Genomic DNA, 47,511 nt, shown 5'->3' with positions numbered 1-47,511 from the left:
TGCGCCTGAGCTCCATGTTCGTCATGCCGTCGTAGCCGGCGTCCACCCACCTGTATACGGTGGAGGCGCTGAGGCCGGGGGTCGTCGCCGCTATCTGCTGCGGGGAGAGCCCGCGCGCGAGGCCGCCCCTGATGGCCGCGAGCTTGGCGGCGGCGCCCTCCTCGGTCTCGTCTATCCCGGACCTGCTCGACGAGAGCTCTGCGTCGGCCGCCTCCTGCGCCCTCCTGGCGCTGTAGAACACCCTGGGCCTCCTCGAGCAGCCGTAGCCCCTCCTGTGCGAGCAGCCGTTGCAGCACCTCGGCCATGCGGCGAGCCTGGGGCAGGCCCCCGAGAGGTCCTCGGGCGCGGGCTCGCCGTAGCGCGAGCGCGGCGCGGTGACGTAGCGGTGCGCCGCCACCTCCCTGGTCACGGTCGAGGGCGACCTGCCGAGCTCCGCGGCGATCTCGCGGGCGCTTCGGTTGCGGTCGAGCATCCTCTCGACCGCGTTCCTCTCGTGCCTCGTGAGCCTCCCGTACGACCTTCCGGACGGTCTCGGTCTGGACATGCCGGCCTCCCTCCATCGAGGGCCGGGGGATTCCGGCCCCTCTGGGGTTGCCTACCCGGATTCGCGCCTCAGGACTCAGCGCAACGCGTTGCGCTGAGTCCTGAGGCTGTTGCAATGAAAATGACAATCAAGGATTTTGTGCAATCTGGGAAAACGCGAGCAGTTTGCTCGTATAATGAACAACGTCGAAAGATACAAAAACCTGTACCTTTTTGCACAACAAAAAAGCCACTCTAACCAGCGGCTTCTCTTCTATAGACAACAAAAAAGGCGACCGCCCGCGAGGACGATCGCCTTTGTTAATTCTTGTATTGTTTGTGCTAGGCGCGAGTCTTGATCTCCTCGAGCACCTTGGCAACAAACTCGTCAACGCTCATCTGAACGGTCTCGTTGGAGCGATCGCGGACGGAAATGTTGCCGGCCTCGACCTCCTTCTCGCCCAGGATGAGCATATAGGGCACGCGGTCGATGCTGCGGGCCTCGCGGATCTTATAGCCGATCTTCTCGTCGCGGTCGTCGCAGACCACGCGAATGCCGGCCTCCTCCAGCTTGGCGCACACCTCGTGGGCGTAGTCGCGGCTCTTCTCAGAGACGGGAAGCGCCTTGACCTGCACGGGAGCCAGCCAGGTGGGGAACTTGCCCGCAAAGTGCTCAATCAGAATACCGATGAAGCGCTCGATGGAGCCAAAGCACACGCGATGCAGCATGATGGGGCGCTTCTTGGTGCCGTCGGCGTCCACGTACTCCAGATCAAAGTTGAGCGGCATCTGGAAGTCGAGCTGGACGGTGCCGCACTGCCAGGTACGGCCGAGCGAGTCCTCCAGGTGGAAGTCGATCTTGGGGCCGTAGAAGGCGCCATCGCCCTCGTTGACCTCGTAGTCCATGCCCAGCTTCTCCAGAGCGGTGCGCAGGCCCTCCTCGGCGCGCGCCCAGTCCTCGTCTGAACCCATGGAGTCCTCGGGGCGGGTGGAAAGCTCAACGTGGTACTTAAAGCCAAACTTCTGGTACACGGAGTCGATGAGGTTGACTACGCCCACGATCTCGTCGGTCAACTGGTCGGGGCGCACAAACAGGTGGGCATCGTCCTGGTTAAAGCAGCGCACGCGGAACAGGCCGTGCAGGGCGCCGCGCAGCTCGTGGCGGTGCACCAGGCCGATCTCGCCGGCGCGGATAGGCAGCTCGCGGTATGAGTGCGGCTTGCTCGCGTACACCAGCACGCCGCCCGGGCAGTTCATGGGCTTAATGCAGTACTCTTCGTCGTCGATGACGGTGGAGTACATGTTGTCCTTGTAGTGGTCCCAGTGGCCCGAGGTCTTCCACAGCTGCTTGTTCATGATGAGCGGCGTGGAAATCTCCACGTAGCCGGCCTTGTGGTGGATCTCGCGCCAGTAGTCCAGCAGCGTGTTCTTAAGGATCATGCCGTTGGGCAGGAAGAACGGGAAGCCGGGGGCCTCGTCGCGCATCATAAAGAGGTCCATCTCGCGGCCGATCTTGCGGTGGTCGCGCTTCTTGGCCTCCTCCAGCATGTGCATGTGCTCGTCGAGCTCTTCCTTGGTGGCAAAGGCGACGCCGTTGATGCGGGTGAGCATCTTGTTGTCTTTGTCACCCTTCCAGTAAGCACCCGAGACGCCGGTGAGCTTAAAGGCCTTCAGCGCCTTGGTGTAGCAGATGTGGGGGCCGACGCACATGTCGATGTAGTCGCCCTGCTGGTAGAAGGTGATGCGGGCATCGTCGTCCAAGTCGCCGATGTGCTCGACCTTGTACTTCTCGCCGCGCTCCTCCATAAGGGCGATGGCCTCGGCGCGGGGCTTCTCAAAGACAGTGAACTTGAGGTTCTCCTTGACGATCTTCTTCATCTCGGCCTCGATCGCGGGGAAGTCGTCCTCGCTGATCTTGACGCCCTCGGGCAGGTCGACGTCGTAGTAAAAACCGTTGTCGGTCGCGGGGCCGTAGGCAAAGTCGGCCTCGGGATAGAGGCGCTTGATGGCCTGCGCCATGATGTGCGCGGCGGAGTGGCGGATGACGTGCGTGACCTCGTCCTGCGGGAGCTCGGCCACCGAACCGTCATTGTAGAGTGCCTTCATGGGTATGTTTTCTCCTCTCGGATGCCTGATGCAAGTGCGTGCGATGCGCTCGTCGTTTTTGACTTGCATCATTATAGGCAGGTTGCCTTGGTATACAAGCGCCCGCCGCACCTTAATGGCACGGCGGGCGATTTTCTACGCATGCTTCATCGTGTGGGGCGGGGTGTGGGGCGCGCGCGGCTTGCACGAGACGCGCGGCGCCCGTGGCTTGCGGCCAGCCCGACGATGGATGCGTTACTGGATGCGAGTTCGGCAGTAGGGGCAGACCTTCCAGTGCGCATCGAGCGGACGATGGCAGCTGGGACATACGTTGCGAACCTGGGTATCGCACACCGGGCAGACGACGAAGTCCTTCTCGATGGGCGCGCCGCACTGCGGGCAGGTGCCGTACTGGGCAAGCTGGCGCTCGCGCAGGGCCATGTCCAGCTCCTGCTCCTCGCGGTCGGACGCATAGGAGTGCGGGCGCAGGACCAGGTAGGCGATGAGACCCACAAACGGGATGAGGGCAATGATGCCCCATGCCACGTAGGCGCTGGCGCCGCGGCGGCGAGCGTCGATAAACACATAGACGACCGACAGCACATACAGGGCGATGATAAAGCCAACAAAGGCATAGACGACGCCCATAAGCTGCGGCGACATGAGCTCGGAGATGTACTTGGACATTACGGGTACCTTTCGGAATATTAACAGTTCGGTCAAGTTTACCACGGGGTTTGTTTATATGGGACCACGGCTGAGTACGGGGCTGGCGCGGACACAAACATCTCAATCTGTAACAGGTGGGAGCGGACTCCGGGTCTAGATGTTACAGATTGAGACAAACGGAGGACCCGCCAGACTAACGTCTCAATCTGTAACGTCTGGAACCCAAATCCTCGTCTAACTGTTACAGATCGAGACGAACGGTTGCCGTAGTTGTCGGCAGACGAGGTTGTCGACGTTGCCGGGTCTCCCCTCGTCTGCCGTTGGCGGATGCTGCGGGGCTGTTCGCCGCATTGCCGCCGCGCTGTGGGCGCGCAGACCGTAGGATAGTCCTATTGACAGCCTGTCAACTCGTCTGGGAGGCACCGTGGCAGAAACGTTTGATATCGCAATTGTGGGCGCGGGCATCACCGGGTGCGCCATCGCGCGGCAGCTCGCGCGGTTTGACCTGTCCATTTGCGTGGTCGAGGCGGCTAATGATATTGCGCTGGGCGCATCGAAGGCCAATGGCGGCCTGGTGCACGCCGGTTACGATCCGGCGCCGGGCACGGTCAAGGCGCAGGTCAACGCCCGTGGTTGCGAGCTATATGGCACGTGGGCCCAGGAGCTAGGCTTTTTGTTCCGCCGCACCGGGTCGATGGTACTGGGCTTCAACGATGAAGACCGCGCTCACCTGGAGAAGCTGCGCCAGAATGGCCTTGCCAACGGCGTGCCCGAGCTGTCGATCGTCGGACCCGACCGCATCCACGAATTAGAGCCGCGCGCCAGTGCCGATGCAACGTGCGCGTTGTGGTGCCCCTCGACTGGGTTTGTCGACCCGTTTGAGGTTGCCATCGCCGCGCTGGAGAACGCCGTGGCCAACGGGGTGACGCTTATGCGGTCTGCGCCGGTGGAGGCAATTGAAGTTGCCGACTCGGATGACGGAACCGCGCGCTTTACGCTGGCGACCCCCGCTGGCAACGTGCGCTGCCGCTACCTGATCAACGCCGCGGGCAACGGCGCCGCCGACATCTCGCATATGGCGGGCGCCGAGGAATTCCAGATGGTCTGGCGTCAGGGAAACATCGTGGTGCTGGACAAGGAGCCGCGCACGCTCATGCCGCTCTACCCCGTGCCGACGCCGGTGTCGAAAGGCGTTATCGTGACGGGCACCGTGCATGGCAACACCGTGATCACCGCCACGGCTGCCGTGCGCGAGCCGGGCGACACGCAGACCTATGCGAGCGATGTGAACGCGCTGCTGACCGGCGCGCGCAAGCTGGTGCCCGATCTGGATACGCGCCGCGTGGTGCGCGCATTTGCCGGCGGGCGTCCGGTCATTCAGGGAACGAACGACTTCTTTATTGGACAGTCGGCCGTGGTGCCGGGGCTGTTCCAGGCGGCGGGTATTCAGTCGCCGGGTGTGGCAAGCGCGCCGGCCATTGCCGAGCGCATGGAGCACGTGATGCGCGAGGCGGGCGTGGAACTGCACGAGCGGGCGGACTGGAACCCAATTCGCCGCGCGCCGGACGACTTTGACCGCGCACCGCTGGCGCGCAAGGAGGAGCTGATCGAGTCCGATCCCGCGTGGGGACAGATTGTCTGCCGCTGTGAGACGGTACCCGAGGCCGAAATCGTGGCCGCGATCCGACGCCAGCCGGGCGCGGTTTCGGTCGAGGGCGTCAAGCGCCGCTGTCGTGCCGGCATGGGCCGGTGCCAGAGCGGGTTTTGCCAGAGCCGTGTGGTGGCGATCCTGGCGCGGGAGCTGGGCTGCGACCCCAGCGAGGTGTTGTTGGAGGACGCAGGTTCTTGGCTGGTTGAGGGACCGCTGAAGGGGGTGCGCTAGGATGGCGGAATTCAAATCGAGCGCTATTGATTGCGGCGTCGTAGAAGCCGTACAAACGCAAGCTTTCGACGTGGTCGTTATCGGCGGCGGACCTGCCGGCATGGCGGCCGCGATGGCCGCGCATAAGGCAGGCGCACGCGTGGCCATCGTGGAGCGCGAGCAGCACTTGGGCGGAATCCTCCGCCAGTGCATCCACCCTGGTTTTGGCCTTTCGCACTTTAAACAGGAGCTCACCGGTCCCGAGTACGCGCAGCGCTTTATCGACCAGGTGCACGCAACCGACATTGCACTGTTCCTGGACAGCATGGTGATTGGGATTGATTCAGGCGAGCCTACGGAAGACACCGCGGTCCATGCCGTCACGCTCATGAGTCCTGCCGGCATGCTGCAGCTCACCGGGCGCGCGGTCGTCCTTGCCATGGGTTGCCGTGAGCGCACCCGCAGCGAGATCAAGATCCCCGGCAGTCGTCCCGCTGGCGTGTTTACGGCCGGCCTGGCGCAGCGATACATCAATATCGAGAACCTCAAACCCGGCTCGCGCGTCGTCATTTTGGGTTCGGGCGATATCGGGCTGATCATGGCACGTCGCTGCACGCTCGAGGGGATTTCGGTCGAGGGCGTGTACGAGCTTATGCCATACGCCAACGGTCTGCGCCGCAACGTCAAGAACTGCCTGGACGACTTTGGCATTCCGCTGCACCTGTCCACCACCGTCACGCGCGTGATAGGACACGATCGCGTGGAGGCCGTCGAGGTGAGTCAGGTCGACGAGCACCTGGCACCCATTCCGGGGACCGAGCGCATTGTTCCGTGCGACACGCTGCTGCTTTCGGTGGGCTTGATTCCCGAGAACGAGCTTTCGGTTGCCGCGGGCGTAGAGCTTGACCCACGCACGCGGGGCGCCGTGGTGGACCAGAGCCTGCAGACGGGCGTGCCGGGCATCTTTGCCTGCGGCAACGTGCTGCACGTACACGACCTGGCCGACAACGTGACAACCGAGTCCGAACGTGCCGGCACGGCTGCGGCGGCGTGGGCTCTGGGGACCGGCGCGGGCGCCGTTCCGGACTGCGAGCTCACCGTCTCCCCTGCCGGCATCGCGGGCTACGCGCTGCCGGGACGCATCACGGCCGTGGCGCTCACCAAGCTCAACTTCCGCGTGCGCCGACCCGTCGACGCCGCCCGCATGCGCATTCTGGCAGGCGACGAGGAACTGTTTGCCGGCAAGGTCCGCGCGTTTAAGCCGAGCGTTATGGAGAGCTTCCCGCTGCCGGCAAAGGTCATCAAACAAGCGCTCGACCTGGGTGCCAGCGAGATTGTCCTGTCCGTTGACCCTGTTGAGGAGACGTAAACTATGAGCACGAACGCGATAGAAACACTCAAGTTCAACTGTACCACCTGCCCATCTGAGTGCCTCCTGACCGTAGAGGTAGAGCGTGACGCAGACGGCGCCGTGGTAGAGGTGCGCTCCGTGACCGGCAACAGCTGCCCGCGCGGTGATAAGTTCGCACATCAGGAACTCACCTGCCCCATGCGCGTGCTCACGACGACCGTGGCCGTCTCCGGCGGCGACGAAGCCCTGCTCCCCGTGCGCACATCCGAAGCCATCCCGCTAGAGCTCCACGCCCAAGCCATGGCCCTCATCCGAGGCCTAGTCGTCAACGCCCCCATCCGCATGGGCAACGTCGTGCTGAAGGACCTCCTCAACACCAATATCGACCTCGTCGCCAGCATGGACATCGACCGAGCCAAAGTAGCAAATTAGGGACGGGGCTCTTTTAGCTACCCCGCCATCCACCCCGCCCCTCCTCAATTGCGGTGAAATACGGACTGTTTTATGGCTTCAGGCCGCTAAACAGTCCGTATTTCACCGCAACTTGTGAGGGCGCGCATGGGATGCAAAGGAGTGTCCCGGAGTGCCGGCATAAAAGGAACGTCCCTATCTGCCGGGCTTGGGATACCATGGTGGCACCCTAGCGAAAGGACGATGTATGGCACATGTCGATGACCAGCGTGTGGCGCGCGTGCTTGATGCGCTCGAGGCTCAGCACCCCGGCGCGCAGCTGCTTGTGAATGACCCGTGGTCGATCTATTACCTGACCGGCTTTTATGCCGATATGTTCGAGCGTTTTTGCGGCGTGCTGCTCGCACGCGGTAGCGAGCCGGTGATCTTGGTCAACGCGCTGCATCAGTTGCCCGAGTATGACAATGCCCACGTCGCCTATCACGCCGATACCGATGTCGTGACCGACGCCATCGCACGCGAACTCGATCCGACCAAGCCGCTCGGCATCGATACCGTTATGCGCTCCGGCTTTTTGATGCCGCTCATGGAGCGCCATGCCGCCAGCGAGTTTTTCCTGGGCGACTTTTCCGTCACCGCCGCACGCACCCACAAGGATGCCGCCGAGCAGGAGCTGATGCGCGCGTCCTCGGCCGCCAACGACGCCGTGATGGCCGACGCCATCAAGCTCGTTCACGAGGGCGTGACGGAGCGCGAAATTGCCGACCAGATGCTCGGACTGTATCGCAAGCACGGCTGCGAGGGCTTTAGCTTTCCGCCCATCGTGAGCTTTGGCGCCAACGCCGGCGACCCGCACCACGAGCCCGACGATACGGTACTCAAGCGCGACGACGTGGTGCTGTTCGACATTGGCGGGCGACGCTGCAACTACTGCTCGGACATGACGCGCACGTTCTTTTGGGGCGAGCCGGACGAGGAGACGGCGCACATCTACGACATCGTGCGCCGCGCCAACGAGGCCGCCGAGGCGCTCATCGCACCGAGCGTGCGCATGTGTGACCTGGACCGCGCCGCACGCAACGTGATTGAGGATGCGGGCTATGGGCAGTACTTTACGCATCGCCTGGGACACTCGATCGGCCTGCAGGACCACGAGCCGGGCGACGTCTCGCTCGTCAACGAGCAGGTTGTCGAGCCGGGCATGACCTTCTCTATCGAGCCGGGCATCTACCTCCCCGGCCGCACCGGCGTCCGCATCGAGGACCTAGCCCTGGTGACCGAGAACGGCGTCGAGATTCTCAATGCTTACACCCATGATCCGGTCCGCCTAGACTAGCCTGGTCCCCAAGCCCCCAAACTAAGTTGCGGTGGAATAGTTCCTGGATGGGCTGCCAGAACCCAAAAACAGGAACTATTTCACCGCAACTGATGAGGGGATGGGTTAGCGCAGCAGGCCGGCTACTTCGCCGGCTAGGGTGATGGTGCCGGCTGCTACGAAGGGCTCGCCCGCGGCCTTGAAAGCTGCGAGGGCCTCGGAAACGCTGGGGTATACGCCCGCGAGCTTATCGGCATCAACAAGTGCGGCGAGCTCCTCCGCCGGCAGGGCGCGATCGGAATCGGTCTGGGTCACGACCACGCGCGGGAAAGCCGGGATCAGCACGTCGACGATGCCCGCCACGTCCTTGTCGGCCAGCGCGGCGCACAGCAGCGTGGGGCGATTCTCCACGCACGGATCAATCTCGTCCAGCGCGCTCACAAAGTTCTCGCAGCTCTGGGGGTTATGACAGGCGTCAATCAGCTTAAGCGGATCGGTCCCCAGCACGTCAAAACGACCCGGTGTGGGGCAACCCATAAGCGATGCATCCAGCGCATCGTGGTCGAGCTCGCGACCCAGATACCCCTCGCAAAGCATAATCGCGCACGCGGCATTCTGCGGCTGATAGGCCGGCTTGACCATGCTCGACGTATAGATCGCACGTGGCGTGGTGCAGCTAAACTCAACCGTGTCGCCCACATGCACCGGCACCTTAGTCGTGGCATGCCTCACCACGAGCGGCACAATGCCGCACTCTCGACAACGGGCATCCATCACGCGCTGAACGCTCGCCTCATGCGTGCCCTCGCCCAGCACAACCAGGCGTCCGGGCTTAATGACCGCAGCCTTCTCCCCCGCAATGGCCTCGAGCGTATCACCCAAAATACGTGTGTGATCGAGCCCAATGCCCGTAATGGCAACGGCGACGGGATCGGTCGCACTCGTAGCATCCCAGCGTCCGCCCATGCCGACCTCAAGCACGGCCACGTCCACGCAAGCCTCGGCAAACACCACCAGTGCAGCAGCCGTCAGCAGGTCAAACGGCGTGATGGTATAGGCGCGCTCCCCCGCCGCCACACGACGGGCATTCACTCGATGCCCCGCCTCAACAGCGGCCGAAACGCCACGGGCAAACGCCTCATCGCTCACAACGCGCCCGTCAACCTCCATGCGCTCGGGATAGCGCACCAGCTGAGGCGACGTATACAGCGCGGTCTTGAGCCCCTCGCCGCGAAGAATAGCAGCCGAAAAACGCGTAGTCGAAGTCTTGCCATTGGTACCGGCAACCTGAATGCAATCGAAATACTCGTCCGGACGCCCCAACTCATCGAGCATATCGACAACCGTCTCGAGCAGAGGACCAGCATCCCCAGAAATCCGCCCCGTATCAGCAGCAAGTCCCACAGCTTCACCAAACGAAAGCAACTCAAACGAGAAAGGAACGACATACGACCCAGAACGCTTAGCCATAACCCAAAGTCCCCCTTAACAGAAAAAGAGGCCCACCAAAAAGAATGAGCCCCTCGCGTTGACAATATCAGCCTTTATCCGCTTGCAGCAAGATCAAGACCACAACCCAGTGGCCCCAACCTACCAGTTGCAAACAACCACGTAACCGCACTAGGAGCGGCCCGACGCTTTGCTCGATACAAGTTCCGCACGCAAAGGACAGCACTTAATGTGCTGTCCGTCTTGCGCAGGACTGTCCGCAGTAGCGAGCAAAGCGTCGGGACGCGCCCCTCAGTAAGACCTACGAGAAGTCAGCAACCTGAGCAGTCAGCGCCGCCAGGATCTCCTTGAGCTCAGCTGCACGGTCCCTCTTCTTCTGGACCACCGCGGGCGCGGCCTTGGCCACAAAGCCCTCGTTGGCGAGCGTCTTCTCGCAGCCGGCAAGCTCCTTCTGAGCCGCGGCGATCTCCTTCTCCAAGCGTGCCTTCTCGGCCGAAAGGTCGACCTTGCCCTCGAGCACCACAAAGGCCTCGACGCCGCTATCGACCACGGCGATGCTCGCAGCCGGCTTCTCGACGTCGGTACCCATGACCAGCGAAGCCGTGTTGGCCAGCGGCTCAATCGTGGAGCGCAGGCTCTCGAGCTTCTCGATGTCCTCGGCACCGGCGCGCACGACCACGTCGAGCTCGGCCTTGGGGCTCAGGCGATAGCGCGAACGCGTGGCGCGGGCGGCGGAAACGACGGCGCGGCACAGCTCAAACGCGCGCTCGGCTTCCTCGTCGACATACTTGGCGTAGTCGGCGGGCTCGGGCCACTTGGCGATCATGAGTGCCTCGGCGCGGTGCACGTTGCCCTCGGCGTCCAGATCGAGCACGCTCGCCGGCATGTTGTCCCAGATCTCCTCGGTGACAAACGGCATAAGCGGGTGCATCAGGCGAATGGAGGTGTCGAGCACAAAGATCAGGTTGCGCTGCGCCTGCAGACGGCCTTCGCCCTTCAGGCGGGCCTTAGTGACCTCGACGTACCAATCGCAGACCTCGTTCCAGAAGAACTGCTGCACGCCGCGGGCCATATCGCCAAAGGTGTAGTTCTCAATACCCTCGGTGACCATCTTCACGGCCTTGGCCAGGCGGCTGAACATCCAGGCGTCTGCCGGCGTCTCCACAACGGGCTCGCCGGGCGTGTAGCCCTCCATGTTCATGAGCAGGAAGCGGCTGGCGTTCCAAATCTTGGTGACGAACGACTTGGCCTGCTCGGTGCGCGGACTGTCGATGAGCTTCTTGGTCTTCTTGTCGATGTTCGCGTCGAACTTAACGTCCTGGTTGTTGGTGCACAGCGTGAGCAGGTTGAAGCGCATGGCGTCGGCGCCGTACATACCGATGAGGTCCATGGGGTCAACGCCATTGCCCTTGGACTTGGACATGCGGCTGCCGTCCTTGGCCAGGATCGTCGGGTAGATGACGACGTCCTTAAACGGCACCTCGTCCAGGAAGTACAGCGAGCTCATGACCATGCGGGCGACCCACAGCGCGATGATGTCGCGCGCGGTGACGAGCGCCGTCGTGGGGTGATGGCCCTCGAGCAGCTCCGGCTTTTGCGGCCAGCCCTGCGTGGCGAAGGTCCACAGCTGCGAGCTGAACCAGGTGTCCAGCACGTTCTCGTCCTGATGCACGTGATGGCCGCCGCACTTGGGGCACACGTCGGTGTCCTCGGTCAGGGCGTCCTCCCAGCCACAGTCCTCGCAGTAGAACACGGGGATGCGGTGGCCCCACCACAGCTGGCGGCTGATGCACCAGTCCTTAAGGTTCTCCATCCAGGTGGTGTAGGTCTGCGTCCAGCGCGCGGGGTGGAAGGTGACCTTGCCGGAGTTGACGGCGTCGAGCGCCGGCCCCTTGAGCTTGTCGACAGCCACAAACCACTGCTCGGACAGCCACGGCTCCAGCGCGGAGTCGCAACGGTAGCAGTGCATGACGGAGTGGTCGAGGTCCTCGACGTGATCGAGCAGGTCGTGCTCCTCAAACCACTTGATGACGGCCTCGCGGCACTCGTCGCGGTTCATGCCAGTAAACTCGCCGTAGCCCTCGACGACTACCGCGTGCTCGTCGAAGATATTGATCTGCGGCAGGTCGTGGGCCTGACCCATGGCGTAATCGTTGGGGTCGTGGGCCGGGGTGACCTTGACGAAGCCGGAGCCAAAGTTGGCGTCGACATGCCAATCCTCAAAGATGGGGATCTCGCGGTCGACGATGGGGAGCTTGACGGTCTTACCCACAAAGGCAGCCTTCTCGGGGTCCTTCGGGGAGACGGCGACGCCCGTGTCGCCGAGCATGGTCTCGGGGCGCGTGGTGGCGACGACGATGTAGTCCTGGCCGTTGACCGGCTCGGTCAGCGGGTAACGCAGGTGCCACAGGTGGCCCTTCTCGTCCTTGTACTCCGCCTCGTCGTCCGAGATGGCGGTGGTGCAGTTGGGGCACCAGTTAACGATGCGCTTGCCGCGGTAGATCAGGCCATCGTGGTACCAGTCGCAGAACACCTTGCGCACGGCCTGGGCGTAGTCCTCGTCCATGGTGAAGCGCTCGTTGTCGAAGTCGACGGAGCAGCCCATACGCTTGATCTGCTCGACGATGATGCCGCCGTACTCGTGGGTCCAATCCCAGCAGGCGTCGACAAACTTATCGCGGCCGATCTCCAGGCGGCTAATGCCCTCGCTCTTGAGCTTCTTGTCGACCTTGGTCTGCGTGGCGATACCGGCATGGTCGGTGCCCAGTACCCAGCGCGTGGACTTGCCGCGCATGCGAGCCATACGGATGATGGCGTCCTGGATGGAGTCGTCGGTGGCGTGACCCATGTGGAGCTTGCCGGTCACGTTGGGAGGCGGAATGGTGACGGTGCAGTCGCCCACGCCCTCACGGCGCTTGTAGTAGCCGCCGTCGAGCCACTTCTGCAGGATCGCCGGCTCGTTGGTCGACGGATCGTAGTTCTTGGGCATTTCTTCCATATATCTCTCCCTTGCCCGTCGGGGAGGAATGTAGGGCCGATTTTCGCTCGGTCAGGTCCTGGGCTCGCTCGAAGACCACATTACGTGGTCTTCGGCTCGTGCGGAATCTACGAAAATCGGGCCTACATTCCTCCCCTTAGGTATCGATTACTTCAGTCTGAATTGACTTTGCCGAGGCTTAAACAAACACACAGAATAGCACAGGTAGTTGGGGTTATTGCGTATCTATAAAATAGCCTCCGACCGCGGGTGGTCGGAGGCTATTTGCAAACACGTTTTGGCAGGTTTTAGCCGTAGATGCGTTGGGGCTGTTCTTCGCCCTTTACGGAGGCTTCGGTCACGATGACCTTGGTGACGCCCTCCTCGCTGGGCAGGTCGAACATCGTCTGCTGCAGCACGTCCTCGCAGATGGAGCGCAGGCCGCGGGCGCCGGTCTTGCGGGCAAGCGCCATGCGGGCGATCTCGTGCAGGGCGGCGTCCTCAAACTCAAGCTCAACGTCCTCGAGCTGGAACATCTTGCGGTACTGACGCACCACGGCGTTCTTGGGCTCGGTCAGGATCGACACCAGGTCGTCCTCGTCGAGCGCCTGCGTCTGGGTGACGACGGGCGTACGGCCCACGAACTCGGGGATCATGCCAAAGGCGTTGAGGTCCTGCGGGAGCACCTGGCGCAGCAGGTCGTTCTCGTCGACCGAGGTGGGGCCGGCGATCTCGGAGTTAAAGCCCACGCCCTTGTTGCCCACACGGTCGGCAATGATCTTGTCCAGACCCACAAAGGCACCGCCGCAGATGAACAGAATGTTGGTCGTGTCGATCTGCAGCAGCTCCTGCTGGGGATGCTTGCGGCCGCCGGTGGGCGGAACGCTTGCCACCGTGCCCTCAAGAATCTTAAGCAGCGCCTGCTGAACGCCCTCGCCCGAAACGTCGCGGGTAATGGAGAGGTTCTCTGCCTTGCGGGCGATCTTGTCGATCTCGTCCACGTAGATAATGCCGACCTGCGCGCGCTCGATATCGCCATCGGCGGCATTGATGAGCTTGAGCAGGATGTTCTCCACGTCCTCGCCCACGTAGCCGGCCTCGGTAAGCGCGGTGGCGTCGGCGATGGCAAACGGCACCTCGAGGATACGCGCAAGCGTCTGGGCGAGCAGGGTCTTACCGGTACCGGTGGGACCGAGCAGCAAGATGTTGGACTTGGCGAGCTCCACCTCGTCCATATCATCGTCAAGCTGCGAGTCCAAACCGTCGTCAAAGGCCGAAAGCGCGGCGCCGCCCTCGATCACGCGGCGGTAGTGGTTGTACACGGCAACCGACATGGCGCGCTTGGCGTCCTCCTGGCCCATGACATAAGCCGAGAGCTCGTCATAGATCTCGTGCGGCGTCGGCACATGCGTAATGACCTGGCGGGCATCGTCCTCGAGCTCAAAGCCCTCGGCCTCGGGATCCATGGCGGGCTGCCCGGCAGCCTGGCCGTGATCGTTGAGGAAGCCCGGCAGCTTGCCGTTGCGGGCTGCGTCCATAAAGTCCGAAGCCAGCGACTCCTCCAGGATCTCGGAACAGGCAGCGACGCACTCGTCGCAGATAAAGATGTTGGTCGGGCCCTTTACGAGACGACGGACCTGGCCCTGCTCTTTTCCGCAGAAGGAGCAGCGGATGGGGTTGCCGTTCTCGTCGAAGCCGTCCTGCATGTTACCGGCCATCCTAGGCGTCCTTCGCGGCAAGGTCACGCGAGGTGACAATACGATCGATCAGGCCGTAGTCGAGGGCCTCGGCAGCGGTCAGGTAGTTGTCGCGCTCGGTATCGGCCTGGACTTTCTCGATGGGCTGGCCCGAGGCGTCGGACAGGATCTGGTTGAGCTCGCGGCGGGTCTTCTTAATCTCCTCGGCCACGATCTCGATCTCGGTCTGCTGGCCCTGGGCACCGCCGCTGGGCTGATGAATCATCACCTTGGAGTGCGGCAGGCAGAAGCGCTTGCCCTTGGCGCCGGCCGAAAGCAGCACGGCGGCCATAGACGCGGCCATACCGACGCAGATGGTGGAGACCTGCGGCTTGATAAAGTTCATGGTGTCCAGAATCGCCAGGCCGGAGTAGACCTCGCCACCGGGCGAATTGATGTAGAGCGAGATATCCTTCTCGGCATCCTGGCTCTCAAGATGCAGCAACTGGGCAACGACCAGGTTGGCGCTGACGGAGTTGATCTCCTCGCCCAAGAAGATGATGCGGTCGTTGAGCAGGCGCGAATAGATATCGTAGCTGCGCTCACCGCGCGGCGTCTGCTCGATAACGTATGGCACGAGGGCGGAATCGAACTTAGCGATCATACGCATCTCCATTTCTCTCTTGCGGACCAAATTGGTTCTAGATAAACGTACGGTGCCCGCATGCTATGCATTGGCTGGCACCGTACGAAGCAACCGGATAACCGGTGTATAACTTTACCCCATCACGGGCGCACGCAAGCGCTCGCGGGCAAGGTGGCGAGAATTACTCGGCGTCCTTGGCGGTCTCGTCGACCTCAGTCACCTTGGCGTTCTCGACCAGGTGGTCGACGGCCTTGGAGCGACGGATGGACTCGCGGACGGCAGGCATGCGGCCATCGGCGATGAACTCGGCCTTGGAAGCCTCGACGTCCTTGACGCCGGCCTTCTCGAACTCGGCGTTGATGTCGTCCTCGGTGACCTCGATCTTGAGCTCGCGGGCAAGAGCGTCGAGAGCCAGGGACTCGCGGGCAACGTCGTTGGCCTGCTTGTGCAGGTCGCCGATGAACTGCTCCATGGTCAGGCCGGAAGCGGGCAGCCAGGTGTCCAGCGTCATGCCGCGGGCAGCGAGGTTGGACAGGAAGTTCTGGCCAAGCTCCTCAAAGACGGACTGCTCGTAGTCGGCGTCCATCTCGTCGAGCTGCAGACGCTCGGCGAGAGCGGAGACGCAACGGTTCTCCTTCTCGGCCGGGAGACGGGAAGCCTTGTCCTGCTCGATCTCGATCTCGATGGCGTCCCGCATAGCGTCGATGCTGTCGAAGCCAAAGTCGGACTTGACGAGCTCGTCGGTGAGCTCGGGGGTGTTGCGGACCTTGATGCCCTTGACGGTGACCTCAACGGTGTGGGTCTCGGCCTCCTCGCCCTCCTCGACCTCGTCGGTCCAGGTGACGGTCTTGACGTCGTCAACGTTAGCGCCGATCAGGGCCTCGTTGAACTCCTTGGGGTTGCTGTCGCTACCGGCGATGAGCATGCGGCCCTCGGCGGCAAAGCTGTCGGCGTTCTCGACGGCCTTGAGGTCGACGGTGACGTAGTCCTCGGCCTCGACGGCGCGACCCTCGACGTCCTCGAAGGTGGCACGGTAGTTGAGGAGCATCTCGACCTGGTTGTTGATCTCGGACTCGGTGACCTCCGCAGGGGGCATCTCGATCTCGACGGCGTCGAAGGAGGAGAGCTCAGCGGCGGGACGCAGGGAGAACTCGACGGTGTAGGTGTAGTCCTCGTGATCCTTGGCGAGGTCGAGCTCCTTGTAGTCACCGTTCTTGGTGGGGACGATGTCCAGCTCGTTGAGGACGGCGGGCTCGTTGGCGGCGATCAGGTCGTTGGTGGCCTGAGCGAGGGTAGCCTCGGCGCCAAGAGCGGAGTCGATGACCGGACGGGGGGCCTTACCGGCGCGGAAGCCCGGGAAGCGGTACTTCTTGGCGGTGTCCTTGTAGGCCTTCTTGATCGCGGCGTCGACGTCGGCGGCCGGGATGGTGACCGTAGCGGTGAGCTTGGCGTCCTTGACGTCAGAAGCGGTGATGTTCAACACGTTCCTCCTCATACTGCCCAGCTTATCTGAGGTGCTGGTACCTATATGCAACAAAGTGTCGCGACGGCCAGGGCCGACGCGGGTGCGTTGGTGCGGGCGAAAGGACTCGAACCTTCACGGGAATCCCACCAGAACCTAAATCTGGCGCGTCTACCAATTCCGCCACGCCCGCATGAGCGCACAGATTTGGAATGATAGCAGATACGAGCGGCAAGCGCACGCACACGTTTTTAGCTCACGACCTCACCATGAGTGCAAAAGGCGGGGCGAGTTGCCCCGCCCCGCCAATTACGACTTGTTCGCTGACCCGCTACTCCCCCAGCAGGGCCTTCTCGGGCGTGATGGGCAGCGAGCGGACCTGATGGCCGGTCGCGTGCGCCACGGCCGAGGCCACGGCGGCGAGCGGCGTGTTGATGACGACCTCGCCGATCGACTTGGCGCCAAACGGGCCCGTCGGCTCGTAGCTCGGCTCAAAGGCCACGCGAATGCTACCGATATCCAGGCGCGTGGGCAGCTTGTAGCTCATAAAGTTGCCGGTGCGCAGGCGGCCGCGGTCGTCGTGCTCGACAATCTCGTAGAGCGCGTGACCAATACCCTGGGCAATGCCGCCCTCGGCCTGGACGCGCGCGAGCGCCTCGTTGATCACGGTGCCGCAGTCGACGGCCGCCGCATAGTCCACCACAGTCACCTTGCCGGTGGCCTTGTCGACCTCGACCTCGGCAATGCCGGCCATAAACGGCGGAGGCGAAACGGGCAGGCAGGCAGAGGCATGCGAGGTGAGCGCGTCGCCGCCCGCGATGTTCTTGACGCACAGGTTGGCAAAGTCGCGCAGCGTGAGATAGCGGTTCTGCTCGCGCGCGGCACGCTCGTCGGACAGGCGCACGTACTGGCCATCAAAGACCACGTCGGCGGCGTCCACGTCCCACATCTGGGCAGCCTTGGCGCAAATCTTCTCACGCAGCTCGGTTGCGGCGTTCTTGGCGGCAAGGCCCGTCACGTACGTGCCCGAGCTCGCGTACGAGCCGGCATCAAACGGCGACACGTCGGTGTCCACGCCGCGCACCACGATCAGCGAGCTCTCAACGCCCAGCTCCTCGGCGGCAATCTGCGCCAGGATCGTGTCGACGCCCATGCCGTTATCGGTGGCGCCGGTGCCGATGGTAATGAATCCATCCTCTTCCAGGCGCATGTCGATGCCGGCGATATCCACGTTGGAGATGCCCGAGCCCTGCATGGTGAGCGCGCAGCCAAGGGCGCGCACGCGGTCGCCCAGGTCCACGGCCAGAGGCTTGTCGCGCCAACCGATCATGTCCATCGCGCGCAGCAGGCAGCGGTCGAGCGCGCAGGCGTTAAGCTTCTCGTTGTAATACTGCGGCATGACCTCGCCCTCGCGCACGATGTTCTTAAGGCGCAGGTCGGCGGGGTCCATGTGCAGCATGTCGGCGAGCTCGTTGACGGCACTCTCCACGGCAAACTGGCCCTGGGTGGCACCGTAGCCGCGATACGCGCCACCGCGGTTGGTGTTGGTGTAGACGGCGTCCCAACTAAAGCGGCTCGCCTTCACGTGGTTGTAGATGGGCAAGCTCTTGTGGCCCGAAAGGCCGATCGTCGTGGTGGCGTGCTCGCCATAGGCGCCGGCGTTGGACAGTGTGTGCAGGTCGATGGCCGTGATAGTGCCGTCGTTCATGGCGCCCAGCTTAACGGTCATCTGCATCTGGTGACGCGAGTTGCCTGCAGTGATGGTCTCCTCGCGGGTGTAGCAGCAATAGCTCGGACGGCCGGTCTGCTGGGTGACGAACGCCACGAAGATCTCGCAGCAGCCCGTCTGCTTGGAGCCAAAACCGCCGCCGATGCGCGGCTTAATGACCTGCACCTGCGACTGCGGGATGTCGAGCGACTGAGCGACCATGCGGCGCACGTGGAAGGGCACCTGCGTAGAGGTGGTCACCGAGATGCGCCCGAACGCGTCGGTCGTCGCGAAGGCGCGGAAGGTCTCCATGGGCGCGGTCTGCGTGGCCTGGCTGGTGTAGGCGCGGGTGAAGACGATGTCACTCTGGGCGAAGGCCTCGTCCAAGTCGCCAAAATCGCTGGTACCGCTGCAAACCAGGTTGCGCGAAACATCGCCGCCCTGCGGGAACATAAAGGTCACGTCGCCCTCGGGGTGGACCACGATGTCGTTATCGAGTGCCTGGGTAAAGTCGAGCAGCGGCTCGAGCACCTCGTAGTCGACCTTGATGAGCTTGAGCGCCTTGTCGGCGGCCTCCTCGGTCTCGGCGGCAACGATCGCCACCTCCTCGTTTTGGTAGCGCACCAGATTCTCGAGAATCAGGCGGTCGTAGGGACTCGGCTGCGGATAGCTCTGTCCGGCGATGGTAAAGCGGCGCTTGGGCACGTCCTCGTAGGTGTAGACGCCCACGACGCCCGGCACCTTAAGGGCGCGAGACGTATCGATGGAGCGGATCTTGGCGCGGGCATACGGGCTGCGCTTGAGCTTGACGATCAGAGCACCGGCAGGCACCAGGTCGCCCGTGTAGACGGGACGTCCCTCGAGCAGCGCCTTCGAGTCCTTCTTGGGCTGCTTATGAGTAATCTGCTTGTACGCGACACCGTCGGAGCTGGTGTTATTGACCGGCAGCTCGGGCATCTCGAAGCCCACCTGCACGCCGAACTCGTTGAGAAAGCGGACGATGGCGCGCAGCTGGCTCTCGTAGCCGCTGCAACGGCAGAGGTTGCCGGCGAGCTGGCGCGAGAGCTCCTCGCGCGTGGCGACGAGGCTTGGGTCCTCCTTGGCGGCGCGGGCGAGCGCCAGCACGTTCATAATAAGGCCGGGGGCGCAAAAACCGCACTGCTCGGCACCTTCGGCAGCCATCGCACGGGCCAGTGCCTCGGACTCGGCCTTAAGGCCCTCGAGCGTGGTGATGGCGTGGCCCTCAACACGAGCGGCGGGAACCGAGCAGCTCAGCACCGGATCGCCGTCGAGCCACACCGTACACAGGCCGCAGTTGGTGGTCTCGCAGGCGCAGCGCACCGACGCGCAACCCTGCTCTCGCAGCAACGCAAAGAGCATGGTGTCGGGGGCAATCTGAACCTTGACTTTGCGGCCGTTGAGCGTAAAGGAAAGATCGATGAGTTTGGCAGCCATTAGCGCACCTCGCTAGAATCGACGCCGGGCACGCGGCGGCAGGAATACTCGTCCGTGGCAAACTTGGGCGCTTGCACGGTCTCGAGCTCGCGGGCAAGCGCAGCCGAAAGCTCGATGCCGGCGGCGCGGCGCACGGCCTGAATCGCCAGCGGGGCCGAGATGCGACGGCGGTAGTCAGCCGAGCCCCACATGTTGGTGCCGTAGCTCAGGGCACGCACGGATGCGGCCAGGGCGCGCAGCTCGTCCTCGGAAGGCTGCTCGGCGGTAAGGCCACATGCCTCGCCCTGCAGCAGGGTCGCGCGCAGCGGGCGGGCGCCTACGGTGACATGCCAGCTGTTGTCCCACCAGGCGGCGGTGACGTTTAAGGAGGGGAAGTCGGTCGCGGCCTTGCGCACGGCCTCATAGCTCGCACGGTAGTCGTGCTTAACGACCACGACGTGCTCGATCACGTCGCGCACATAGCCCATGTCCACGAACTCGGCGAGCGGCACGCGGCCGGCGCCCGTCAGCTCAACATAGGAATCGAGCGCCAAAAAGGCCGAGAGCACGTCCGAGAAGCCAAAGCGACCGTAGATGCTGCCGCCCACCGTGGCGGTATTGCGCAGCTGCACGCCCACGATATCGTGGACGGCGAACTCAAAGACATTGTTGACAAGCGCGTTGAGCTCGACATGGCGCTCGAGCTGGCGCAGGGTGCACATGGCGCCGATGCGAAACTCGGTCTCGGTCTCCTCGATCTGATCGAGTCCGCAGGCCGAAAGGTCAATCGCCGTCGCCACGCGACGCGAACCCAGGCGCATCCAGATGCCGCCGCCCACAATCTTGTTGTTGCGGTTCTTCTGTAAGAGCTCATAGGCTTCGGCCGCGCTTCCAACACGGACGTAGGTACCGAACTTGAGCACGTTCTCCCCCATCTCTTCACTTGACCAGTGTTTCTAAGTGTACCAAACGAGGGCGCACGACCCTCACCACCACAGAAAAAGGCTCCCAGCCGGAATGACTGGGAGCCTTCTGCGATGCTATGTCGAGCGAAGATTTAGCAGACGCCCTGGGCGAGCATGGCGTCGGCGACCTTCAGGAAGCCGGCGATGTTGGCGCCCATGACAAAGTTGCCCTCCTGGCCGTACTCCTTGGCGGTGTCGTCCACGTTGTGGAACATGCCGCGCATGAGCTGCTCGAGCTTGCCGTCGACCTCCTCGAAGGTCCAGGACAGGTGCTCGGCATTCTGGCTCATCTCCAGGCCGGAAACGAGCACGCCACCGGCGTTGGCAGCCTTACCGGGCATAAAGGCGACGCCGTTCTCCTGGAAGTAGGTCGTGGCCTCGATGGTCGTGGGCATGTTCGCGCCCTCGCCGACCACCTTGCAGCCGTTGGCGACGAGCGCCTGGGCGTCCTCGAGCAGCAGCGTGTTCTCGCGAGCGCAGGGCAGCGCGATGTCGCAGGGCAGCTGCCAAACGCCACGGCCGTCGCCCTCGTGCCACACGGCGTTGGGCTTCTCGTCAACGTACATGGCGAGCGTGACGCCCTTGTCGTGGCCGGAGCGCTTCTTATTGTAGACGTGCTCGAGCACGGTGTAGTCGATGCCGTCGGGATCCTCGACCCAGCCGTGGGTATCGGAGCAGGCGAGCACCTTGCCGCCGAGCTGGGAGACCTTCTGGACGGCGTAGATGGCGACGTTGCCGGAGCCATGAACGACGACGTTCTTGCCCTCGAAAGAGTCGCCGCGGCTCTTGAGGTACTCGTCAACAAAGTAGGCCAGGCCGTAGCCGGTGGCCTCGGTACGAGCGAGCGAGCCGCCAAAGGAGAGGCCCTTGCCGGTAAGGACGCCAGTCCACTCGTTGGTCAGGCGCTTGTACTGACCGAACAGGTAGGCAACCTCGCGGCCGCCAACGCCCAGGTCACCGGCGGGAACGTCGGTGTTGGGGCCGATGTGGCGATAGAGCTCGGTCATGAAGGACTGGCAGAAGTGCATGATCTCGTTGTTGGACTTGCCCTTAGGATCAAAGTCGGAGCCGCCCTTGCCGCCGCCCATGGGAAGGGTGGTCAGGCTGTTCTTGAGGATCTGCTCCAGACCCAGGAACTTGAGCATACCCAGGGTGACCGTCGGGTTAAAGCGCAGGCCGCCCTTGTAGGGTCCAATGGCAGAGTTGAACTCGACGCGGTAGCCGCGGTTGACCTGGACCTTGCCCTGGTCGTCGACCCAGGGAACACGGAACATGACGATGCGCTCGGGCTCGACGAGGCGCTCCAGCAGGGCGGCCTCCTCGTACTCGGGGTGGGCGTCGAGCGCCGGCTGGATGGTGCCGAGGATCTCGGTCGCGGCCTGGATGAACTCAGGCTGCTCGGGATAGCGGGCCTTGAGCTCTTCGAGAACTTTCTGCGTGTAGCTCATGCTTCCTCCAATGATGGGAAACGAAAAATGTTGGTCGCGGCACCCTATGCGCCGCGAACTTTATCGAGTATGGATAATATCGCACTGTTGCGGCAAAGTTTCGCATAAGCGGACGAGCAGATGTTTCGTTTTGATTACGATGCAGGTAGAGGCGTTTTTGAATGCCTGACGTGCAAAACCCGTGTTTCAAACCTGTTTCGTCCACGTGTTCCAAACCACCACAAAGGTACCTGTCCCCAATGTGGTGGTTTTGGTGGCTATAGGACGAGCTGATGGTAGTCGGCGGGGGTTACGCGGCCTTCGGTGGCAGCGCGGAAGGCGGCGAGTGCATCGCCCGAGAACGGCATGGCCCAGCACAGCCCGCAGCCGGCGGTGATGGAGCCGGGCAGCGGCATGATGCGCCCGGGCACACCGGCGGCAAGACACAGCTGTTCGCATTCCATCACATCGTAAGTGCTATCGAACGAAACGATGATCTTGTGTTCGTGGTCGAGGGCATCACCGGACGGGCCTTCGCGGTGCGACTCGCGATACGCCGCGGCAGCAGCCTCCTCTTCCGCGGTATGTCCACAACCACCGCAACCGCAGGTACAGGGCTCGGACCCATCGCAGGTGCAAGGTTCTCCCGTGTCGGGACAGATATCGTGAGACATGGCAACTCCAATCGTCTAGGCGAGTAACTCGGCCGCCGCAAACTCCTCGGGCGTATTGACGTTCTCGAAGCAGAGCGTTGAGCCCGCGGCCTTAACGATCTGCGGCTCATCCATATATCCAGCGTTCACCCGATCGATTAGGCAGCGAATGCGCTGGCGGTCACCGGCAAGCAGCTCGCAAGCGATCGGCGCGCAGGCCTCGCGACGCCAGACGGCGCATAGCGGCTCAATCCCCCGCTCCTCGCGCGGCACGCACACGTCGAGCGCCTCGGCCTCGACACGATCGGCAAGCGCGCCGATGAGTTCCGGCGAGACAAACGGCATATCACAGGCGACGATAGCCGTATGAGGAAGCCGAGCCGCAGCCAGCGAGCTCGCGATGCCGCGCATGGCGCCCGCCGGCCCCTCAAGGTCCGACACTATTCGCGGTACCAGGCCGCCAAACGCGCGCTCCTCAAGGTAGGCAAGCTCGCTGGGACGCGACGTCGTCACGACCAACTCGCCGGCAACTGGCGCCAGCCGACCCAGCACGCGTTCGATGAGCGGCTCGCCGCAAAACGCCATGCGAGCCTTATCACAGCCCATGCGCGAGGACAGCCCACCCGCTTGGACGACACAAGAAAGATCGGCACGTCTTACGGTAGTCATACGGCAAAACACCTCCATCGGCATGCTCGAAACCCGGTGCACGAAGCTAAATACAGCCACCGAAATAGCGGCGCTACGAAAAGCTCGTGCAAAAACAAAACAGCGCCTTTGCGGCACGCAGCAAGACCGCGAGCACAAAAGCGCTGGTAGCGTATGGCGGGAACGTATGTGAATCGAACACATCCAAGACGTTTTGCACGCCTCGCAACGGTTTTGAGGACCGCGGAGCCCACCGGAGCCCATCCGTTCCCAAGTGCGGCGGTATTTTACCAAACCGAAACGGCTCCATCCCAAAAAGACGAACAAGAAGTTGCGGTGGAATAGTTCCTGTATTTGCTGCCAAAGCCTCCAAATAGGAACTATTTCACCGCAACTGAGGAGGTGGGGCGGGGCGGCCGATCTAGCGCAGGGACCTCAGGCCGCCGGCGTCTTTGTCGAGCACCGTAAAGCGCGCGGCATCCAGGTGTTCCAAGATGCTGATGGCACGTTTGCGCGACACACCCAGGGCCTCGCGCAGCACGCTCGTGGTGGCAGCGCCGCCGGCTGCCTCAATGGCGGCGGCGACAAGCTCACGCGCATGGGCCTCGGCGGCGGCAGACAGGGCAACGTCGCGCTCGACCTTAACGATCGAGCGGTTGAGCGAAAGCTCGCGCAGGGCACGCGTCATGGTGTCGCGATCGAGCTGCAACTGCTCGCCAACCTCGGGCAGCGTCGGCGCATCGAGGCCGGCTTCATCCAGCAAGGCAACGATACGTTCGCAGGCCTCGCGCACCACGCGTGCCGCCGCGGCGGCCGAGTGCGGGTCGAACACCTCGGCCCCCTCGGCAGCGCATACGCCACGCGCGCAGCCCTCGGAAATCAGGGCTGCGGCAACCGTATCGTCAGCGGCAGGCCACGCAGCATGGGCAACGGCGCCAGGCGTAAAGCCCGTCTCCTTGGAAGACGCCGCATGCATGGCTGACAGGGTCGCCGCCAGGGCATCCATCGCGGCGTCGAGCACGGCGGCATTCACATACAGCGTACCGCCCGAGCCCGCAAGCTCGCGCACAACACCTCGCACCACCAACTCGTTCAACGCGGCATCGGCCTCACCGGAAACAAGATCGAGCGCCGCGGCAACGTCGGCGACCACGACTGGCAACGTCTGCAGCGCCAGCCACGCGTCCACACCAGCGACGGCATCGCCGGTCTCAAGCGCCGCAAGCAGTGTGCGCTCCCCCGCCGAAAGCTCGCGCGAGCGACGGCAGCGCGAAAGCAGCACGCGCCCGCCGCCAATGAGCATAACGGGCGAATACGACAGCACCACGTCATGGTCTCCGGCGCGCAGCGGCAGCGGCTCCTCCAAGCGCACCTGTACGGTACGGGTCTCGCCCACCGCCATGGGGGCCTCGCCCTCCAAAAGCATGATGCGGCCGACGACCTCGGCCGTGCCGGCCATCACATGCACGCGCGCGCCCGACTCGAGCACGCGCGATTTGGCGCCCTCGCGACCCAGGTAGGTGAACGTCATCATAAAGCGCAACGTCTGACCAAAGCGGTCCGCCACGCCGAGCATCTCGCCACGGTCAAGTGCCGCGACACCGTCACCTACCAGGTTGAGCGCCACGCGTTGCCCAGGCAGCGCGCGCGGCGTATCGCCATGCACCTGAATCCCGCGCACACGACAGACCGTACGCGACGGTAAAGCCATCAGCTCGTCACCCACCGCAACGGGCGCATCGTGCAGCGTTCCCGTCACGACAGTGCCGACGCCCTTGATCGTAAAGCAGCGGTCGATGGGTAGACGCGGTGCGGCATCGGTGAGCTCGGCACGGACGCGGCAGGCATCCCAGCAAGCGGTAACCTGCTCGTCGAGCACGGCGAGCAGCCTTTCGATCCCCTCGCCTGTCTTGGACGACACAGGCACGATCGGCGCGTCCGCAAACACGGTACCCGACAAAAAGTCATCGACATCGAGCTCGGCAAGCTCGGTCATCTCGGCGTCGGCCAGGTCGCACATCGTCAGCGCGACCACCATATGCGTGACACCCAGCAGCTCCAGTACATGCACGTGCTCGCGCGTCTGCGGCATAACGCCCTCGACGGCAGAGACCACCAGCACGGCAACGTCGATGCCAGTCGCACCCTGCACCATGGCGCGCAGGTAATGCGCGTGGCCCGGCACGTCGACCAGGCCAACGATCTTGCCACTCGGCAGCGCCAGCTCGCCAAAGCCAAGCTCCACGGTCATACCGCGACGGCGCTCAACCTCCAGACGGTCGGGATTCTTGCCGGTCAGCGCCTCGATCAGTGCCGACTTGCCGTGGTCGACGTGACCCGCCGTACCAACGATAACGGGACACTCCACCAGCGCTTGAACCTCACTCATCGAGCGATCGCCTTCTTAACGCATGCGACGAGCGTCGATGCCGCCGTCTCGATATCGCAGTCGCCCACAAGCGTACGGACGTCAAACAAAATGCGATCGTGCGAAGTTCGCGTGACGACCGGCGTGTCGAAGTCCTGGACAAGCGAGCGCTTGAGCGCGTCGACGGACAGGCGCCCGTCGACCGGGCAGACGGCCACGCACATGGTGGGCAGCTCCACGGTAGGCAGCGAGCCGCCACCGGGGGTCGACGATTCCTCGACGATCTCCACCTGAACGGCGCACGGGCAACCGGCCTTATCGAGCCCGGCGACCATACGATCGCGCAACTTACGTGCGCGACGCTCCAGATGAGCCTGCGGAAGCGTGAGCATGTTGAGCACCGGCACCTCGCGATGGGCAACATCCGCCCCGTCCATGTAGATGCGCAGTGTAGCCTCGAGCGCCGCCAGCGCGAGCTTGCCCGGGCGCAGGGCGCGCATAAGCGGATGCAACCCGCAGGCCTGGACCAGATCGCGACGGCCCATGATAATGCCCGCCTGTGCGGCACCGAGCAGTTTATCGCCCGAGCACGACACCAGATCGAGCCCTGCCGAAACCGAAGCCGGCGTGGTTTCTTCGCCGCCACGCACCAAGATGTCGTCGGGCAACAGCGCGCCCGACCCCTGGTCCTCGTAGAACAGCAGACCATGCTTGTGGGCCAGGGCGGCAAGCTCCCGAGAGCTCACTTCCTCATGAAAACCCTCGATGCGATAGTTGGAAGGGTGGACCTTGAGGATCATTGCCGTATCGGGCGTAATGGCGCGCTCGTAGTCGCTCAAATGCGTGCGGTTGGTGGCGCCGACCTCGACGAGCTTGGCGCCCGAAGCCGCCATGACATCGGGGATGCGGAAGCTGCCGCCTATCTCGACAAGCTCGCCGCGGCTGACGATGACCTCTTTACCCGCGGCATGGGTGGCAAGCACCAGCAGCACCGCGGCGGCATTGTTGTTGACCACGAGCGCGTCCTCGGCACCGGTGAGTGAGCGGATCAGCTGCGCGGCGTGCTCCTTGCGCGACCCGCGCGAACAGGTGTCGACGCTGTACTCGAGCGTGCTATACCCGCGCGCGACCTCGGCCACGGCTTTGGCAGCTGATTCCGCGAGCGGGGCGCGACCCAAGTTGGTATGGATAACCACACCCGTGGCGTTGACGGCGGGACGCAGGCTCGGCAGCGCGGAGCGATGCGCACGCCACTCGATGGCCGAGGCCAGCTCGCGCTTGGAACGCGGGGCGGCGCCGGCACGAATCGCGGCGCGCTCCTCATCGAGCTCGGCCGTGACGGCGGCATGCACCACCGCGTCGCAGGTCTCCCCCGCCGCCTTCACCACCGGCCACTCGGCAAGCAGCTCGTTGACGGAAGGAATGGCGCGCAGGCGGGCGCGCACCTCATCGGACATGTTCTGGCTATCGCTCATGTGCGGCCTTTCAAAACCAAAGGTGAATCAATCGTTCGAACGTCAAACTATCAGCCAATCCGATCGGCTGAGTCAATCAATCGCTATTATCCTCGCGCGCCGCGATCTTTTCCACGCGAACGGCGTTTTCCTGAGTGAGCGCGGCGCCCGTCAACGGGTCCCAACGCAACGGTGTATGGTCGAGCGGGCCCACGCCCAAGGCTTGAGCGCCACCGGCATCGGCGCCAAACGAGCGCCCACCGGGGGCGGCCGAGGTGAAGATGCACGCCGGATGCAGATAGGGCGTCGTCTCCACGCGCACGCGGTCGCGGCCCATATCGCTCACAAGCTCGACGACCTCGCCATCAGCGATACCCATGTGTGCAGCAACATCGGCGTTCATCTGCACGGCGTCCAAGTCCGATCCAGCCTCGGCGGCACCTTGGGCCGCGAGCCTGCGCGAAGTATGCGACTCAAAGGGACGGTTGCCGCTAATGAGGCGAAACATCCCCGGGCCGGGCTCCACCATGGGCGCAATCCAGTTGGGCACACGACCCATGCCGACTCGTTCCCATACGTCGCTTGCCAGCGCAATTTTGCCGCCATCCAAGGGAATCGCCGGCTCGCCCGTACGCGACGGCAACGCAACACCCGTGTCGGCCCAGCCGCGCTCCTTGAGCTCGTCCAGATCAATCCCAAAAGGCTCCACCTGGGCAGCCGCCAGATCGTCAGACGTAAACCGAAAGTACTCGCCCACGCCACACGCCTGCGCCAGGCCGGCAAAAATCTCCCGACCGGGACGTGTGCCGTCATGCTGCACGGGCAGCACGGCGTTGCGGTAGAACACGCGCGAATCGTTGACGCCCACGACTGTGCCCACACCGCGGTCGGCCTCCAGATACGTCACGTCGGGCAGCACGAAGTCAGAAGCACGCGCCGTCTCGGACCAACGAATATCAATCGTCACAAGCAAGTCGAGCTGCTGCAAAATACCCAACCAAGCCTGTGCATTGCCATAGCCCGCACCGGGGTTACTGGCATAGACGATGAGCCCACGCAAATCGCCGGCAAGAATCGACTGACCGATGGTCGTGCACAGTCCGCGCACCGGATCGACCAGTGGATAGCGCTCGGACCCCAGCTTGGGCTCGCGCGGCACCGGCGGCGTCGCAAAGCGAGTGGGATCGAGGTCGCCCAGTGAAAGCGGTGTGGGCGGATTGAGCGCGCCACCCACATGTCCAATACAGCCCAGCAGCACATCGACCAAGCAGATAGCGCGCGCGGTCTGGGTGCTATTGGCATACGCAATGCCAATGCCGCCATGAAAGCCGGCGTCCACCACGGCAGCAGGCGCGGCGGCAGCCAGATCACGCGCCGTGGCGGCGATCTCTGCGGCCGGCACGTCGCACATCGACTCGGCCCACTCGGGCGTCCAAGCGCTCGCCGCCTTCGCCAGCTCGTCAAAACCCGTGGTATAGCGGGTCACGAACTCGTGGTCATACAGGTCCTCGGCAATCAAGACATGCGCAATGCCCAACAGCAAGGCCAGGTCGCAGCCCGGGCGCACGCGCAACCAGCGGTCGGCAAGCGCAGCCGAGCCGCTGCGCCGCGGGTCGACCACGATAATCTTCGCCCCACGGCGACGGGCATCGTTGAGCGCATCAACAGCCCCCATCGTCGACGAATCGACAATGGAGCGCCCCAGATACATGATGCAATCGGTATGCGCCAGGTCGGAGGCGGGGCTGTAGCCCAGACTGTGCTCCCAGCCGGTAAGTCTGCTTACCTCGCAGGCGCCGTCGGCACCGTATACGTTGGGCGAGCCCAGCGCATGCATAAAACGATACGCCCAGTAACGGTCGAACGAGGGCACGCCGAGCGTCATGCCCAGCGCGCGCGGACCATGCCCGTCAACAATCCCCAAAAGGCGCTCGGCAATCTGGGCAAACGCCTCGTCCCAGGAAATCGCATCGAACCCCGAGCCATCAGCTCGTCGGCGCATGGGGTGCACAATGCGGTCGCGCTCGTCAAACGGCATTGCCAGGCGATGCCGTCCGCGGGCACACAGGGCACGCGCCGCGCACGGATGCCCTGGCACCGGCAACTCGGCCGCCACGCGACCGTCCTCAACTCGTGCCGCAAAGGCGCAATCGGCATAGCATCCCCCGCATGTGGTCACCACGGCGCGACCGTCACGCTTCACAGCAGATGCCATCTCGATTACCCCTTTCACAAGCCAAACACAACAGGCCAACAGCCCGGGAACGAGCCCCAGGCCAAAAAAGCCTCCCGCACGGCAACGCCCCGCGGGAGGCCCAACGTCAAACAGACGGTATCTTACGACTCGGACTTCTTGGCGTAGATAAACCAGTAGCCAAGCGCGACCAGAACCGCGCCGCCCACGATGTTGCCCAGCGTGGCGGCGGACAGGTTAAACGCAATGCCCGCAGCGTTGAGTGCATCGGCGCCGGCGACGTCGGCACCGTAGCCGCATGCATGCATCACAGCACCCATGGGCAAAAAGTACATGTTGGCGACGCAGTGCTCAAAACCGCAGGCCACAAAGGCGGCGATGGGCAGCAGAATGCCCACAACCTTATCGACCACGGTCTTGCCGGCGGTACCGATCCACACGGCCAGGCACACAAAGATGTTGCACAGGATGCCGCGGAAGAAAATCGTCACCCAGTCGATCGTCACCTTGCCGGCGGCGACGCTCACCATGGAATTGGCGACCGCCTCGCCGTTGAGCTTATAAATGCCGGCCATATACACCAAAAAGACGATGAACAGGGCACCGACAAAGTTACCGACCCATACGACGACCCAAGCCTTGAGCATCTGAACCAGGGTGATCTTTTTGCTCTTGAGTGCGCAGACCATAAGCGAATTGCCAGTAAACAGCTCGGCGCCGCACACCAGCACCAGCACCAGGCCCAGGCAAAAGCACAGGCCGCCCACGACGCGCTGGGCGCCCCAGCCCAGCGTGCTATCGCTCAAGAACACGGTAAAGAACAGGCCGCCGAAGGCAATGAACGCGCCGGCGAACATCGCCAACAGAAAGGCCTTTGCGACCGGCAGGTTAGCCTTGGTCACGCCGGCGGCCTCGGTCTTGGCCTCGATCGCGGCGGGCGCCAGGCAATCAGGAGCGGGGTACTCCGCCTTGGAATCTGCCATGTCAATCACTTCTTTCCTAATCAGCAGGGACAAGCGCTCCTATTGCTCTTGTCCCAAGCGGACAAAGTGGGAAAAGTCGTTGGCGGCCACGGCGTCGTACACGGCGTCGACGGCGTCAAAGACCTCCGGGGACATAGGGTTGTAAAACTCCGTATCGCCCGGCTGAATCCCTATGAAGACGATATCTTCGCACGATTGCTCGATTTCCTCGATCAGAATCGACAAAGGGAGCGAATGCGTGGTGAACATCGACTTGCGGGCCACATCGCGCTTATCGAGCAGGCGGATAGACCCGACGGGCAGCGCCATGTCGGCGGCATCGACCAAGACCAGGCGAGGCGGACGCTCGCGCTTGACCTCGATGATGTCGTCCTCGGGCGTTTGGCCACCGTCGATGGTGTACCAACCGGCAATGGGCGCGTCCTCCATCTTTTTGGAGAGCACGGGGCCGGCGGCATCGTCGGCACGCAGCACGCTTCCCGCCGTGAGCACGATACCCGCAAACGGGGCGCCGTTCACACGTCCATCCACAACGCGACCCATTACTGCAACCTTCCCGTCAGGTACACGCCCGACACATCGCGCACGCGCTCAACCAGATCGCGGAACTTCATCAGAAACGCGACCTGCTGGGCATGCAGGCCAAAGTCGTCGTCGAACACCGAGATGCCGGCCTTGGCCGAGCCGCGAAAACCGCGCTCGTCGAGCAGCGTGTCGCAGGACTCGAGCAGCGACGGCACCGCCGCCTTGTCAAGCTGGCACTCGCCAAAGGAGCGGATGGCCTCGAACTTGGTCTTGGCCTCCCCCTCCGGCAGCGCATCGACGAGCGAATAGAAGACATCCACCGGCACCGACAGGCGCGGCTCAAAGCAATCGAGCACGCCGGTGTGGTGGCCCACGGCGAGCGTGTAGTACAGCACGTCGCAGGCCTCCTGGGGAACGTCTTCCTCGGTCTCCACAAACTTACGCGTGAGCTCATAGAAGACCACCTGGTCGGGCGCATGGCCCAGGCAGGGGTCGGCGACGCCCTCGGCGGCCTCGTCGCTTGCGCGCGAGGCATCGCCAAAGGAGCCGCCGAGCATACCGGGACCCGCAAAGTAACCAGAGCGGTCCGTGAGCTCCATCTAGTGACCTCCGGCCAGCACCAGATCCTGCAGCGCCGAGTAGACCTCAACGCGGCGCGGATCGTCCTGCTTGTCGATGAGCAGCGCCATGGCACCGCGGATATCACCCTTGGGCGCGCCCTCGAGCGTATCCATAAACTCGTTGGCCAGGTCGCGGCCGTAACGGTAGCCGCTCATGGCGCGAGCTTCGCGCTCGATGGCAACACGCAGCTTGTACGGCACGCCGGGGTGCAGGATATCGGCCTGCTCGCCGGCGGCCTCCACCGTGGTCTCGGCATGGAGCTTTTGGTCCAGCAGACCGAGCGCCATGGCAAAGCCGTAGACGGTCTGCGCGGGGCTGGGCGGGCAGCCGGGGATGTAGACATCGACCGGCAGAATCTTGTCCGTGCCGCCCCAGACGCAGTAGTTGTCGTAGAAAATGCCACCGGTGCAGCCGCATGCGCCATAGGACACCACGATCTTGGGATCGGGTGCGGCCTCAAAGGCGCGCAGGGCCGGCATGCGCATGGCACGCGTCACGGCACCGGTGTACAGCAGCACGTCGGCGTGACGGGGCGAGGGCACGACCTTGATGCCAAAGCGCTCGACGTCGAAGACGGGCGTGATGGAACCGAAGATCTCGATCTCGCAGCCGTTGCAGCCGCCGCAGTCGACACGGTAGACGTACACCGAGCGCTTGATCTTCTTAAGAAGGGTCGCCTTGGCCTTCTCGATGCTCTCGTCGAGCTCGATCTTGGTCGGGCGGTACTGAAGCCGCTCGGGCAAAAGCGTGGGTTCGGCCATGGTTACTCCTCCTTCGTTTCAAAATCCATGATGATGCCCTCGACCGGCGCCGGACCGGCGGGAATCTCGGGCGCATCGGGGTTGAGCTCGCGGTCGATATACTCCGGGTTCACGCCGTGGCCGCCCAGATACTCCATGCCGGGGCCCTGGGGCTCACCGGACGCAAGCGTCTCGTTGGCGGCCATGCCGTGCGCGTTGCCGGTCTTTACGGCCGAGGCGGCGCGCAGGGCGTCGAGCTCGCGCTTGCACTCCTGGCACATACCGACGGTACGGGCGGCCTGCTCGGCCTCCATGCCGCCGGCCTTTTGCAGCAGGCGCTTGGCGTAGTCGATCTCCTTGTGCGGGGCGAACGGCTTGCCGCAGCGCGAGCAGTGCTCGAGCGTGTAGACGCTCTTGCTGGTGAGGTCGTCCTTGCTCATGACGGCCAACTCAAACTCCTCGGTGAGCTTGATGGCCTCCATGGGGCAGGCTTCCTCGCAACGGCCGCAAAAGATGCAGCGACCGTAGTCGATCGACCAGGTGATGGTATCGGCCGCAAGGTCGGTGTCCATGCGAATGGCATCGGCCGGGCACGCCACGCCGCAGGCACCGCAGGCGATGCAGAGCTCGGCATTGTGCTCGGGCTTGCCGCGCATGTCCTTGTTGGTGGGGAACGGCGCAAACGGGTACTTGACCGTCGCGTCGCCGGCCTTGGCGTTAACCTTCCAAAGCTTCAGCATATTAGAGCGCCTCCTCATCGAGCGGAGCGGCCATGGTGCCCTCGCCCGCAAGCGGCGACTTGTCGCGCCAGACGTTCTCGAACTGCTCCTTGTCAAGCACGTGGTCGCGCTTGGCGGCGACATCGGTCACCGTCACGCGGTCGGTGCAGGAGTAGCACGGGTCGAGCGAGCCGACGATCAGCGCCGCGTCGCCCACGGTGTTGCCGCGGAACATGTAGCGCAGGACCGGCCAGTTGCTGTACGTGGCGGCCTTGGCGCGCCAGCGGTAGCACTTCTGGTTATTGCCGAGCATGGCCCAGTGCACGTCCTCGCCGCGCGGAGCCTCGGTGGCGCCGATGGCGTACTTGTGCGGGGTGTACTCCCAATCCGTGGTGAGGATGGGGCCCGACGGGCAGTTCTCGAGCATGGTCTCGATCATGTCGATCGAATCGTAGACCTCCTGGATGCGAACGGCGGAACGGCCGAAGGCATCGCAGGTGTCGGCCGTGGCAGCATGCATCTTTTGGACATCCGGATCGGCGTAGCCGTCGAAGGGATGGTCAAAGCGCACGTCGCGGGCATAGCCAGAGCCACGCATGAGCGGGCCGACCGGCGAGAAGTCGCGAGCGATCTTGCGGTCCAGAATGCCGATACCGCTCGTACGCTCAATAAAGTTGGGCGTGGAGAGCAGCATATCGACGAGTTCCTGAACCTCGGAGCGCAGCTGGTGGATGGTCGCGAGCGTGGAGAGCTTCTGCTCGGCCAAAATGTCGCGACGCACGCCGCCGATCACGTTGAGGCCGTAGGTCTTGCGGTGACCGGAAAGCTTCTCGGCCAGGTCCATGGACTTCTCGCGGACGCGGAAGAACTGCTGGAAGCCGGAGTCGAAGCCCGTGTAGTGCGATGCAAGGCCAATGTTGAGCAGATGCGAGTGCAGGCGCTCGACCTCGAGCATGATGGCACGGATGTACTGGGCGCGCGGCGGGACATGAATGCCCTGGGCGCGCTCGACGGCCTCGGCATAGGCCACCGAGTGGGCGCAGCCGCAGATGCCGCAGATGCGGTCGGCGAGGAACGTCACGGCGTCATAGTTCAGGCGCGTCTCGGCTACCTTCTCCATGCCGCGGTGCACGTAGAACAGACGGTAGTCGGCGTCGACGATCGTCTCGCCGTCAACGAACAGGCGGAAGTGGCCGGGCTCGTCGGAGGTAATGTGCAGCGGGCCCATGGGGACGAGCGTGGTCTCCTTGCCCTTGGTATCGGCCAAGAACTCGTAGTTTTCCATGTCGCTCGCGGGAGCGGGACGGAAGCGGTAGTCCATGGAGTCCTTGCGCAGCGGGTACAGGCCGCTGGGCCAGTCATCGGGCAGCACCAGGCGACGACGATCGGGCAAGCCCTCGGGGATCAGGCCAAACATATCGCGCAGCTCGCGCTCGCCCCACACGCAGGCGGGGACGAACGGCGTCACGGACGGGAACGTCATCTTGGCGGGATCGACCTCGGTGCGCACGGTCACCCAGCCGGGGTCCTCCCCCTCCATGGAGATGACGTAGTACACGGCGTAACGGCCGCACAGGCTGCGCTCATCGTTGCCGATGATCACGGGAATCCAGCCGTAGCGCTCGTAGTACAGGTAGTGGACGGCCTCGGGCAGACGGTCCAGCTTGACGGTGATCGTCAGCTGGTCCTCGCACTGCCACTCAACCTTCTCGATAGCGCCCGGCACTGCGGCGCGCAGGGCCTCGACGTGGCTTTCGCAACGACGAGCGTAGTCCTTCTTTTCAGGTTCTGCCATGGTGCTAATTCACCTCGCTTGTCTTGGTCTGGGAACTGAACACCATGCGGTAGAGAGGAGCCTCGTGGAGCTCTTCGACGCTCTGGTTCAAAACGACGGACGTTGCATCCTCGACGCCGCTCGTGATGGCGACCGGGGTGGCGATACCGAACCACATGACCACGATCGCGAGGGCGATCTCGGGGATGATCATGAGGGCGGGCACCTCGTGGCGCTTCATGCCCTCGGGCGCCTTGCCGAAGATGGACTTGAGCGCGATGCCGGTAAGGGCAAAGTACACGCCGGTGAGGCCAATGGCCACGAGCACGACCACCCAGATGGGACCGGACTGGACGCCGGCCACGAAGGTGAGGAACTCGGAGATGAACAGGGCGAACGGCGGGAAGGCGGCGAGCGCGAGCAGGGCGATGATGGTGAGCGCTGCCGTGACGGGAGCGATCTCGACGACGCCCTTGATCTTGTTCAGGTCGCGGGTGTGGTAGATGTGCTGGATGTTACCGGCCATGCAGAAGGCGAGCGCCTTCGTGAAACCGTGGAAGATGCAGTGCAGCAGGCAGGCGGCGATACCGAGCGGACCACCGATACCCAGGCACAGCGCGACCACGCCGACGTTGTCGACGGAGGAGTACGCGAAGCGGCGCTTGATATCGTCCTGCTTAAAGATGCACAGGGCGGCCACCAGGATGGACAGCGTGCCCAGGATGAGCAGGAGCGTACGCGGATAGGTGTCGCCCACCGTGATGATGGACAGGGAGTAGAAGCGGATGATCACCAGCATGGCGCACTTGAGCAGCACGCCCGAGAGCAGCGCGGAGACCGGGCTCGGAGCCTGGGAGTGCGCGTCGGGCAGCCAAGTGTGCATGGGGAACAGGCCCGCCTTGGTGCCGAAGCCGATGACGATGAACGCGAACGCGAGGCGCACGAGCATCGGGTCGAACTGGTCGGCGTAGGGCATGATGGAGGTGAGGAAGGCTGCCTCATGCGCGTTGGGCATGATATCGGCGGCGTTCGCGTAGATGAGCAGCGTGCCGAACAGGCCGAAGGCCACGCCGGCGGTGCAGACCATCGCGTACTTCCAAGACGCCTCGAGCGCCTGCTTGTTCTTGTAGATGCCCACGAGGAACACGGTCGACAACGTGGTGGCCTCGACCGCCGCCCAGGTGAGGATGATGTTGTTGGACAGGCAGGCGAGCAGCATCGTGAAAACGAACAGGCTAAACAGCGCGTAGTACTGCTTGGTGCGCTCGGCCGGCATGGTCTTCTCCTCGATATCGATCTTGATATAGGAGATGGAGTACACGCCGGTGATGAACCCGATAATGCCTACCAGAAGGACGAAGATCGACGAGAGCGAATCGAGATGGAGCCACAGGCCCAAAGCGTCGATATTCTGCCCGCTCGAGAGCATGGTTCCCGCGGTGACGACCGAAAGGACGAGGGTCGCCGCGACGGAGATGGTGTTGAGCCCCGCAAAGACGCTGTAGGACGTCGTCTTGGGGAGCGCAGCCATAATCAGGGAGAACACGAGGGGACAAGCGAGCAGGGCGACCGTCAGCATTGAAACATCCATGGCCTACCCCTTCAATTCGGTCAGGTCGTGGGAGTCGAGCGACTTGGTGTCGTTCCAGATCCTCACGACGACGGCGGACATGATGATGACAGCGAAAATGGCGTCGGTGGCGATGCCGATCTCGATGATCTCGGGGGCCGTGGGCGCGAGCAGGGCGAGCGTCACGTGGCTACCGTTCTCCATAAGGCAGTACCCGAAGATTTGCTTGAGGATGTTGCGCTGGGAGATGATGCACGTGAGGCCGACGAAGAAGTGCGCGAAGCTGATGGCGAGGGCCGGAGTAGCCACCTCAGCGGTGGGCAGGCTCAGGCGCGTGACCACCGCGAAGCAGATGGCCACCTCCAGACCGGTGAGGATGATGGTCCAGGCCGGCTTGATGGAGGAGGTCAGCGTGCTATCGGCAGGCGAACCCATCTTTTTGTAGGCACGGTTGAGAATGAACGGAACGAGGATCACCTTGGTGACGAAGGCCGACGCGGCCCACATGAGAAGCTCGGTGGCACCGGTGGTGAGGCCCAGGGTGAGAAGCACGCCCACCAGGACAACCGACTGGATCGCGTACCACTTAATGGCGGACGGGATGGTCTTCGAGACGACCACCATGGTGGAGGTCACGATCAGAAGACCGCCCAGGATATTGACTAACGAATAACCCATGTCCTACCTCCTAACCCATCCAACTAGAGGACAGAGGACCGGCGACGACGACCATGATCATGAGGACGACGAACACGAACGCCATGGCGCGCGGAAGGGGCTGGCCGGCGGCCACGGTCTCGCTCGGCTCACCGGGCAGGACCTTACCCATCCAACGCAGGAACCATGCGAAGGTGGCGACGGTCTCGACGACCATGACGCACACGAGGACGAAGATGACCGTGTTGGAAGCACCAACCGCAAAGCCACCGGAAATAATCTGGAACTTGGAGAAGAACGTGCTCATGGGGGGCACGCCGGCGATAGCGGTCGCGGCGACCGCGAAGCCCACGCCCGTGACCGGGTACTTCTTCATGAGGCCCTGGATCTTGGGCAACATACGGGTTCCCAGCGTGAAGCTGAGGGAGCCGGCGATGAGGAAGAACAGGGTCTTGGTGAACGCGTGGTTGAAGATGTGCTCGACGGCGCCGTTGAACGCCATCTGGCTTCCGAACACGGAGAGGCCCAGGCCGAAGAACACGTAGGCGAGCTGCGCGATCGTCGAGAAGGCGAGCAGGCGCTTCATATCCTTCTGGGGCAGGTACATGAGGAAGCCGAAGAGCATGGTCACGACGGCGTCGATGATGGCGACCCAACCGACGATCTCGGGGATATCGCCGGCACTCGCAAGAGCGCGGGCGAACACGCACACGCCGACCTTCACCATGGACGCGCCATGGAGGTAGGCGGAAACGGGCGTGGGGGCCTCCATTGCGGAGGGCAGCCACATGTAGAGCGGGAACTGGGCGGACTTGGCCCAAGCGGCGAACAGGATGAGCAGCAGCAAGACGGTCTTCATACCGGAATCGAGCTGGGAGATCGCGCTCAGCGCGAACGTGCCGGTTCCGGCGAACAGGAAGGCCGCGCCGATGTAGAGTCCCAGAGCGCCGATATGGGTGATGATGAGCGCCTTCATACCGGCCTTCTTGGCCGTGGGCGTCATGTAGTAGCTGATGAGGCCCCAAGAGCACACGCCGGTGATCTCGAAGAAAACGAGCTGGCCGACGATGGTGGAGCTGTAGGCGAGACCGGCCATGGCGCCGATGAACGTGGAGAAGTACACGTAGAAGCGGCGACGGGGCGCGTCGGGATGCTCCTTGTTCTTATCGCTCATGTACGGGAACGAATAGATGACGACGAGCAGGCCGATAGCGACGAACGCGGGTGCGAGCAGCGTGCTCATCCGGTCGAATATGAAGCCCATGACCAAGGTCTGGCCCATACTCGCCCAGGTTACATCGACCGCGTTCATGCCGTTTCCGGCAAACGTCGCGGCCAAGCCAACGGAAGCGACCGTGGCGATGCCGCCGGCAAAGGCGCAGATCCATTTAGCGTAGGGACGCGGCAGCATGACGATGAGCAGGGAGCCCAGCATGGGGACGGCGATCGCCACCATGGCAAAGAGGGACAAGCTCGATTCGATTGACATAGTTTCTCCCTTCTCCCTACACGCCTACGACGACGAAGACGAACGCGAGGACCGCGATGCCGACGACGGCCCAGGTCTGGTTACCGAGCACCTTGAAGCGCGAACGGGAAACGGAGTTCTCGAGCACGCCGCAGACAACGAAATCGACCAGGCACTTGACAAGGAAGACGACGGCGCCCACGAGAGCGGTGACGCCGATGGTCGCGGGCTCTCCCCAGGGGATGAAGATGGAGGTGAACCAAGCGACGACCACGACCTGCTTCATGCCCATGGCGAGCTTCATCATGGCCAGGGACGGGCCGGAGAGCTCGGCGAGCGGGCCCTCCTGGAGCTCCTGCTCGGCTTCGGCCTGATCGAACGGAAGCTTGCCGAGCTCCATATAGCAGGCGGCCGCGAAGGCGACGCCGGCGAGGATGACGGCGACGACGCTCGAGACGTTGCCCGTAACGATGTGCTGACCCATGGTCGCAATGTCCGTGGAGCCGCACACGATGGCGACGGTAAACAGCGCGATGAGCATGGACGGCTCGATGAGCACGCTCATGAGGAGCTCGCGGATACCGCCGAAGCCCGCGTAGGCGTTGGAAGAATCCACGCCGGACAGCGCGAAGAAGAAGCGGGACAGCGCGAGCGCGTACATGATGGTGATGGCGTCACCAAAGACGGGCATGGGGCTCTGGAGCGTGAACATGGGCAGGCCCATGGCGAGCATGAACGACACCGCGAGGAACAGCGGCGGCATGATGCGCAGCACGAAGCTCGAGTCGGAACTCACGGACTCGGGACGCGCCATGAGCTTCGCGAGGTCCCGGTAATCCTGAAGGATGGACGGACCGCGGCGATTGTGCATCTTCGCGCGAATCACACGGGCGAGGCCGGAGAAGAAGGGCGCGACCAGCATGACCACGAGGCCCTGCGCTATCGCAAGAACGATGTTCATAATATCCTCTCCCCTCTCTAGACCATGACCACGGCGAGCACGAGGAAGACCACGAGCGCCGCGACGATGTAGCAGATGTATACGGAGTAGTTGCCGCCCTCGATCTTGGAGGCGAGGCCGGCCAGCTTATCGGCACCCTCGCTCGGTGCATCGACCAGGAAGCGGTCGGGCAGGGGCTCAACGCCCTGGGCGACACCGGTGAGCTTCTGGAACACGTGCGCGATGGACCAGCAGATCTTGGTGCATACCTCGCGCAGGGTGTAGAGCGGGCCCATGAAGAGCTCTACGTCTGACGCGAAGCTCGTGGCGACGACGGGCATGTGCTCGTTGGGCTCGTAGCCGCACGCCCAAGGGTCGGTCTTCTTAGCGGGGGCCTTGGTGCCGAGGCAGGACCTCAACACGAACGCGAGGCCGGTGAGGACCACGAGCGCGATGGCGATCGCGGGGGTGGAGGTGGCGGCACCGGAAATCTCGTTCACCAGAGACACGCCCGAGGTGGCTGTGATGGCAGAGCCGGCAAGCACGCTCTGGGCGACGTCGCCCAGAACCGGGGCGATGACGGGAGAGCCGATTCCCAGCACCACGCAGATGGCCGCGAGGAGCATCTGCGAGAACAACATCGGAGCCGGGGACTCCTTGGCGTTCGCGGCCTCCTGGGAACGAGGGCTGCTCGCGAACGAGACGCCGTAAGCCTTCACGAAGCACGTGACGGCCAGGGCACCGGTGATGGCGAGGGCGGCCGCGGAGGCGACGGCGAACACCATGACGACCGGGTCGGAGAGCGTCGAGATGTTGAACAGGGACTGGTAGGTGAACCACTCGGAAACGAAGCCGTTGAGCGGCGGGATAGCCGAGATGGCAAGGGCACCGATGAGGAAGCAGACGGCCGTGACCGGCATACGGCGGAACAGGCCGCCCATCTTCTCCATGTTGCGCGTACCCGTGGCATAGAGCAGGGAGCCCGCGCCGAGGAACAGCTCGCCCTTGAACATGGCGTGGTTGAGCGTGTGGTAGAGGGCGGCCATGAGCGCGATCGTCGCGATGACGTCGTTGCCCAGGGCGTGCGCCGTCATGGACGCGCCGACACCGAGCAAGATGATGCCGATGTTCTCGACGGAGTGGTAGGCCAGCAGGCGCTTAATGTCGTGCTCGTGGAGGGCGTAGACGACGCCCAGGACCGACGAGATGGATCCGAAGACCAGGACCATGAGGCCCCACCAGAGCTGGACGCCCGAACCCGCGAGCAGGTCGAGACCGACCTTGAGGATTCCCAGGATGCCGATCTTGATCATGCCGCCGGACATGAGGGCGGACACGTTGGACGGCGCCTCGGGGTGCGCCTGGGGCAGCCAGGAGTGCAGCGGGATGATACCGGCCTTTGCGCCGAATCCGAAGAACGCGAGGACGAAGCACGCGGAGGAGACGGCGGGTCCAAAGTCATGCGTACGGAAATCACTGAAGCTGAAGGAACCGCCCACGCCGTTGGTCATGAGCAGGAAGCTCGCCATGATAAGGACAAAGCCCACGTGCGCGATGACGAAGTAGAGCCAACCGCCCCTAATGGAGTTCTTGTTCTCCTCGATAACGACAAGGAAGTAGCTCGTAAGGGACATGAGCTCAAAGGCGACCAGGAACCAGAACACGTTGTCGGCGGTGATGACGAGCATCATCGAGGCGACGAAGGTGTTCATGAAGAAACCGGCGCGCCCGACCTTGCCCGGGTACTCATCAAAGTAGGACAGACCGTAGATGAAGCCCGCAAAGGCGAGGATTGAGATGAGGACCACGATCAGGCCCGCAAGGCCGTTGAGCAAGAGCTCGAGACGGGCGAACGGGAAAAAGAAGACCGTGTTGAGGGACGAAACGTCGCCAAGCACGGCCTCGAGGCCCGCGATGAACGACAGCACGGCCGCGACGGCGCCGATCAGGCAGCCGGCGGTCTTGGCGGCGTTATCGGCCTTGATCAGCAGAACCGAGGCGAGCGCACCGATGCACGAGACGGCAAGCGATGCGATAAACAGCGTCATGCTATCCATTGTTTACGCTCCCTTCTGCTTTCTCGGACAGGCCCTGGGCCACAGCGGTAACGTCGACGACTGGACCGTTTTCGATCGAGCGCAGGCGCTTGGCCTCGTCGAGCTCGCGATCGGCCGCGCCGCCCATGACGGTCAGCGCCTTGGTGGGGCACGCCGCCACACAATGCGGGCCGTCCGGATCGAAGGCACACAGGTCGCACTTGACGGCGCAGGTGTACTGGCCGGGAGCCCACGTAAGCAGGCTGCTCAGGGACTTAGGATACGAAGGCGTCGGGTCGCACATGCCTGCGACACCGGCGATAGACGTGCCATCGGGATGGATGGCTCCGAAGGGGCACGCGATGGCGCACAGCCTGCACCCGATGCACTCCTGCTCCTTGACGTGGATGCGATCGCCATCGTGCTCGATGGCATTCACCGGGCAAACCTCGGCGCAGGGAGCACCCTCGCAATGGTGGCAGGCAAGGGCGGCCGAAATACCGCCGGTCTTCACGAGCGCCAGGCGCGGCGCATCCTGAAGACCCTGCATCCGGTGGGCGTCGGCACAGGCGGACTGGCATGTTCCGCAGCCGATGCACCTCTCCGGGTTGATGTCGATGAAGCGGTTCATCCCCACTTCCTTTCAAAATAACGGGCCGGGCTCCCGAACGTACGGGACGCCCGGCCCAAAAAGCCAACGAGAACGGGACTACACGATTTGGTTCACGTGCGTCTCGTCGTCGAACTTGGCGGCGCCAGGCTCAACGTCCTGGGGAGCAGCGGCGTCCACCAGAGCCTGCTTGAGCTCGGTGTACTGACGCTCTACCTCGCCCTCTGCCCAAACCTGGTCGGCAATGGCGTCGACCTGGCAGGCGGAGAACTTGTCCTCGGGCGTATGCGAGACCGGGTCGACCTTGTGAATGGTCAGCTCGTTGCACTTGCCGATCCACCACTGGTAGGTCATGTAGACCGTGCCCTTATTGATGCGGTCGCTCACGTCGGCGCGGCTGTATACCTGGCCGCGGCGGCTATGAATCGAGACGATGTCGCCGTTCTTGATGCCGCGCGCCTGGGCGTCCGCGGGATTCATGCGGACAAAGCCGGGCTCGTCGGCGAGCAGCGCCAGCGTCTTGCAGTTGCCGGTCATCGAGCGGCAGCTGTAGTGACCGACCTCGCGGACGGTGCACAGAATGAGCGGGTACTCATCGTCGGGAAGCTCGGAGGGCGCCTCCCAGTCGTGCGCCATCAGGTTGGCGCGGCCGTCCTTGGTGGTGAACTTGCCACCAGCGAACATGTCGGGCGTACCGTGGTCGTTCACATCGGTGCTCTTGACCGGCCACTGGGCGTAACCACCCTCGGGAGCCATCTTCTCGTAGGTCGCGCCCACAAAGTTGGGGCACAGGCTAATGCACTCGTTCCAGATCTGCTCGGTGTTGTCGTAGTGCATGGGATAGCCCATACGCGTGGACAGGTCCGCGAAGATCTCCCAGTCGTGACGGCACTCGCCCTTGGGCGGAACGGCCGCGTCAAAGTGCTGGAAGCTACGGTCGGATGCGGTAAAGACACCCTCGTGCTCGCCCCAAGAGGTAGCGGGCAGGATGACGTCGGCGAGCATGGTCGTCTGCGTCATAAAGATGTCCTGGCAAATGAACAGATCCAGCTCGGAGAGCGTCTTGCGCATACCGGCCGAATCGGGCTCGGTCTGCACCGGGTCCTCGCCGTAGTTGTAGAAACAGTGCACCTTGCCCTCGTCGACCAGGTGGCCCAGGTCGGTGAGCTTGTAGCCCTCCTCGAGCGGGAGCTTTTCCTCGGGCACGCCCCAAGCCTTGGCAAACTTGGCACGAACCGCCGGGTCGGTGACCTTCTGGTAGCCAGGGTACAGGTTGGGCAGCATGCCCATATCACAGGAGCCCTGGACGTTATTCTGGCCACGCACGGGCGCGAGGCCGGAATTGGGTTTGCCGATCTGGCCGGCAACGCAGGCGATGGAGGCGATGGTGTGCACCGTCTTCAGGTTCTGCTTCTGCTGGCATACGCCCATGCCCCAGCCAATGATGGCAGAGGGCTTCGCCGTGGCGTACATCTCGGCAGCTTGATGGATCAACGCGGGCTCGACACCCGTGATGTCCTGTACGGATTCGGGAGTGTAGTTCTTGATGGTCTCCCACCACTCGTCAAAGCCGTTCGTATGCTCGGCGACGAATTCCTTGTCGTAGAGGCCATCGTTGACCAGACAGTTGGCAAAGGCGTTGAGGAACGCGACATTGCAACCGTTCTTGATCGGAAGGTAAAGATCGGCGATACGCGCGGTTTCGATATGGCGCGGGTCGGCGACGATGATCTTGCAACCCTTTTCTTTGGCTCGCACGATACGCCTTGCGACGATGGGGTGCGAATCGGCAGGGTTATAGCCGAAGAGGAAAATGCAGCCCGCATCCTCCATACCGGGGATGGAGCATGACATGCAACCTGAACCAACCGTGTCCATCAGACCGAGGACAGTAGGGCCGTGTCAAGTACGGGCGCAGTTGTCCACGCTGTGGGTGCCGATGCACGCACGCGTAAACTTCTGCATGACGTAGTTCGCCTCATTGCCGCCGCCTCGCGAAGAGCCGGTGGTCATGACAGCGTTAGGACCATATTCGTCAATTATGGCCTGCATCTTAGATGCGGTGAAATCCAGTGCCTCGTCCCAGCTTACGCGCTCAAGATCCGCGCCCTTGGTGCGGCGGATCATCGGGTGCAGTACGCGAGGAGTCAAGATCTTGGTGTCGTTGATGAAGTCGTAGCCGCTCATGCCCTTAAGGCACAGCTCGCTCTGGTTGGTGATGCCGTTGAGCGGTTCGGTACCCACGACCTGGCCGTTTTGGACCAAGAGGTTAAACTGGCAACCGGCGCCGCAATACGGGCAGATCACTTTATGCTTCTCCATGACACCCTCCTTCCTTTCTCTGCTACCGAATACTCGGTACTTATTTGACAATCATTGGGCCTGTCGCCCGACGCTTACGCCTCGTTTTCGATGGTGGCGCGGGCACGCTCGGCAGTCAGTTCTGCCAAACGTTCCTCGTCTACCAGGGTGAGGCCCTTGGTCGGGCACGCCTCGGCACACGCCGGACCGCCGGGACGGTCCACGCACAGGTCGCACTTGAGCACGAAGCTCTTGGTCTGCGAACCCACACGCACGTCGCCCATCAAGACGGGGACCTGCGTGGTAGCCACGCTCACGGCGCCAAAGGGGCAGGCCATGACGCAGCTCTTGCAGCCGATGCAGTTGTCCTCGTTGACGCCGATGCGATGGTTCTTTGGATCAAAGAACAAGGCGCCCGTAGGACAGGCCTTCGCGCACGGAGCATCCTCGCAGTGGTGACATGCCACCGGCGCGGAGATCTCGTAGGTGCGCGTTACGCGCAAGCGAGGTGCGGCGATGTTGCCGGGAATATCGTGTGCCTCGATGCACGCCGCCATACAGGTTTGGCACCCAATGCAGCGTGAAGAATCAGCCACGACTCGTTTATTGCCCATGTTGTTCACTCCCTCCTGAATCCCATGCCGGAGAGACCCTGTCGACGTTGCCCCGGACCGCCCGTGGTCCGGCATCGGCGTATCGAGTGCATGCGGCGAAACAGGCACTTCGATAGAATTCCTCCAACGATATACAGGTTAAATATACGCAGTTGCAGGGGGCAAACTTGAGCATAGGCCCTGCAATACGAGTGTATTGCAGGGGTTTTGGCAGGTTGGAATTATTCTCTAAAAGCTATAAAGGTGAGTGTATTACATGCGTACATCTCTGAGATTTTTACGCGCTCTCAATTTGGATGTACTACGCTTGTATTCGTGTTAATGGTTATTTACTTGAGTAAAATAAAGTAATGGTTATAAGATTCTATGATGTCGGCACATGCCGCATTTGACCGACTATATTGCACGTTAGCTAAGGGAGGGCAGTGATGTCATCGACGCAAAAACGAGCCATCCTGCAGGTGCGCATTCGCGAAGAGGACAAACAGCATGCCGAGCGCCTCTACGACGCCATGGGCACATCGCTCGCCGAGGCTGTCCGCCTTTTTGTCGCGCAGAGCATTTTGATGCGCAAGCTTCCCTTTCAGCCGGTCGCCGTGCGCTCAAAGGACGGCACCGCCGCCTATGGATCGCTCAAAGCATACGGAGATCCCAATCGCCGCGCCGAGGAGCGCAATGCCTGGATTGAATACCTTGCCACGGAAAGCGACGATTCGATTTTGGGTCCCGAGGAAGTAGATATCCATGAGTAGCACCATCATCGACGAGACCGTCATCCTACGCTACCTGCTTGACGACGACGAAGTTCTGTCACCGCGCGCCGCCAAGGTCATCGCCACGCGCACCGCTCGCGTCTACCCCGAGATCATCACGCGCGTCGTGGTCACGCTGCGCGACGTCTATAAGGTTCCCCGCGCTGAGATTGCTACGGCCATGAGAAGGCTGCTCGATGACGTCATGGTCGACGAGCCCACCGTTGTCGCCCTTGCCGTCAAACTCTTTGGCAAGACCCATATGGACTTTACCGACTGCCTCCTCGCAGCCCGAACCGCCATCTACAACGATGATGTCGTGAGCTTTGGCAAGCCCATCATTCAAGGCATGATCGATTACCGCCGCAAGCGCCAAACCGCTGCCGAAGTCCGCGACCGCGCCGCCGAAGCCCGCAGCCGAAGCACCGACTCCACCATCGACAAGCTCCGCCACCAATCTCGCCACTAACCGGCAGGCAGCGGCATCACCCGCCCCTCAGCCCCATCCCCACCTAAGTTGCGGTGAAATAGTTCCTGGATTTAGGCTTATTCGAGCTTTTCAGGAACTATTTCACCGCAACCTTCTGTAAGGGTGGTTTTTAGTGCCGCCGAGGGGCACTAATCATCCGTTTGCCGATATGTTTGGCTCTAACTCATGACTCTGACCTGCCCCGTCAAGCTTTTGGTCAGTTCATGGCAAGGTCTGGCGGACCAAATATGGGATAGCGTAGTGTCATTCACTCCCCCTCGAGACCATAGGGTCGAAAATGAGTCATGATATACGCTGTTCCAAACCGCAAACAGAGCTGTTCTTCCGGTTATTCGAGGCCCATCATGGCGGGCACCTGTTTGTAGCTGCCAAAAAATGGGATGAACGCTGTGCCTACGCGCTCATGCAAAAAGAGATGATTATTCGACTCTACAACCATGTCTACGCTGATCCCGCGTATTGGAATGACCTCGGCGTCGAAGATCGCATCTTCCAATTGGCATCCGCTATTGCGGTCGTTGAACCGGATGCCGTGTTTTGTGGAGCAACGGCGGCACTGCTCTATGGCATCGGTTCTGCATATTCGCTTCTCGACAAGGTGCAAGTGCTGCTGCCGCGTTCCACCAGACGCGATATATACGAATTCGTTGAATACCGACGCTGGCGGCCGGGCGACGTATGGCAGCTCGGCCCGTTTACTTTAACGGATCCATATCGCACGGTGGTCGACATCGCCCGAACGAGCGCTTTTCGATATGCACTAGGCTATGTCGACGGGTTGGCTCGTGAGTACGGTGTCGAGCGCGAAGAATTGCGTGCATATGCACAAGCGAACTGCCGCGGACTGCACGGCATCGCGCGCGCATTTGACGTTTTTGAACACATGGATCGCAGATCGGATAACGGTGGAGAATCCGAAGCACGGGCGGCAATGATTCTGGCGGGAGTTGCCGCTCCCGAACTTCAGGTTGAAATCACTCGACCGGGAAACGCCGGCTATTATTTGGCAGATTACGGCTGGCAGATGCCAAACGGCTCTTGGATGCTGGCTGAGCTGCATGGATTGGGCAAGTTTGAGGACGATGCCCAGAATGATCCGGAACATACTGCGGCAAAAACCTATCGAGCTGCCCTCGTACGCGACGCGAACCTGCGTGCCATGGGCCACAACGTCATTCATTTCAGGCTCTCAGACACCTACGATATCAAAGCGTTCGGCTCCATGATGCGCGGCTACGGTATACCAACCACAAAACCCTACGCAGACTCCTGACCGGCTGCCCTCATCTTCTCGACAACAGAACCCATCATCGACCCAGCCCGCTCGGCCTCAATAAGTTGCGGTGAAATAGTTCCTGGATAACAGCTTTTGCGGCTAATCGGGGGTGCGGACGATTTCTTGGACCGCGCCTAGGCGTATCCAAGCTTCCTGCGGT

At 62.9% G+C, this 47,511-nt stretch carries 37 protein-coding genes, 2 tRNA genes and 1 pseudogene; 7 read left to right on the top strand and 33 right to left on the bottom strand.

The genetic code is table 11. From position 1 onward, the window contains the following. From JMJ97_RS07790 to JMJ97_RS07780, 3 genes are all read right to left on the bottom strand, one after another. The coding region (locus tag JMJ97_RS07790) for a helix-turn-helix domain-containing protein (RefSeq protein ID WP_260699804.1) at positions 1-544 on the bottom strand (544 nt) is incomplete at its 3' end. 320 nt (positions 545-864) lie between these two features. Further along, positions 865-2,628 carry a threonine--tRNA ligase gene (gene thrS, locus JMJ97_RS07785; protein WP_195444535.1) on the bottom strand — a complete coding sequence of 588 codons (1,764 nt, stop codon included), beginning with the start codon at positions 2,626-2,628 and terminating at the stop codon, positions 865-867. 234 nt (positions 2,629-2,862) lie between these two features. Beyond that, on the bottom strand, positions 2,863-3,294 hold the full coding sequence (locus JMJ97_RS07780; RefSeq protein ID WP_055251579.1) for a double zinc ribbon domain-containing protein: 432 nt from the start codon (positions 3,292-3,294) through the stop codon (positions 2,863-2,865). A 406-nt stretch (positions 3,295-3,700) separates the two neighbouring features. Between JMJ97_RS07780 and JMJ97_RS07775 the strand changes: the two genes are divergently transcribed. From JMJ97_RS07775 to JMJ97_RS07760, 4 genes are all read left to right on the top strand, one after another. Further along, on the top strand, positions 3,701-5,158 hold the full coding sequence (locus JMJ97_RS07775) for an NAD(P)/FAD-dependent oxidoreductase (protein ID WP_260699803.1): 1,458 nt from the start codon (positions 3,701-3,703) through the stop codon (positions 5,156-5,158). A gap of 1 nt (position 5,159) precedes the next feature. After that, entirely contained in the window at positions 5,160-6,506 is a 1,347-nt protein-coding gene (locus tag JMJ97_RS07770) for an NAD(P)/FAD-dependent oxidoreductase (protein ID WP_260699802.1), read from the top strand. Between the two features lie 3 nt (positions 6,507-6,509). Next, positions 6,510-6,920, top strand: a complete 411-nt coding sequence (locus JMJ97_RS07765) for a DUF1667 domain-containing protein (RefSeq protein WP_260699801.1) — start codon at positions 6,510-6,512, stop codon at positions 6,918-6,920. A 226-nt stretch (positions 6,921-7,146) separates the two neighbouring features. Further along, a complete protein-coding gene (locus JMJ97_RS07760) occupies positions 7,147-8,235 on the top strand; it encodes a M24 family metallopeptidase (RefSeq protein WP_260699800.1) in 1,089 nt (362 codons plus the stop codon). A 105-nt stretch (positions 8,236-8,340) separates the two neighbouring features. Here the strand turns inward: JMJ97_RS07760 and JMJ97_RS07755 are convergent, their stop codons facing one another. From JMJ97_RS07755 to JMJ97_RS07615, 30 genes and pseudogenes are all read right to left on the bottom strand, one after another. Beyond that, a complete protein-coding gene (locus tag JMJ97_RS07755; RefSeq protein WP_260699799.1) occupies positions 8,341-9,684 on the bottom strand; it encodes a bifunctional folylpolyglutamate synthase/dihydrofolate synthase in 1,344 nt (447 codons plus the stop codon). A 280-nt stretch (positions 9,685-9,964) separates the two neighbouring features. Beyond that, positions 9,965-12,661, bottom strand: a complete 2,697-nt coding sequence (locus tag JMJ97_RS07750; RefSeq protein ID WP_260699798.1) for a valine--tRNA ligase — start codon at positions 12,659-12,661, stop codon at positions 9,965-9,967. Between the two features lie 287 nt (positions 12,662-12,948). Beyond that, complete coding sequence (gene clpX, locus JMJ97_RS07745) at positions 12,949-14,358, bottom strand: ATP-dependent Clp protease ATP-binding subunit ClpX (protein ID WP_260699797.1); 1,410 nt, start codon at positions 14,356-14,358, stop codon at positions 12,949-12,951. A 1-nt stretch (position 14,359) separates the two neighbouring features. Further along, entirely contained in the window at positions 14,360-14,980 is a 621-nt protein-coding gene (locus JMJ97_RS07740) for an ATP-dependent Clp protease proteolytic subunit (RefSeq protein ID WP_022095182.1), read from the bottom strand. A 163-nt stretch (positions 14,981-15,143) separates the two neighbouring features. After that, positions 15,144-16,445, bottom strand: coding sequence for a trigger factor (gene tig, locus JMJ97_RS07735; protein WP_260699796.1), 1,302 nt, complete (start codon positions 16,443-16,445; stop codon positions 15,144-15,146). An 88-nt stretch (positions 16,446-16,533) separates the two neighbouring features. Further along, positions 16,534-16,617, bottom strand: a tRNA-Leu gene (locus JMJ97_RS07730). Between the two features lie 138 nt (positions 16,618-16,755). Then, entirely contained in the window at positions 16,756-19,587 is a 2,832-nt protein-coding gene (locus tag JMJ97_RS07725; RefSeq protein WP_260699795.1) for a molybdopterin-dependent oxidoreductase, read from the bottom strand. After that, a complete protein-coding gene (locus JMJ97_RS07720; RefSeq protein ID WP_260699794.1) occupies positions 19,587-20,489 on the bottom strand; it encodes an FAD binding domain-containing protein in 903 nt (300 codons plus the stop codon). The genes JMJ97_RS07725 and JMJ97_RS07720 overlap by 1 nt, the downstream gene beginning before the upstream one ends. Positions 20,490-20,623: 134 nt before the next feature. Then, positions 20,624-21,979 carry an NADP-specific glutamate dehydrogenase gene (gene gdhA / locus JMJ97_RS07715; protein WP_022095186.1) on the bottom strand — a complete coding sequence of 452 codons (1,356 nt, stop codon included), beginning with the start codon at positions 21,977-21,979 and terminating at the stop codon, positions 20,624-20,626. A 257-nt stretch (positions 21,980-22,236) separates the two neighbouring features. Then, positions 22,237-22,632: a putative Se/S carrier protein gene (locus JMJ97_RS07710; RefSeq protein WP_260699793.1), complete on the bottom strand. Its 396-nt coding sequence runs from the start codon at positions 22,630-22,632 to the stop codon at positions 22,237-22,239. Between the two features lie 15 nt (positions 22,633-22,647). Further along, positions 22,648-23,280 carry a molybdenum cofactor guanylyltransferase gene (mobA, locus tag JMJ97_RS07705; protein ID WP_260699792.1) on the bottom strand — a complete coding sequence of 211 codons (633 nt, stop codon included), beginning with the start codon at positions 23,278-23,280 and terminating at the stop codon, positions 22,648-22,650. A gap of 154 nt (positions 23,281-23,434) precedes the next feature. After that, positions 23,435-23,531 (bottom strand) — tRNA-Sec (locus tag JMJ97_RS07700). Positions 23,532-23,680: 149 nt separating this feature from the next. Then, positions 23,681-25,648 carry a selenocysteine-specific translation elongation factor gene (gene selB, locus JMJ97_RS07695; protein ID WP_260699791.1) on the bottom strand — a complete coding sequence of 656 codons (1,968 nt, stop codon included), beginning with the start codon at positions 25,646-25,648 and terminating at the stop codon, positions 23,681-23,683. Then, positions 25,645-27,102, bottom strand: coding sequence for an L-seryl-tRNA(Sec) selenium transferase (gene selA, locus JMJ97_RS07690; protein WP_260699790.1), 1,458 nt, complete (start codon positions 27,100-27,102; stop codon positions 25,645-25,647). The genes selB and selA overlap by 4 nt, the downstream gene beginning before the upstream one ends. Before the next feature lie 76 nt (positions 27,103-27,178). After that, positions 27,179-29,296, bottom strand: coding sequence for a molybdopterin-containing oxidoreductase family protein (locus JMJ97_RS07685; RefSeq protein ID WP_260699789.1), 2,118 nt, complete (start codon positions 29,294-29,296; stop codon positions 27,179-27,181). 122 nt (positions 29,297-29,418) lie between these two features. Next, complete coding sequence (locus JMJ97_RS07680; protein WP_260699788.1) at positions 29,419-30,258, bottom strand: formate/nitrite transporter family protein; 840 nt, start codon at positions 30,256-30,258, stop codon at positions 29,419-29,421. A gap of 39 nt (positions 30,259-30,297) precedes the next feature. Continuing rightward, positions 30,298-30,801 (bottom strand): hydrogenase maturation peptidase HycI, encoded by a 504-nt coding sequence (hycI, locus tag JMJ97_RS07675; RefSeq protein ID WP_196025392.1) that lies wholly within the window; start codon positions 30,799-30,801, stop codon positions 30,298-30,300. Beyond that, on the bottom strand, positions 30,801-31,382 hold the full coding sequence (locus tag JMJ97_RS07670) for a formate hydrogenlyase maturation HycH family protein (RefSeq protein ID WP_260699787.1): 582 nt from the start codon (positions 31,380-31,382) through the stop codon (positions 30,801-30,803). The genes hycI and JMJ97_RS07670 overlap by 1 nt, the downstream gene beginning before the upstream one ends. Further along, positions 31,383-32,165 carry an NADH-quinone oxidoreductase subunit B family protein gene (locus JMJ97_RS07665; RefSeq protein WP_260699786.1) on the bottom strand — a complete coding sequence of 261 codons (783 nt, stop codon included), beginning with the start codon at positions 32,163-32,165 and terminating at the stop codon, positions 31,383-31,385. It abuts the gene before it with no gap. Positions 32,166-32,167: 2 nt separating this feature from the next. Beyond that, on the bottom strand, positions 32,168-32,884 hold the full coding sequence (locus tag JMJ97_RS07660) for a formate hydrogenlyase complex iron-sulfur subunit (protein ID WP_196022398.1): 717 nt from the start codon (positions 32,882-32,884) through the stop codon (positions 32,168-32,170). 1 nt (position 32,885) lies between these two features. Then, positions 32,886-34,658, bottom strand: coding sequence for a hydrogenase large subunit (locus JMJ97_RS07655; RefSeq protein ID WP_260699784.1), 1,773 nt, complete (start codon positions 34,656-34,658; stop codon positions 32,886-32,888). A 4-nt stretch (positions 34,659-34,662) separates the two neighbouring features. Continuing rightward, complete coding sequence (locus tag JMJ97_RS07650) at positions 34,663-36,228, bottom strand: hydrogenase 4 subunit F (RefSeq protein WP_035138046.1); 1,566 nt, start codon at positions 36,226-36,228, stop codon at positions 34,663-34,665. A gap of 3 nt (positions 36,229-36,231) precedes the next feature. Beyond that, entirely contained in the window at positions 36,232-36,885 is a 654-nt protein-coding gene (gene hyfE, locus JMJ97_RS07645; protein WP_035138044.1) for a hydrogenase 4 membrane subunit, read from the bottom strand. A 10-nt stretch (positions 36,886-36,895) separates the two neighbouring features. Next, a complete protein-coding gene (locus JMJ97_RS07640; protein ID WP_260699783.1) occupies positions 36,896-38,353 on the bottom strand; it encodes a hydrogenase 4 subunit D in 1,458 nt (485 codons plus the stop codon). A gap of 16 nt (positions 38,354-38,369) precedes the next feature. After that, a complete protein-coding gene (locus JMJ97_RS07635; RefSeq protein ID WP_260699782.1) occupies positions 38,370-39,293 on the bottom strand; it encodes a respiratory chain complex I subunit 1 family protein in 924 nt (307 codons plus the stop codon). 17 nt (positions 39,294-39,310) lie between these two features. Further along, complete coding sequence (hyfB, locus tag JMJ97_RS07630; RefSeq protein WP_055309581.1) at positions 39,311-41,329, bottom strand: hydrogenase 4 subunit B; 2,019 nt, start codon at positions 41,327-41,329, stop codon at positions 39,311-39,313. Further along, positions 41,322-41,939, bottom strand: a complete 618-nt coding sequence (locus JMJ97_RS07625) for a 4Fe-4S dicluster domain-containing protein (protein ID WP_260699781.1) — start codon at positions 41,937-41,939, stop codon at positions 41,322-41,324. Before JMJ97_RS07625 ends, hyfB begins: the two co-directional genes overlap by 8 nt. Positions 41,940-42,017: 78 nt before the next feature. Further along, positions 42,018-44,105, bottom strand: a complete 2,088-nt coding sequence (fdhF, locus tag JMJ97_RS07620) for a formate dehydrogenase subunit alpha (RefSeq protein ID WP_465038248.1) — start codon at positions 44,103-44,105, stop codon at positions 42,018-42,020. Then, positions 44,091-44,240: pseudogene (locus JMJ97_RS09720) on the bottom strand (hypothetical protein); the annotation flags it as partial. The pseudogene JMJ97_RS09720 and the gene fdhF, both read right to left, overlap by 15 nt. A 74-nt stretch (positions 44,241-44,314) precedes the next feature. Beyond that, entirely contained in the window at positions 44,315-44,833 is a 519-nt protein-coding gene (locus tag JMJ97_RS07615) for a 4Fe-4S dicluster domain-containing protein (RefSeq protein ID WP_022095206.1), read from the bottom strand. Positions 44,834-45,261: 428 nt separating this feature from the next. Here JMJ97_RS07615 and JMJ97_RS07610 point away from each other — a divergent pair, with 428 nt between their 5' ends. The 3 genes from JMJ97_RS07610 to JMJ97_RS07600 all read left to right on the top strand — a co-directional run bounded on the left by JMJ97_RS07610 (position 45,262) and on the right by JMJ97_RS07600 (position 47,348). Continuing rightward, positions 45,262-45,585, top strand: coding sequence for a type II toxin-antitoxin system RelB/DinJ family antitoxin (locus JMJ97_RS07610; protein ID WP_152067705.1), 324 nt, complete (start codon positions 45,262-45,264; stop codon positions 45,583-45,585). Beyond that, positions 45,578-46,054: a PIN domain-containing protein gene (locus JMJ97_RS07605; protein WP_260699779.1), complete on the top strand. Its 477-nt coding sequence runs from the start codon at positions 45,578-45,580 to the stop codon at positions 46,052-46,054. The genes JMJ97_RS07610 and JMJ97_RS07605 overlap by 8 nt, the downstream gene beginning before the upstream one ends. Before the next feature lie 298 nt (positions 46,055-46,352). After that, positions 46,353-47,348 (top strand): hypothetical protein, encoded by a 996-nt coding sequence (locus tag JMJ97_RS07600; protein ID WP_260699778.1) that lies wholly within the window; start codon positions 46,353-46,355, stop codon positions 47,346-47,348. Positions 47,349-47,511 lie beyond the last annotated feature (163 nt).

This window comes from Collinsella aerofaciens, assembly GCF_025289055.1.
Lineage (GTDB): Bacteria > Actinomycetota > Coriobacteriia > Coriobacteriales > Coriobacteriaceae > Collinsella.
The sequence above is the reverse complement of the archived record's forward strand: the minus strand, read 5'-3'. Positions and strand labels throughout refer to the sequence as shown.

Bases quoted from the DNA above. Each gene is read 5' to 3' on its own strand.
- thrS (WP_195444535.1), bottom strand. From the start codon at position 2,628: ATGAAGGCACTCTACAATGACGGTTCGGTGGCCGAGCTCCCGCAGGAC.
- JMJ97_RS07780 (WP_055251579.1), bottom strand. From the start codon at position 3,294: ATGTCCAAGTACATCTCCGAGCTCATGTCGCCGCAGCTTATGGGCGTC.
- JMJ97_RS07770 (WP_260699802.1), top strand. From the start codon at position 5,160: ATGGCGGAATTCAAATCGAGCGCTATTGATTGCGGCGTCGTAGAAGCC.
- JMJ97_RS07765 (WP_260699801.1), top strand. From the start codon at position 6,510: ATGAGCACGAACGCGATAGAAACACTCAAGTTCAACTGTACCACCTGC.
- JMJ97_RS07760 (WP_260699800.1), top strand. From the start codon at position 7,147: ATGGCACATGTCGATGACCAGCGTGTGGCGCGCGTGCTTGATGCGCTC.
- JMJ97_RS07755 (WP_260699799.1), bottom strand. From the start codon at position 9,684: ATGGCTAAGCGTTCTGGGTCGTATGTCGTTCCTTTCTCGTTTGAGTTG.
- JMJ97_RS07750 (WP_260699798.1), bottom strand. From the start codon at position 12,661: ATGGAAGAAATGCCCAAGAACTACGATCCGTCGACCAACGAGCCGGCG.
- clpX (WP_260699797.1), bottom strand. From the start codon at position 14,358: ATGGCCGGTAACATGCAGGACGGCTTCGACGAGAACGGCAACCCCATC.
- JMJ97_RS07740 (WP_022095182.1), bottom strand. From the start codon at position 14,980: ATGATCGCTAAGTTCGATTCCGCCCTCGTGCCATACGTTATCGAGCAG.
- JMJ97_RS07725 (WP_260699795.1), bottom strand. From the start codon at position 19,587: ATGGCTGCCAAACTCATCGATCTTTCCTTTACGCTCAACGGCCGCAAA.
- gdhA (WP_022095186.1), bottom strand. From the start codon at position 21,979: ATGAGCTACACGCAGAAAGTTCTCGAAGAGCTCAAGGCCCGCTATCCC.
- JMJ97_RS07710 (WP_260699793.1), bottom strand. From the start codon at position 22,632: ATGTCTCACGATATCTGTCCCGACACGGGAGAACCTTGCACCTGCGAT.
- mobA (WP_260699792.1), bottom strand. From the start codon at position 23,280: ATGACTACCGTAAGACGTGCCGATCTTTCTTGTGTCGTCCAAGCGGGT.
- selB (WP_260699791.1), bottom strand. From the start codon at position 25,648: ATGAGTGAGGTTCAAGCGCTGGTGGAGTGTCCCGTTATCGTTGGTACG.
- selA (WP_260699790.1), bottom strand. From the start codon at position 27,102: ATGAGCGATAGCCAGAACATGTCCGATGAGGTGCGCGCCCGCCTGCGC.
- JMJ97_RS07685 (WP_260699789.1), bottom strand. From the start codon at position 29,296: ATGGCATCTGCTGTGAAGCGTGACGGTCGCGCCGTGGTGACCACATGC.
- JMJ97_RS07680 (WP_260699788.1), bottom strand. From the start codon at position 30,258: ATGGCAGATTCCAAGGCGGAGTACCCCGCTCCTGATTGCCTGGCGCCC.
- hycI (WP_196025392.1), bottom strand. From the start codon at position 30,801: ATGGGTCGCGTTGTGGATGGACGTGTGAACGGCGCCCCGTTTGCGGGT.
- JMJ97_RS07670 (WP_260699787.1), bottom strand. From the start codon at position 31,382: ATGGAGCTCACGGACCGCTCTGGTTACTTTGCGGGTCCCGGTATGCTC.
- JMJ97_RS07665 (WP_260699786.1), bottom strand. From the start codon at position 32,165: ATGGCCGAACCCACGCTTTTGCCCGAGCGGCTTCAGTACCGCCCGACC.
- JMJ97_RS07660 (WP_196022398.1), bottom strand. From the start codon at position 32,884: ATGCTGAAGCTTTGGAAGGTTAACGCCAAGGCCGGCGACGCGACGGTC.
- JMJ97_RS07655 (WP_260699784.1), bottom strand. From the start codon at position 34,658: ATGGCAGAACCTGAAAAGAAGGACTACGCTCGTCGTTGCGAAAGCCAC.
- JMJ97_RS07650 (WP_035138046.1), bottom strand. From the start codon at position 36,228: ATGGATGTTTCAATGCTGACGGTCGCCCTGCTCGCTTGTCCCCTCGTG.
- hyfE (WP_035138044.1), bottom strand. From the start codon at position 36,885: ATGGGTTATTCGTTAGTCAATATCCTGGGCGGTCTTCTGATCGTGACC.
- JMJ97_RS07640 (WP_260699783.1), bottom strand. From the start codon at position 38,353: ATGTCAATCGAATCGAGCTTGTCCCTCTTTGCCATGGTGGCGATCGCC.
- JMJ97_RS07635 (WP_260699782.1), bottom strand. From the start codon at position 39,293: ATGAACATCGTTCTTGCGATAGCGCAGGGCCTCGTGGTCATGCTGGTC.
- hyfB (WP_055309581.1), bottom strand. From the start codon at position 41,329: ATGGATAGCATGACGCTGTTTATCGCATCGCTTGCCGTCTCGTGCATC.
- JMJ97_RS07625 (WP_260699781.1), bottom strand. From the start codon at position 41,939: ATGAACCGCTTCATCGACATCAACCCGGAGAGGTGCATCGGCTGCGGA.
- JMJ97_RS07615 (WP_022095206.1), bottom strand. From the start codon at position 44,833: ATGGGCAATAAACGAGTCGTGGCTGATTCTTCACGCTGCATTGGGTGC.
- JMJ97_RS07610 (WP_152067705.1), top strand. From the start codon at position 45,262: ATGTCATCGACGCAAAAACGAGCCATCCTGCAGGTGCGCATTCGCGAA.
- JMJ97_RS07605 (WP_260699779.1), top strand. From the start codon at position 45,578: ATGAGTAGCACCATCATCGACGAGACCGTCATCCTACGCTACCTGCTT.
- JMJ97_RS07600 (WP_260699778.1), top strand. From the start codon at position 46,353: ATGAGTCATGATATACGCTGTTCCAAACCGCAAACAGAGCTGTTCTTC.